This window comes from Kitasatospora sp. NPDC127060 (assembly GCF_042724935.1).
GTDB lineage: Bacteria > Actinomycetota > Actinomycetes > Streptomycetales > Streptomycetaceae > Kitasatospora.
Map to the genome: position 1 here is coordinate 1 of NZ_JBHXEG010000038.1, position 57,671 is coordinate 57,671.

The window sequence follows — 57,671 nt, forward strand, 5'->3', positions numbered from 1 at the left end:
TGGATCTCGCCGAAGTCGACCTCCTCGACATCGTCCAGGTAGCGCGCGGCGCGCAGCACCACGAACAGCGTGTCGCCGTAGCGCTCCAGCTTCGGGCGCTGGTGGGCCACGATGGCGTCCTCGACGGCGAGCTGGTGCAGGTCGAACCGCTCGGCGGCTTCCAACAGCTGGGCCTCGGCCGGACGGTAGAGACCGATCCAGGTCATGGTGCCGGGTTTGCCCGGCAGCTGCCGGTAGACCTCCGTGAGGCTGGACGGCGTCCGGGTGCGGTGGCCGTCCCGGTAGACCGCGGCATCGACCACCGAGCGTTCGAGTGGGATCGCCGACGGCTCGTCGTGGTGGTCGGGCCGGGGGTCCATCGAGTGCTCGGGCGCCGGGTGAGGGGTGTCGTGGCCGGTCGGGTCGGTCGGTCGGGTGAACGGACGCCTGCTCGCCCGGGTCGCGCGGGCACGCCAGTCGGACATGGAAGGAACCTCCACGGGAAAGTATCCGCCGCCGCTGCCCGCGCCGCCTCCGGGAGGCGGCGGTGCGGGAGGGGTGGTGTGCCGGCCGGCCGCGCGGTCCGGACGGTCTCGACGGTGCCGAGGGCCACGGCGATCAGCAGGTGGCCGCCCGGGGCGGCCCCGCCACCCGGCCGGTACGCCCCCTCTGCTCGGCCGGAAGCGCCACCGGCCCGGCAGGGTCGGCTGGCCGCGGCCAGCCGGATTCGGCGGCGCGCCGCACTTGATCGCCTCGGGTTGCCATGACGCCGCCGGGTCGGTGCGGCTTCGGCCCCTTTGGGCGCGGGGCCCAGCGGGGGCCCGGCCCGGGGCTGCTGATCAGCTCCGGGGGGCAGCCGCGAACCAGGTGGTGTCCTGGGCCCATGACGACGGGTTGTCCCAGGCGTTGGCACCGCCATCGCTCGCGAGGTAGCCGGCGAGGCGGTAATGGCGGACGTAGTCGGCCGGGTAGTTGAAGGACCGGAGGGAGTAGCCGGTGCCGCCGTTTCCGGGCTGGACGCAGAAGGTGGCGTCGGCGGCGAACTGGCTGCTGCCGGCATCGGGCTGGAGGTGGAGCTGGAACGCGTAGTGCCTGAGGTAGCTGCCGGGTGTGTCGGCCGACTCGAAGGACACGCAGCCGCTGTTCGCCAGGCCGGCCCGGACGATCCAGGTCGCGTTGCCCTTGTCCGTGGCGGAACTGCCGGACGGCACCGGCGCGATCACCACCCTGTCGTCGCTCGTGTCGTGCTGCAGGTAGTCGCCGGTGCAGCAGGAGGTGGTGGCCTGGAGCGACACCTCCGCGCCGGGTGTGAAGGGGGTGGTGGCGCTGTAGCCGGCCGCGGCGATGTTGGCCTGGACCGCGGCGTCGGTGGCGTCCGACGGGTAGCCCTTGACGATGGCACCCTCGTAGAAGGTGCCCGCGCTCGCGTTGCGGTTGGTCTGGCAGCAGTCGCCGCCGCTGCCGAGGATGACGGCGCCCTGCTTGTGCATCGGGCTCCATCCACTGGGCAGTGAGCCGCTGTAGAGCTGAGTCAGGCTCCCGGACTGGGCGTTGGCTCCCTTGAGTGCCATCCGGGCGGTGCCGTCGTTCTTGAGCATGGCGGTGACGAAGCGGCTGGTCTGCGGAAGCTGGTGGGGGTTCCACGTCTTGCCGCCGCCGGAGAACAGCCCGTTCTCCAGGTCCGCCTGCACCCACGGTCCGGTTCCGGTGCAGCCGCCGAACCAGCATTCCGTGCCGAAGTTGATCGCGTCCATGGCGCCGTTGCCGTCGGCCTTGTGGTCGATCTCCGTGTTGCCGTAGTCGAAGCAGCAGCCGTTGTTGACGTGGGTTCCGCTGGTGACCATGTACTCGCCCTCGGGTGAACTGCCGGTCGGCACGCCCCCCGTGGAGTTGTGGGCGAAGTAGCTGTTGCCGGGGTCGATGTGGAGCGCGTACGCCTTCCGGCCGCCGACGCTCAGCGCCTCCGTGTTCGCGGTGGCCGCCGTGTCGGCGCCGCCGGTCCCGCCGGGCCCCTGGTAGACCAGGGTGTTGCCGCCACCGGTCTGGTCGTAGACGCGGGTGATGGTGCAGGTGGTGCCCGCGCAGAAGGAGTCCTGCGCCGGGCCGTCGGCAACGCCCCCGGCGGACAGCACCCTGACGTCCTGCAACGTACTGTCCGAGGCCCGCCGCACCTGGTACAACGGGCCGCTGTAGGAGGCGAACAGCGCGCGCGTGGTGCTGTGCGCCGCGACGCACGGCGTTCCGCCGCCGGCGTAGACGTCGCACGGGCCCTCGGCCGCGGCCTGAGCGGTGCCCGTGCCGGTGAGCAGGCCGGCGACGAGCAGGGCGGTCGTGCCCGCTGCCGACAGCGCCCGCCGGGCACGGCGCAGCCACGATCGTGTGGTCATGAACGAACTCCTTCACGGGGTGGGGGAAGGAAGAGGGGGTCCAGGTTTGTTAGCGCTAACAATCCAGGCATCGCAAAGGCTGCACGCATGGCGTCGAGGGCGCCGCCGCCGTGCTGGGCCGGCCATCACTATGGCCAGGCGCCGGGGCACCGTCAAGAGATCGGACTGTCAGCGCCCACCGTGAACACCTCGGCCACCGGAGCGGGCGGCCCGCCGGATGCCCGCTCACACGCATCCGGCTCGTCCAGGGGCCGAGCCGGGGCCCTGCCCGTCCGGCCAGGAGCGCGGGCAGAGGTGCGGCCCGCCCCTCAGTCGCCGTTGGCGGTGACGGGGATGCGCAGGCTGACCCGGTAGCCACCCCCGTGGGTGGGGCCGGCTTCGAGGGTGCCGTGCAGGATCTCGGCACGTTCGCGCAGACCGATCAGGCCCTGCTGGGAGCCTGGCAGAGCCAGGGAAGGGCGAGCGGGCGCGCTGTTGGTGACGGTCACCCCGACGTCGGCCCCGTCCTGCCAGAGTTCGACGGTCGCGGTGGCACCCGGGGCGTGCTTGCGGGCGTTGGTCAGCGCCTCCTGGACCGTCCGGTACACGGCCCGCTGGGCGGAGGCGCCGAGGTCGGGCGGCAGTTCTCCGGTCAGGCGGGTCTCGATGCCGCCGGAGTCCACGAGCCGGTGCAGGTCGGCCAGGGTGGGCTGCGGGGTCAGTTCGGTGTCGCGGCCGCCGGAGGCGCGCAGCAGCCTGACCATGGTGCGCAGCTCGTCCAGCGTGGTGACGCTCAGGGAGCGGATGGTGCGGGCGGCGTCCTTGGCGTCCTCGTCCCGGGTGGACACCTGGAGCGCCCCGGCGCGCACGGCGATCAGGCTGACCTGGTGGGAGACCACGTCGTGCATCTCGCGGGCCAGTTGAGCGCGTTCGCGGGCGAGCACGGTCTGGGCGTGCAGGATCCGCTCGTGCTCCCTGGCCTCCTCGGTCTCGGCCATCTGCCGCTCCAGGTCCCTGCGGGTCTGGAGGAGTTGCCCGAACAGCACGGCGGCAGCCGCGGTGGCGAGGCTGTACACGAACGTGACCAGGGTGAAGGTCCGGCTGACCTCGAACGGGCCGCCGAGGGACCACGGGACGATACTGGCGAACGCGGTGCCGAGGGCGCAGAACGCGAGCAGCCGGCGGTTGCGGGAGCGTTCGGCGAGGGTGAACAGCGCCACGATCGGTGCGAGGGCGATGTCGTCCTGGGTGAAGGCGATCGGCAGGGTGAGCAGCAGCACACCGAGGGGGAACCTGCGGCGCAGTGCCAGCGCGGCGCAGGCGACGGCGGCCACGGCCAGGTCGAATGCCCCCGGGCCCTCCGTGAGGTTCAGCCAGGCGTCGATGCTCGCTGCCAGGACCAGGGCGCCGTCCACGGCGGGCGCCGGCACTCGTGCCCACAGTGCGCGGGCTCGGCCCGTCCCCGGCGTCTGCGGCTGGTTCCCGTCGACCGCCGTGCGGCTCACCGCGGCCTCCCGCTCCGTCACCGCCTTCGTTCTCATCCCTGCCGCCTCGCCTTCGCTCTGTTCCGTCCCTGCCGCCCCGGCCCCGGGTCGTGGGAGGCGCCCCGGGGGCGACCGGGGGTGGGCAGTCACAGGGTGCGGCCGGGCCGAGTCGGTGCGCGACCCGCTCCGGCAGGTGTTTCCGTCGGAGCCGACCCTAAGGCTTCGGTGTCGTCGGGGCGGTGGCCGACCAGCAGCTCCGGCCACCCGGCGGGGTGTTCACATCCAGTCGGCAGGGGGCGCCCGGTCACGGAGGCCCGTCGAGGTGGCGGGCCTTCCGGCGTCACAGGCGCTCCGCCCGGTCGGCGGGGGTGTTCCCGGCGGTCGGCGGGGTGACTGCGTACGGCCTTACGGGTGGGATGGGGACCGTCCGCTGCGACACCGGTCGGCGGACCGGGGCACCTGCATGCTCGGGCGCTGCCAGGCAGGTAGTCAGGACCGACGGACTCCTCCGGCGAGCAATGAGCCGACGGAGGTGTCCACCCCCGTCGTCGTTCGGAAGCGGAAGTTGCCTTGTTGATCCCTGTCCTGATCGTGATCACCGCGGTGGTGGCCGGCTGGTCGCTCGTCGCCGGGCGGCTCGAACGCCGGCACGTGCGCGCGCCGCTCGTGCTGGTACTCGCGGGTGTGGTCACGGGCCTGTTCACACACAGTGAGATCGCCGCCGCCATGAACTCCGTGATCGCCCAGCGGGTGGCTGAGATCATCCTGGCCGTGCTGCTGTTCGTGGACGCCACCGAGCTGCGGGGCGGGCGGCTGTTCGGCCGCGATCCGGGCTCGGCCGCCCGGGTGCTGCTGGTCGCCCTGCCGTTGAGTCTCGGTGCGACGGTCCTGCTCGGCGGGCTGCTGCTGCCGGACCTGTCGGTCGCGGCGTTGCTGCTGATCGCCTGCGTCATCATCCCGACCGACTTCGCACCCGCCGAGATCCTGGTCCGCGACCGGCGCATCCCGGCCCGGGTGCGCAGCGTGCTCAACGTGGAGAGCGGCTACAACGACGGCATCGTGTCGCCGCTGTTCCTCTTCGCGCTGGTGCTGGCCGGGTCGACGGCCGAGAAGCGCACGCCGCTGGGGGCGCTGGGCACGACCGTGCCGTTCGCGGTCAAGGCGCTGGTGGTCGGCGCGCTGGTGGGTGCGCTGCTGGCCTGGCTGATGAACCGCGCCCAGCGCGCGCACTGGATGACCGACCAGTCCCGCCGGATCCTGGTGCTGATCATCCCGCTGCTGGCCTACACCTTGACCACCGCGGTGCACGGCAACGGCTTCGTCGCCTCGTTCGTGGCCGGTGTCGCCTTCCGGTACGTCCGGCGGGCGCCGGAACGCCATGGCGCCGCGGTGCCGGCCGGCTCGGACTTCCAGCTGATCGAGGACGCCAACGCCATGATGACCATGGTCATGTGGTTCTTCTTCGGCAACGCGGCGGTACTGACGTTCAGCCTCGGCCTGGACTGGCCCGTGCTGGTGCTGTGCGCGGCCGCGCTCACCGTGCTGCGGATCGTGCCGGTCCTGCTGTCCTTGCTCGGTTCCCGGTTCAGCCGGGCCGAGCGGCTGATGGTCGGCGCGCTCGGGCCGCGCGGCACCACCTCGATCGTGTTCGGGCTGCTCGCCTTCAACGCCCTCCCGGACGGGCCGGCGGCCAACAGCGCACTCGACGCCATGGTCGTCGTCGTCCTCGGCAGCATCCTGTTGCACGGCGGTGGGTCGTTGGCCATCGCCCGCGCGCTGCGCGGCCGAACCCGGCCCCGTCCGGAGACGGCGGTGGATGCCGGGAAGGCCGAAGAGGTCGGTGATGTGCGGGACGGCGGGAGGGACGAGGCTCCTCGCTCCTCGGCCGGCGCACGGCGCGAGTGAGCCTCGATGCCTCACCTCACGGGCGTCGCGGCGTGGTACCCGTCCCGTTCGGGACGTCGGCCAGCAGGCCCGCGCGCTGGGCGAGCAGCGCGGCCTGCACCCGCCCACCGACCCTGAGCTTGGTGAGGATCGCGCTGACGTGGTCCTTCACCGTGCCCGTCCCCAGGTGGAGGCGTACGCCGATGTCGGCGTTCGACAGCCCCTCGGCGAGCAGCACCAGCACCTCTCGCTCCCGGTCACTGAGCCGGTCGACCCGCCCGGCCTCCTCGTCGACCACGGCCGGACCACTGCCGGGATGGCCGCGCAGCAGGCTCCGCGAGGCCTTGGGCGACAGGACGACCCCGCCGGCCGCGAGGGTGCGCACCTGCGGGGCGAGGTGCTCGGGCTCGGTGTCCTTGAGCAGGAACCCGGCCGCCCCGGAGTTCAGCGCGGTCAGGATGTACTCGTCCGTGTCGAAGGTGGTCAGCATCGCCACCACCGGCGGCGACGGCAGGACGACCAGTTCCCGCAGCACGCTCAGCCCGTCCACGTCCGGCATCCGGATGTCGAGCAGGACGACGTCCGGACGGTGCTCCCGCACGGTGGAGACCGCCTGCCCCCCGACGCAGGTCGCCACCACCTCGATGTCCCCCGCCGCGCTGAGGATCATGCCGAATCCCGACCTGATCAGCGCCTCGTCGTCCACCACCACTACCCGGATCACACATCCTCCGCCGCCTCAGGACCTCTGCCGTACCGCCCAATGATCCCTTGTCCGGTCGGCACCGGCGGACACGGGGCACCGGTGCGGCCACGCGCCACCCGGCGGGGAGGCACCGGCCGAAAGGCGGGGGTGATCCGGACGGTCACCGGATGGGGCGCAGCGCCACGAGCCGTCACGCTCGACCTGTACGCCACCAGCTGAGAGGAATCCTGTGAACACCGCATCCGACCCGACGAGCGCGGACACTCCGTCGCTGTCCGCGCGGGCGACGTTCAAGGCGCTGTACGGCTATGTCCGGCCGCACCGGTGGACCGTCGCGCTCGGCCTGCTGTGTGCACTGGTCGGATCGGCCGGCGGCCTGCTGCAGCCGCTGGCCACCAAGGCGCTGGTGGACCGGCTCTCGTCCGGTCAGACCATCACCGCGATCGTGCTGTCCCTCACCGCGCTCGTACTGCTCGGCACGGTGTTCGAGGCGCTCAGCGGATACGTGCTGGAGCGCACCGCCGAGTCCGTCGTGCTGGCCGCCCGGCGAAGCCTGATCGGACGGCTGCTGCGGCTGCGGATCTCGGAGGTGGACCGGATCCCGCCGGGCGACCTGATGTCCCGCGTGACCTCCGACACCACGCTGCTGCGCGCCGTCACCACCCGGGAGCTGGTCTCCGGCGCCACCGGCGTGGTCACCCTGGTCGCGGCCGTCGTGCTGATGGCCGTCCTGGACCCCGTCCTGCTGGGCGTGACGCTCGGCGTCGTGGCCGTGGTCGGCGGGGCCGTCGCCCTGGTGATGCCGAAGATCTCCGAGGCCACCGAACGCTCACAGGAGGCGGTCGGCGAGATCTCCACCGAACTGGAACGCGCCTTCGGGGCCTACCGCACGGTGAAGGCGTCCGGCGCCGAGGAACGTGAGACCGCCCGGGTGACGGCCGCCGCCCAGCGGGCCTGGCAGCACGGCGTGCGCAGCGCCAAGTGGGAGGCACTCGCGAAGTCCGCGGACGTCCTCGCCGTCGAGCTCGCGTTCCTCGCGGTGCTCGCCGTCGGCGGGGCCCGCGTGGCCTCCGGGCAGATCCCCGTCTCCACGCTGATCGCCTTCCTGCTGTACGTCTTCTACCTGATCGAACCGGTCTCCCGGCTGGTCGACGCCGCCTCCCAGTACCAGGAGGGCGCGGCCGCGATCTCCCGGATCACCCAGGCACAGCAGCTCGCCACCGAACAACGGGAACTGCGCCGGCTCACCCTGCCCGCCCGCACGGAGGACGGCGCCGGCGCGGGCCCGGCATCGATCCGCTTCGAGCAGGTGTCCTTCCGCTACGGCCCCGAGCTGCCCGACATCCATCACGAGGTGACCTTCGACGTGCCGGCCGGCGGGATGACCGCCTTCGTCGGCCCGTCCGGCGCGGGCAAGTCGACCGTCTTCGCCCTGCTGGAACGCTTCCACGAAGTGACCGGCGGACGAGTGCTGGTCGACGGCGAGGACGTCCGGGACTGGTCGCTGCCCCGTCTGCGGGACTCCATCGGCTACGTCGAGCAGGACGCCCCGGTCCTGGCCGGCACACTCCGCGAGAACCTGCTCTTCGCCGCACCGGACGCCTCGGACCAGGACCTGGTCGACATCCTGACCCGCACCAGGCTCGACACTCTCGTCGCCCGCCTGCCCGACGGCCTGGACACCCTGGTCGGCCACCGCGGGTCCAAGCTCTCCGGCGGCGAGCGGCAACGCGTCGCCATCGCCCGCGCACTGCTGCGCAAGCCCCGGCTGCTGCTCCTCGACGAGGCCACCTCACAGCTCGACGCCGTCAACGAACTCGCGGTGCGGGACATCGTGGCGCAGGCGGCCCGGGAGACCACCGTCCTGGTGGTGGCCCACCGCCTGTCCACCGTGACCGGCGCTGACCGGATCGTGGTGATGGACGCGGGCCGCGTCCGGGCCGTCGGCCCCCACGCGGAACTCGTCGAGCGGGACGAGCTCTACGCCGAGTTGGCCACCACCCAACTGCTGACCGCGGCCCGCTGACCCGACAGGCCGTACACCCGGCCGCGCGGTGCCGAAGCCGGCGCCGCGCGGTCCGGCACCGGGCACCGTCTCCGCCGCGAACAGGGTGACCAGCCGCGGCTCACCGCTGCCGCCCGGCTCTGGACGGGCGTGCCGATGACGGTGTCAGACCGGGGTCGGCTCGGGGCGCTTGGGGGCGAGGTGGTCGCCGGAGGTCTCGCCGCGCAGGCGGCGGCCGACCCAGGGCGCCAGGTACGTGCGAGCCCAGTGGAGGTCCTCCCGGTAGTGCGCCGCGGTGGAGCGGGGCGGCTCGGCGGGCCAGGGGGCTTCCGGGTCCTGCGCCGTGTGGAGTCCCAGGGTGCGGGCGGCGAGCAGGGCCACTCGCTGGTGGCCCTCGGGGGACAGGTGCAGGCGGTCCCCGCTCCATGCTCGCGGGTCCTGCACCGAGCCGAGCGACCACAGGTCCACGACCGTGCAGCAGTGGCGGTCCGCGATCGCGCGCAGGTGGCCGTTGTAAGTGGCGATCTTCCCGCGCAGATGCTTCAGCAGGGTCATGCCGCGGGTGTCGAAGCCGGTGAAGAGCACCACGGTCCCGGCTGCCCCGGTGAGCTGCGTGACGGCGGCCTCGAAGCGTCGGGCCACCTCGTCCGGGTCGCTGCCGGGGCGCAGGATGTCGTTGCCGCCGGCACAGAGGGTGACCAGGTCGGGGCGGATCCGGCTCACCTGCGGTACCTGCTCCGCCACGATGCGGTCGAGCAGCCGCCCGCGCACCGCGAGGTTGGCGTACCGGAACTCCCCCTCCGGGCGGCCCTCGGCGAGCATCGAGGCCAGGCGGTCGGCCCAGCCCAGGAAGGCTCCGTCGGTGCCGGGGTCGTTCATCCCTTCGGTGAAGCTGTCCCCGAGGGCGACGAACGAGCGGATGTCGGCCGGCTCCAATTGGTTCATGGCATCTATATTTCACGACCTGAATGGTTTTCGCCAGTCGAGAGGCCGCCTCGCCGTGCCCCGCCCTGCCGCCGCTACCGGTGCAGGAGGGCCCGATGGTGACCATGCCGGCGACCGCGTACCCGAAGCGGTCGGCGAAGCCGGCGCCGCTCAGCCCGTTGGTCGCCTGGACCAGCAGCGCACCGAGGGTGCCGCCCGCGAGCAGGCCGCCGGCGAAGGCCGCCACGGCCGCCTTCGGGTTGGAGCGGTCGCCCTTGGCCGTGAACTCCCGGCGGCCGATCAGCAGGGCCAGGAAGAACGCGCCGGCGAGGGCCGTGGACAGGTAGTTGAATGCGTGGGCCCCGAACCCTTCGCCCGGCAAGGCCAGGCCGGTCGCGTGCAGCGGCAGGCGTTCGGCGGGGGCGGCCCGGCCGACCGGCGGGGGTGGCACGGAAGCCCGCCGGATGGTCCGCTCGGGCCCCGGACGACGAGATTGGCGCCATGACTCCCATGGATCCCACGCAGACGTCGCCACCGCCGAACGCCCCTGCCGGGCCCGACCCCGCTTCGTCGGCGAAGCCCGCGTCCACCGGTCGGCTGGTGGGCGTGGACCTGGCCCGCGCGCTGGCCGTGTTCGGCATGTACGCCGTGCACATCGGTCCGCAGGCGGCCTCCGTGGGCGGTGTCGGCGGGTGGCTGCTGCAGCTGTCGGAGGGGCGGGCGTCAGTGCTCTTCGCGACGCTCGCCGGGTTCTCGCTGATGCTGATCGCCGGGCGAAGCGAGCCGAGGACGGGCCTGGCCGGCCGCCAGGCGAAGGTCCGCATCGCGATCCGCGCCGGAGTCCTGATCGCGATGGGCACGGCGCTCGCGGCGGCCGGCGCCGGAAACGTGGTGATCCTCGCCTTCTACGGCGTGTACTTCCTGCTCGCCCTGCCCCTGCTCCGGCTGCCGGCCAGGACCCTCGCGATCATCGCGGCCGTCCTCGCCGTCGTCACACCGCTCCTGCAGTACGGGCTGAAGGCGCTGGTCGCCGGTCCCGTCGAGACGGCCGTCAACGCCTACGACCCGCTCAAGCAGCTCAGCGACGTCGGCGTCCTCGACCTCCTGGTCACCGGCCTCTACCCGACCGTCACCTGGATGACGTACGTGGTCACCGGCATGGCACTGGGCCGCCTCGACCTGTCCGCCGTCACCGTGCAGCGACGGCTCACCGCACTCGGCGCCGCACTCGTCGCCTTCGGATACGGCGTGCCCCTCCTGCTGGCCCGGTTCTCCGACCGACTCCACGACCTCGCACAGCAACCGTCGGGCCGCGCCGCCGACGGCTCCGGCAGCTCGTCGGCCCTCGACACCGCGTCCGAGATGGGCAAGGCGGCCCTGAAGACCGGGGGCGACGCCGGAGCGACGGACGGTGCCGATGCCTGGACGCTGCTGCTCGCCCAACCGCACACCGGCTCGACGTTCGACATGGCCGGCAGCCTGGGCGTCGCGATCACCATCCTGGTCGGCGCGACGGTGCTGATGGCCCGGCTGCCATGGCTCCGGCGGCTGCTGACCCCGGTCATCGCCGTGGGCACCATGTCGCTGACGGCCTACGTCGGGCACTTCGTGGGCTCCATGACACTGACCGTGCCGATGGGCGACACCGTCACCTCCACCGCGCCACTGCTCTGCTTCATCGCCGGCGCCATCCTGTTCGCGGGTATCTGGTCCCGCTTCTTCCGCCGCGGACCGCTGGAGCACCTCCTCAACCTCGCCACCAAGCCCGCCAGGTTCGTCAGGTGACCGCCGGCTGAACGGCTCCGAGGAGTGGCTGCGCAGCGGGCGCGCGGGGTGTCCGCCGCGAAGCCCCGACGGGCCGAGACCGCCACCCGGCGGCGCCGGACGTCGGCTCCCCGGCCGTGGCCTCACTTCACCAACGCGTTGGCGAGCACGACGACCAGGCCCAGCAGGGCATCGCCGACGCCGATCGACAGCGCCGACAGCCAGGTACGCCCACCGGTCCGGGCCGCGAACAGGCCCCAGCCGAAGAGCAGCACGATGTTGACCGCGAACGTGACGTACTCGATCCCGCGCGAGGGCCACCAACCGATGCCCGCCCCGAGCAGCAGCACAACACTCGGCAGGGCACCGACCGCCAGCGGCCACTCGTCCACAACGGTGCGGACCGCGGCCCGAGCACCGAACCGCCGCTGGGCACGCGTGGCGATCAGGTGCGCGTAGCCGTGAGCGGCGGCCGTGACCGCGGCGGTGATCAGCAGCCATGTCGCGTCGTACCGGCGGTCACCGGCCGTTTCCTTGGTCAGGGCGGCGGTCATCGAGCTGCCGAGAACCGTCCCGTAGACCCCGCCGACCACCACATGGGGCCGCGCCAGGAAGCGTTGGAGGGGGGTGGCGGCCGTCGGCGGCGCCGAGTGGGTCGCCACGTGGTCAGGTCCTCACGATCCCTGGTCTGCCGTCAACTCGGTGAAGACTAGATCCGCCACCCGGCCACGCCGGCGACGGCGCGCCGCGCGGCGGTCGGTCCTACCGGGGATCGGCCGGCCGACCGGAGCGGCAGCACCACGATCGTCCGCACGCCACCTCGGATGTCCCGTCCGCTGCTCCTAGGCGGCACGCCGCCCCATTCCGATGCCTTCAACGAGTCAGCCTGCGAGGCGAGTTCGTCGTCGCGGAGTCGGTCCGTGAGACCAGCAGGCCGGTGCCGGTCCCCCGCCTGTCCACGGTCATGGGGTTCCGAGATCGTGGTGCCGGATACGGGGCCACGTGCAGCCGGCTACCCGGCCCCCGGCTTTCGGCAGGGGCGCACCGCCGAGTGGCGGGTCCGCCCCGGCCGGTCGCGGGATTCCGACCGGACCGGCCCGGTCGGCAGGCTGTCGGTGACAGCGCAGCCACGGACGGCTGTGCGGGAGCGGAGGACGGTCGCGATGGGTGTGAGGCAAGTGGAGATCCGACGGGTTCGCCAGGACGCCTCCTGGTCCTCTTGTGGCTGTTCATTCAGGTCACGGGCTCGCTGGGAGCTTCACACGATCGCGTGAGAATCTGCCAGGAACTCCTGAATTTCAGGAGTTCCACTCTTAATCTGCGTGTTCGTGGCAGATTCCGGAGTCGCCGCTTCACGCTCATCGGCGGAGGAGCCGGCGCACCCCTCCTCGACGAACCTGGCCAGGCTCCCGCGGCAGAGCCGGGCCTCGCCGACGTCCTGACCCTGCAACGCCCGTCCGCTGAGGGCGTGGACGCGGAGGCGGAGCGGGCGCTCTTCCAGGACTCGTTGGTCGAGTACTGCTGGGCCCGCGATGTGGCGGGCCTGGCACCGAAGACGCTCGACTCCCTGGTGCAGCCGGTCCTTGAGGTCTGCTCCTTCTACGACGTCGTGCCATGGCGGCTGACCTCTCGCGAGCTGGACCGCTACTTCGCCAGGCCGGGCAAGGCACTACGGCACGCGACGATGCGTTCGAAAATCAACCGGATCGACGGCTACTTCGCATTCCTGGAGCAACGCTACGCCGGAGAGATCCTGCGGCGCTTTGGGGCCGCGGTTGCCTCGCCGATCGATCCGTTCAACCGGCCCCGCCACCGCGGCGACTTCGGGCTGCGCATCCCGCCGTCGGTGGCGGAGACGAAGGCGTTCTTCGCGGCCTGGCGCGAGAGCCTGCCTGCGGCGCGGAAGTTCCCGGTGGCGGTGCGCAACTACGTCATGTCGAAGCTGACGTACATCTCCGGGGTTCGGGCGTCCGAGCTGTGCGGGGTGTGCATGGGCCACCTGCACTGGGAGAACGGCCAGTGGGGCCGCTTCCTGGTGCAGGGCAAAGGCGCACGCGGCTCGGGACCGCGGGAGCGGGAGGCGTTCCTGTTTCAGGAGGGGCGTGAGCTGCTGTGGTGGTACATCGAGGACGTCCGCGGGGAGTTCGGTGACGACCCCACCGATCCGCTGGCTCCGTTGTTCCCCTCCGAGCGGCTGCCCCGCGCGATGGCGGACCTCAATCTGCCGGTCGCACCTGCGGTGGGGCCCGACACGTTCCGGCGGGCGCTGAAGGGCGCCTCCCGACTGCACCTCAAGGGACCGGTCACCGAGCTCTTCCCACATCTTCTGCGGCACGCGTGCGCGACCCACAACTACGAGGCCGGGATGCCGTTGTGGGATGTACAGGTCCTGTTGGGCCACACCTGGGCCTCCATCACGGTCGGCTACCTGGCGACCGCCAAGGGCGACCCGGAGCGGATGAGCCTTGAGTCTTCCCGGCGAGCGGTTCGCCGGCTGAGCGCGGAGTCGTGAACGGATGAAGTGGAACCTGCGCTGGGCGGCGGCCCGGCGGGACATCTGGCGGCCGACCCACCTCCTGGCCGCCTTCCAAGATGTGGGCTTCAACCCCTCACTGAGCAAGGTCGCGACGATGTGGTCGAACCAGCCGGTCACCGTCCGCTTGGACGACCTCGACAAGATCTGCGCGGCCCTTAACTGCACGGTCGCCGACCTCATGGAGGCGGAGCCGGTCGCCGCCGCCGAACGCGAGAGCGCCGAGCCACGGGCGGTCGGGGAGTCAGGTCCGGTCAGGCCGGTCCCCAGGGCCGCCAGCGGCGGTCGGCGCCGGGCCCTGCCGCCGAACTGACAGCCGGGGGGAATCAGGGGTGGGAAGGAAGACGGTGCGGCACGCCGGATCGTGCGAGGAGTGCCTGGACTGGGGCGTGCTCCCCGCGACGGGAGTGTGCGCGGACTGCGCGAACGCGCGGACCCGTGCCCGAGCGGACGGCCCGCGCGTCAGCCGCGAGGTGCCGACGTGGCTGCGGGCCCGTTTCCCCGAGCGCGGACGAGACGACCCCGCGCTGTGCCCACCCGAGCTGCCCGGCCAACTCGGCCTCTTCCCCACCCCGCGGCGGCAGTTCGCCCTGACCGACGGCGCCCGTATCCATGACCGGGACATCCCCGACGCTCCCCAGGCGTTCGCCGCCCCGGAGCAGATGGCCCGCGAACGCGGCGTCGGACCGTACTGGCTGATCCGCACCCGACCGGTGATGCGCCTAGCCCTGGCCGCCCGCGAACCCGGCGAGCACCAAGTCCGCCCGGAAGCCGTCCGCGACCTCCCTGCCCTGCGGCCCACCACCACCGAAGCCCTGCACCGCGCAGGCCTCCTCGCCCCGCCCACCACCCGCCGCATCGTCTCCCCAGGTCAGCTCACCCACGGTAGCTGCGCGCACTGCTACGCCTGGGCGAACGACCGGCGCCGCCTGTGCGAAGCGTGCGCGAGCTGGCAATACGTCCTGGGCAACCCGGACCCCACCGCGTGCACCCGTTGCCGCAGGGTCGTGCCAACCTCGGGCGGCCGGTGCCGTTTCTGCCGGATCGTGGAGGCCGAGACCGAGATCGACACCGCCGCAGCCTCGCTCGACGGCGGTGACCAGCTCTGGTTCGCCGGTCCCCTCGCTCCGGCCCTGGCCGTCCTCGCCCCCGGTGTCCCGGCGGTGCGGCGTGGGCGCTTCGACCAGAAGCGCCGCCTGGCCCGCGCCGCCGACAGCGGCCGCCCGCTCTCATCCCACCTCGTCGACCCGGGGCAGTTCGAACTTCTCCCCGCTCCGGCCCGCGACTGGACGGCCCTGGCCGCAGACGCCAAACCCGCCCTCACCCCGGAGGCCGCAGCCCTGGTCGACGACTTCACGGCCTACATCCGCTCCCGAGGCTGGAGCACCGACTCTTCAGCGGCAACGTGCGCACCCTGCGTGTGATCACCGGCCACCTCGGCGCCGCCGCTCCGGTCCACGAGGCCGATGTCCGAGCGCTCGCGAGCCTGCGCCCCAACCTCCACGGCCACCGGCTCATCCAGTTCCTGCGCAGCTGCGGCCTGCTGGTCCCGCTGCCCGACGCCACGAACGCGCTCATCGCCCGCGCCCGCCGAACCGCCGACGCCCTGTCCGGCGACTTCGCCCCTGCCGCGCACCGCTGGATCGACGTCATCCAAGGCCAGGGCAGTAAGGAGAACTGGAAGCGCAGTCCGAAAACGATCGACAACTACCTCGACGCCGCCGCCCCCGTCCTCACCGCCTGGCACACGGCCGGCCTGGAAAACCCGCGGGAGATCACGAAGCAGCACATCGAGGCCGCCCTCCTACCGCTCGCCGGCCACCATGCCCAGAGAGTCCACACCGCACTCCGGTCCTACTTCCGCGCCCTGCGCCGCGAGCGGCTCGTCTTCCGCGACCCCGCCCGCACCGTCAGCCTCACCATCGCCCGCCGCCTTCCCACCACGCTGGCCTCCGACCGCCTCACCGGCATCCTCGACCACCTCCCCGCCACCCGCAGCCGCCTCATCGTCGCCCTCGTCGCCGTCCACGCCCTCCACCCCCACCAAGTCGCCCGCCTGCGCCTCGACGACCTCGACCGCACCACCGCCCGCCAGCGCGTACGCCGCCCCCGGCACCTGGATCACGTCCTCTACCTCGAAGGTCTCCTGATGAGCCTCACCACCGCCTGGATCCGGGAACGCCACCAGCGCTGGCCCGACAGTGCCAACCCCCACCTGATCTTGAGCCGGCAGAGCGCCGTCGACCTCACCGGCCCGGCCGTCAGCGCAGGCCTGGTGCGAAAGCCGTTTCACACCATCGGCCTGACCGCCGGTGCCGTGCGCACCGACCGCATCCTCGACGAGGCCCGCCACAGCGCAGACCCGGTACGCCTGATGGGACTGTTCGGCCTCTCGAACACCAGCGCGACCAAGTATGTCCTCACAGCCCACCCCGACAAGCGCCCAGGTCCGATCCGTGCGTGACGCAGCGACGAAGCCGCCCGCACCCCGAGGGCCGTCGGCGGACTGCCCTGCACAATTTCCCCTGCAGCGCGGGTACGGCTGTCCCGGCCGACCGGTGTGAAGGGCAGGGCCCGTCCAGCCTGGGCCGGGACGTGGACAGCCGGTTACAATCCCGCGTCCCGCAGCGACGGCCAGACTCCACAGAGACCAGAGCAGCTCAATATGACCTCCGGATGGCCAACTGCTCACCTTGCGGGGTACAGCGAGTGGGTGAAGAGTGGCAAGTAGACGGCCTGCGCACGTCGAGGAATCGGACCGGATGACCGTGATGCCCCCGGTTGTCGCTAACACCGCCCGGCGGCGGACCGCCTGCGCTGTCGGCAGGCGAGGCTCCCCTTGTGGCCGGTCCGGGCGACGGATTCCTCGTTCAAGTCTGGTTCAACTGACACGGCTGCATGCCCATTCACCCGCGCCACAGGCGGCCACCGCCAGCAATAATTTGGATGGCTTTATCACAGATTACTTAGTCACCTTCAGGGTTGCGCAGAAAGCTGTTAAAGAAATGGTCAGCATTCGAATCGACACAAGCTCCCTTACCTATACGCAGTTCACTCTTCTTGCCGGAGAGATTGGCTGGGTGGACGGCGCGCACGCGCCCTCGATCAACCTGGCGCCAGGTGAACATTCCTTTCAGCAGGCATCTGGAATAGTGAGCTTCAGCTTCACGGTCTCCCCGAACGGAACCGTTGATTACCCTTCTGAGTACGAAGGTTTCCTCAAGGGGCGCAGCACCGGGACTCTCCTTGTGCACGGATATCCCGTAACGCTGGACGCAAGAAAGCTCTCACATGGACTTCAACTGCAGATCGTCAACGCGGGAATGCTAGCGCAGAACACTGACCACGGGTTGACCCTTGCGCCAGGGGCCGACTACATGTTCCTCGCCGGCTCGGGAATCATTCCGGATTTCAAATTCACGCTAGGGAAGGACGGCAAGCTCAGCATTAATCGCCGTTACGCTGGCTTCGCAAGCATCAACGGTAGCACGCTGACCATCAACGGATACACCCTCACCGTAGATGGCCGTAAGCTGTCCCACGCGCTGCAACCGGTTAGCCTATTTAATGCTAACCCCGTGCTGTCACAGGACCGGACTCACGAACTGACTTTCATACCTGCGCCTGAATATCAGTTCCAATCAGCCTCTGGAATCGTCGCCGACTTCTCGTTTGCATTAGGGGCCGATGGCCGTCTGAATATAGACACAAACTCCACCTGGTTCGCCGACGTCAAAGGACGCACACTCACCATCAACGGCTACCGCGTCACTCTAGACGGGACATCATTGCCGTATGACTTGAAGCCCGAACTGCTGGGGTGGACCGGCGGAGTCTTGAGCCGCACATCAACACACGAGATCGGCCTCATACCCGCACACGGCTACCGAATCAACGCACCCGGTGGCGGTATCGCTCCTTTCGCTGTCACGCTCACCTACTATGGACTCACCTCGGCTATTCCCAGCATCTTGAAGATCGAGGCAGCTGCGGCCCTCATGGATGGAGGCGGCCGAGATTGCCAAATTGTCATCATGGCCGACAATTCCACCTACCAGTCGTCGCTCCAGAAGTGGTGGAGAGAAAAGAAGTACCGGCTCGTAGACCTCGCCGGCTACGAGGTCGGCGCCGGGAACCAGGGTGCCGCTGAATTCCTAGCCGTCTTCCAGCAGGCCCACATGGGTAACCCATACTGGCAGCACTGCGGACACTACATGACACCGCGAGAGTTCGCCCAATTCAATCACGACAACGGGCCGGGGTGGAAAATCACCCGTCAGCACGGATTCACCGTCAATAACAATCCATTCATATCCGCCATATATGAGAATTCTATTAAGGTGGACGACCCTCAGGGCTCATTGGAAACGTGGAGACCAGTCCCTGACAAGCCCCTCGCTCAGTGGCCGGGCATCAGGGACGCTGCACACAATGACGGGTATCGGATTATCGACATAGACGGAAACACATCTTGGTGGGACATGCCGACAGTCAATATGTGCGAGCAGAAGCCGGATAATCCAAACTGGATGGTAACAGTTAGTGAAATCTCAAAATATCAGACAGATTTCAACGGCCAGACCAATGCCGGGTATCGACCTGTCCGCGTCTACGGCGCATTCGGCCGAGATGCCGGAGGAGCCGACAATGACGTCCAGTACATTTTTGCCCTGTGGGAGAAGAATGACGGGCGGCACTTCATTTCTTCGCACATAATGACTGGCGCTCAATTTATGAACGCGGACACGCAGGCCAAGGCGTCGAGGCACCGGCTGACATGTCTCGGTGCGTACGGGGTCGGCCGAGGCCGCGACGCCGTCGCATCGTACACTGCCGTCTGGGAAAAGCGTGATGCGGTTCCGGTCGTGGACACTATGGCCAACCAGTTCATGGACACCTACCAGGTCCCTGGGATGGCACTGGCCATCAGCCGAGCCGGGAAACTCGTTTACGCCAACGGGTACGGACTGGCAGGCACCGGGGTGCGAGCAACACCCCAAACCCTCTGGCGCATCGCCAGCGTCAGCAAAGCCATCACAGCAGCCGCCGTCCTGCTCTTGGTGCAGCAAAACAAGATCCAGCTCAAGGACCACGTTTTTGGACCCACTGGGATACTCGGCGGCCACTACGTCAACCCGGCCGACCGCACGGTGGAGTCGGTAACAGTCGAGGACCTCCTGCACCACACGAGCGGCGGATGGCCCAACGACGCCAACGACCCCATGTTCGAGCACACTTCGTGGAACCAGCATGACCTCATCACCTGGGTGCTGGAAACCCGCTCCCTGGACCACCCGCCAGGCACGTGCTACGCGTACTCCAACTTCGGATACTGCGTGCTCGGCCGCGTCATCGAACAAGTCACGGGACAGCCCTACCAGACTTACGTTCAGTCAAACATCCTGCAGCCCTGCGGAATCAGCGACATGGTCATCGCCGGAGATACCCGGGCAGAACAATTGCCCACGGAGGCCGTGTACTTCGGCGAAGGCCAGGACGACCCATACGGGATACCCGTGAGGCGGATGGACTCCCATGGAGGCTGGATCGCCAGCGCGCTCGACATGCTGCGCTTCGCCAATAGAGTCGACGGATTCCCCAACCCGACGCAGATTTTGAACCCAGGGATGATTTCCTACCTGAGCACACCGTCCGGAGTCCCTGACGCTGGCGACCCCAACGCCAACCCTCCGGTGTCCCGGACAGACTGGCACTACGCCTGTGGATGGTGGATACAACTCAACATGGGTACTAGTTCGGACTGGCAGGCCAACGGTGACCTCCCAGGAACCACCGCCACCCTGGCACGAGCCAACGATGACTTCTGCATCGCTGCCGTGACAAACACCCGTAAGCGTCAGTCCAAGGATCAATACACCGAACCGGGGCTCCAGAATCTGGTATGGAACATCTACGATCAGGTGGACAACTGGACGAACGGACCAGACATCTGAAGCACAGCTGGACCAGGAACACACTGCCTGACCAAAGGCAGCACCCCTTCAGGAAGGGCAGCATCCCCAAGGCGCGGCCTTCTGTGGCGATGGTGTCGATGCCTGCCCGATGACGCGCAGTCCGCTACTGCGCTTTCGTCGGAGCCTGGCGCAACGACCAACGGTTTCCTCGGCTCGACGAAGGATGAGGTGGTCGACCCCGCGGCCAAACTGGCACGAGCGGGCGACCGACCGTCAGCCTGGATGACGCAATGATGCCTCACCATGGCCGCGATCCGGCAGCGCGCCCGCGAGAGCGAGCGTGAGCTGGCCGTAACTCTCAGACTGACGTAGAAAAAGGTCCCGCAACGTCGGTCCGGCGGCTCAGTCCTGGTCCCTGGACGAGGTCGACGCCCTGGCCGGTCACTGGGAGCCGAACGAGGCCGCCCGACTGACCCAGTCGCCGATCGACCAGGGGCCCACCAAACGCCAGGATTCTCGGGCGCGGCGCCTCGCTGGTGTCACAGTTCTTCCAAAAGCAAAGTCGCGGCATCGCGTTGCGCCAGCTTCGCAATAGCCGCTTCAGAATTAGGTAGCCGAGCAACCCGGTTCCGTGCTCAGGAGACTGGAGACAGACCAGCGACAAGCAAGCTGGTGACCTCGGCGATCACCTCCGGCGAGAGGTGGAGATTGCGCTGTATTCTCCGGCATCTTGTGCCGTGACTTGGCCATCAGCATCGGCAGCTGGACCCTGCCGGCCTCGCACCGAGATGGGTGAGCCCCAGGGCCGTTGCAAAGTTCGGTGATCTTGTGTGACTGAGCGCTTCAGCTGGCCAGTGAGTGGTCGAGGTGGCCGGTTGAGCGTTCGGCTCGCTGTCAGTCGTCCTCGGGCCGGACGCGGCCGCCTCGGGCGCATGCCAGCACCGTCGTGGCTGCGGCGTTGAAGAAGAGCATGAACCCCCAGGCGCGATCCGCTGTCTGGATCAGGCCGATGCGCAAGGGTTCGTCTCCTGCTTGTTCGAGGATCCCAACGGTCTCGGTGAGGCCGAGCGTCGCGACCCCGCGCCTCTGGGTGGTCCGGAGGCGGCGCCGGTAGACGCCGAAATGCTGGTTGGCGGGGATGAGGCTGTCCCAGACCGTGAAGGTGCCTCCGGAGAGCAGGGCGTCGCGTGCGGGGCCGCAGGCCGGCGTCTGGTCGGCGAGCATCTCGGCGAGGTCGTCGCGTGTCATGCGACAGATCCTGCCGGGCGTTGCTCAACTGGCCAACTGAAATGCTCAGTCACATCTTGTGACTGTGCTGGTCAGGCGAGGCCGAGGAGGTCGAGCGGGCGGCTGAAGGGCTCGTAGGAGGCGTGCCGGAGGCCGGCGGCGATGTTGCGGTGCCCGTGCCGCCGCAGCGTGTTGATCGCCAGGTTGCGGAGGGTCGCCATGTTCTCGGGTCCATGGCCGGTACGGATCTTCGAGGTGTCCTCACGGAAGGCGGTGTCGCGGACGAAGTGCAGCCGGTTCTCGATGGTCCATTGCGACCTGGCCAGCCGGCCGAGGCGCTGGGGCGAGGCCTGGTGCGAGGTCAGGTCGGTGATCGCGTAGATGGTCTGGCGGCTGACGATGCCGGTCTTGAGGTCGGTGCGGTAGCGCAGGATGCGTGCGGCCTGGACGGCGTGGGGGAAGTCCAGGTCGAGGTCGGTGACGGTGAGGGCTCTGGTCACACGGGTCTCCTTGCGGCCGTGGCCGGCCTCGCGGTCGTAGTGGCGTGCGGTGACCTCCTTCCACGGCAACGACCGCAGCCTGCGATGCAGTTCGGGCTGGTTGGCCTTGACCACCAGCAGGTAGTGGGCCTTCTTCTCCTCGACCAGGAAGCGAACGTGGGCGCGTTGGGTGTGCAGGGCATCGGCCGTGACCGTGATTCCGGTCAGGCTGTAGGGCTTCAGTAGCGAGGCGAAGCAGGTGATCTCGTTGGTCTTGTCGGGGACCCGCAGCTGGGTGACGGTCCGGCCATCGTCGGTCATCGCGGCCAACAGGTGGGCGGCGGGCGAAGTGTCGTGTCGGGAGCCGCGGGCCGTCTTGACGTCCACGGCCACCGATTCCGAGCCGACCGGATCGGCGCCGGTCAGGTCGACCAGGCCGCCCGGGCAGACCAGAGCGATGACTCGCCGGATCGTGGCGGCGCTCGGTGCGACGCGCATGCCCAGCGCGCCTGCGACCCTGGCGCCCAGCCGGACCAGGGTGTGCTGCGGAGCGTTCGCGGCCCACTGGCCGATGGCCGCGTACGAGCGCGCGCCGGAAACCACCGCCGAGGCGGCGACCAGGAGCACCGCCACGAACGGGTGACGCACCCCTCGCCGTCGACGCGGATCGGGCAGCAGCCGCAACCGCTCCACCAGCGACAATCCTGCCACGCCGTCCAGAGCAGGCGACTTGATCAGGCAGACGGTGGCAGACTGGCGGCACAACGAAGCTCCGGCGGCTCAGGGCGACTTGGGAAGGTCACCCCGTTCAACCGGAGCTTCGTTGCGTTCGTGACGGGCCAGGCCCGGACCCCTGCATCGCCATGACCTGCGGGCTCACGTACTCACCGGGACTTTGAAACAGCCCTGGGGTGAGCCCGGCGTGGCGCTATCCATGCAAGTCCCAGCCGTCGCCCTGCACGCCAGCACCGAGTCGGCGGCCTTCCGGTCGGGACCCAGAAAGCGCAGCCGCGGCGGCGCAGCCTGCGAACCCACCGGCATCGGTTCATGACACGGCAACCTGGCCTGCAGGTTCCCCCTCTGTGTAGCGCAAAAATCCACGAACCCATCGGCTTAGGGCGAAGGGCGGCAACATCTCCCTGACGGAGGCGGCTCCCGGTACGGGCACCGTCACAGTCGGACTCGGATGGACCACGGCCACCCGCGTCGAACTCGACGCCAGCGCTCTGCTGTGCGACGCCTCCGGCAGGGTGCTCTCCGAGCAGCACTTCGTCTTCTTCAACAACACGCGCAGCCCGGGCGGGGCGGTGCGCCATATCGTCGCCCCTCCAAGGACGCCACCTCCGGAGACCGGGAACGCATCGAAGCCGACCTGGCCGCCGTACCCGCAGCCGTGGAACGCATCGTCGTCGCCGTCGCGATCTACGACGCGCACCAGCGGCGCTAGGCCCGTGTCTCATAATTGATCTTGTGGTGAGTCGAGGAGAGATAACGGATGCTGCGTGGGCTCGGATAGAGCCGTTGCTGCCACAGCGGGACGGGGCCGGGCGTCCTTGGCGTGATCACCGCCAGGTGGTGAACGGGGTGCTGTGGCGACTGCGCACCGGCGCCCCGTGGCGTGACCTGCCCGAACGCTACGGCCCATGGCAGACCGTCTACCGGCGCTTTGCCCAATGGGAGAAGGACGGCACCTGGGCCACACTCCTGCACGAGGTCCAAGTCCGCAACGACGCCGTGGGGACCGTGGAGTGGACGGTCTCGATCGACTCCACGTTCGCGAGGGCTCACCAGCACGCCGCCGGTGCCCGAAAAAAGGGGATCAGCCCGAGGACGAATCGGATGATCCGGCAGCAGTTGCGCGCCGCGAGGCGCTCGGCCGGTCCCGGGGCGGGCTGACCACCAAGGTCCACCTGGCGGTCGACGGCCGGGGTCTGCCGCTGTCGATCGTGCGGAGCACCGGCAACACGGCCGACTGCACGATGCTGCCAGCCGTCCTCGACGCGATCCGTGTTCCGCGCGTCGGGACCGGGCGACCGAGGACCAGCCCCGACCGGGTGGTGGCCGACAAGGCCTACTCCTCCCGGAAGATCCGTCGGCTGCTGCGGCGCAGGCGGATCAAGGCGACCATCCCCGAACGCCGGGACCAGATCGCCAACCGCGCCCGCCGCGCGAGCCGGGGCGGTCGGCCGCCGGCCTTCGACAAGGCCGCCTACAAGGGGTGGAACGTCGTCGAGCGGTGCTTCGCCAAGCTGAAGCAATTCCGGTCAGTGGCAACCAGGTTCGACAAACTGGCGGCCCAATACAAGGCTGGGGTGGTCATCGCGGCGCTGATCCTCTGGCTCAGGGCGGACAGCTGATCGCCGCGATTCAGTCCGAGTTGGCCCACAGCAGCACTCCGGGGCCGTCCGGCGTGATCACCGGCACCCAGGACTCGTCGGCATCGCGGATTCGGCTCTCGTCCAGCCGCAAAACGTGCAGATCCTCCGTGTGCCCGTCGGATGCCCAGTAGGGGATGCTTTCGATGATTCCGCACAGCCTTGCGCGCTCGTCATCCGGCCACGAGTAGTTCCACGTGCCGGCGCCAGCGAACTCCTCCTCGAACAGTTGGCGCAGCGCGTCCAGCGCGTCAGGGCCGAATACCGGCACCAGGAAGCCCTCCGCCTGCCCCTGTCGACACAGCTGGCCACCGTACTGCTGCTGGTAGAAGACGCCGGTCGGGGCCTCGACCACCACGTGCAGCCACCCGTCGGCCGCGCCGTCCTGATCAAGTGTTACGAAACGTCGAGAGCTCACGGCGGCAGTCTCCTCGACCGCTGGCCATGGGCTCAACGACATTTCCCAACCACAAGATCAATTATGAGACACGGCCTAGTCCTTCGCACAGGTCCCGCACGCCCACATCCGCCTCGTCGACCCGGTCACCGCCACCGAAGTGGTCCGGTACGACCTCACGGGCAGCGAGGCGGAGACGGCCATGCTCTTCGGCGAGCTGTACCGCCACGGAGGCGGTTGGAAGTTCCGCGCCGTCGGCCAGGGCTACGCCTCCGGGCTGGCCGGAATCGCCGCCGACTTCGGCGTGGACGTGCTTCACTCATGACCTGCTTCTTCGACCCCTCGCACGGCGCCGGCACCACCACCGCCCTGTGGTCCCCGCAGTGGGGCGTTCCCCGCCAGATCCACACCTGCGGCGGCTGCGCCCACCGCATCAGCACCACCCCGCCGCCGTTCTACACCCCGCCGCAGACCGACGGGTACCCGCAGCCGGTACAGCCGGGCTACCCGCAGCAGGCCTACCACCAGGACGCCCACCCGCAGCAGGGCTATCCCCAGGTCCCCGGACAGGAACGGCCGGAGGGAGGCCGTCGCTTCGGCGCCGGCGCGATGCTCGGCGCGGGCGCCGCCGGCCTGGTGGGCGGCGCCCTGCTCGGCGGGGCGTTCAGCGACGACGGCCACTACGACGAGTGAGGGCTCCGGCGCCCGGACCCCAAGAGGTAGGTGCGTTGTTGATTAGTCGCGTCGGTCGCCGGCGCACCGGGCGCTCGCTAGGCTGGCGGCATGGCTCTGCGCAACGCGATCATGTCGACCCTCCTGGAGGGCGAGGCGTCCGGTTACGACCTGACGAAGGCGTTCGACGCGTCGGCGGCGAACTTCTGGATGGCCACACCGCAGCAGCTCTACCGGGAGCTGGACCGGATGAAGGCGGAGGGGCTGGTCAGCGCCCGGGTCGTCGAGCAGGAGCGGCGGCCGAACAAGCGGCTGTTCTCGCTCACCGAGGCGGGCCGCGCCGCGCTGCGGTCGTTCACGGCCTCGCCACCGCGACCGTCCGCGGTCCGTGACGAGCTGCTCGTCCAGGTGCAGGCCGTGGACGCGGGCGACCCGGACGCCGTGCGCGCGGCGCTGCTCGAACGGCTGGTGTGGGCGCAGGCCAAGGTGGCCCGCTACGAGCGCCTTCGGGCGCGGCTGCTGGACGGGCGTTTCGAGGACGAGTACCTCGCCACGGCCGAACGGATCGGGCCGTATCTGACCCTGATGCGCGGACTGTCGTTCGAGCGCGAGAACCAGCGCTGGTGCGAGCAGGTGCTCGCCGTTCTGGACCGGCGGGCCGCCGCGCCGGCGCCCGCACGGGGGCCGGCGCAGGGCCCGGTCTGACGGTCTTCGGGGGCGGCCGCTCAGTGCGCCGGGCGGGGAGCCCCGACCGGCCTCAGATCCGGGCGTTTCGCGACCCGTCCGTCGCCGGAGGAGCGCCCGCGCAGGCGGCGCATCAGCCACGGTCCGAGGAAGGTGCCGATCCAGGCGGCCTCCTGGGCGGCTCGCCGGTGGAGCCCCGCTGCCGGGAGCGGTGGCAGCGGCTCGGTCCACCCACCGTCGCTGCCGGGCAGCGCGAGCGCTTCGGCCGCCGCGGCGGCGATCCCGGCGTGGCCGAGCGGGCTGGCGTGCAGCCGGTCCGAGCTCCACATGCGCGGATCGGTCGTCACCTCGTGCGGGAAGAAGTCGACGACCACGACGCCGCGGTGGTCGGCCGTGGCCCGGATGCGCGCGTTGAGGTCCAGGAGCCGGGGTCGCAGTCCGCGGGCCAGTGGCGCGATCCGGCCGATGTCGGGGAAGGTGAACGTGAGCACCCGCGCCCCGGTGGCCGTGAAGGCGGCGAACATCGCGTCCAGCTCCGCCACCACCCGGCCCGCGTCGAAGCCCGGCCGCATCAGGTCGTTCATCCCGGCGACCACGGTGACCAGGTCCGGCCGCAGCGCGAGGGCAGGGGCGAGCTGTTCGGCCCGCACCTCGCCGGCGAGTCGGCCGCGCACGGCGAGGTTGGCGTAGAGCAGACCGCGTTCGTGCCCGGCGATCGTCTCCGCCAATCGGTCCGCCCAGCCGCGCCATCCGGCCGCCTCGTCACCGTCCCCCAGGCCCTCGGTCTGGCTGTCGCCGACCGCGACGTAGCGACGGAAGCCCGTGGTCGCGATCATGCCGCGGACGCGCCCTGCGCTTCGGCGGTGATCCGCTCGAACTGCGCGCCCATCGCGGCGGCGAGCGCCTGCGCGCCGGAGAGGGGGCGGACCATCACCGTCAACTCGTCGATCAGGCCGTCCTCGTCGACGTGGAGGAAGTCGCAGCCGTGCACCTCACGGCCGTCGACGGTGGCCTTGAAGACGAACGCGTGGTCGCGGCCGCCGCCGTCGTTGATCTCGCGGACGTAGTGGAAGTCCTCGAAGACCCGTGCGGCACCGCGCAGGATCGCGGCGGTCATGGCCTTGCCCGGGTAGGGCTTGAAGACGACGGGGCTGGTGAAGACGACGTTCTCGGCCAGAAGGGCCTCGAGGGCATCGTGGTCGTCGGCTTCGACGGCTGCGCGAAAGGGGTGCACGACGGGCTCCATAGTCAACAAATTGAATAGCTTGCCTGTGCGTGAGCCTAGTCGCGCGGTCCGGGCGATGTCGAGGATGCACCGAACCTCGGCGTTCGCGAGCGGGCCAGGGCGTTCCGGACGCGACCCGCCCTGGTCGGGCTGGACCGACCAGGGCCAGACCGCCAAGCTCTTCACTCCGATCCACACCGACGACGGCGAGATCACCGACCAATGGGTGGGCCCGGCGGCAAGGAGCCGCCGGGCCGAGCGTTCGGACGGGCCAGGGGTCAGCTGGTCTGGATCGCGGTGTCGTCGATCACGAAGCTGGTCTGGAGGGAGGAGTCCTCCACGCCGGTGAACTTCAGCGCGACGCTCTGACCGGCGTAGGCCGACAGGTCGATCGTCTTCTGGGCGTAGCCGGTGTTGTGGTCGAGGTTGGAGTACGTGGCCACCGTGGTGCCGTTGACGGTCACGGTGAGCTTGTCGTACTGGGCAGTGGTGGTGGTTTCGGCCGTGTCGATGTGCAGCCAGTAGCTCAGGGTTGCCTTGCAGCCCGACGGGACGGTGACGGTCTGCGCGAGGCTGTCGGTGTGCGAGGTGCCGTAGCCGTCCAGCCAGGCCTTCCAGGAGCCGCTGTGGGCGGGCTCGGACGCCGAGTTGTCGATGACGCCGCTGGTCGCGGTCCACGGCGCGGCGGAGCCGGTCTCGAAGCCGGGGTTGCCGAGCAGCTGGGCCGGGGTGCAGGAGCCTCCGGTGCCGTTGACCGTCCAGCCGAAGCTGGTGGAGCCGGTGGCGCCGGTGGTGTCCTTGGCGGTGGCGGTCACGTTGTAGCTGCCGGCCGCCGTCGCGGTGCCGGTGATCAGGCCGGTCGCCGAGTTGATGGAGAGGCCGGTCGGCAGGCCGGTGGCCGAGTAGGTGAAGCTCTGGCCGGAGGCCGAGTCACTGGCCTGGACCTGCAGGCTGACCGAGGCGCCCTGCGCGGTCGTCTGGTTGCCGGGATTGGTGACGCTCACCGTGTTGCCCGTCGAGCCGCCGCCCACGATCGGGTGGGAGATCGCGCAGGAGTTGGTGTCGTTGGACCAGCTGGCCTGCTCGGCCCAGGTACCGAAGCTGCCGAAGGTGATGTTGGCCGCGCCGCCCGCGGTGCCCGGGGACAGCCAGGCGCACTCGTCCGAGTTCTCCTGACCGTTGTACGAGCTGCCGGACACGTGGTTGGTCCAGCCGCCGGCCGGGTTCTGGTCCGACATCATCTCGTGCCACTCGTGGCCGAGGGTCATCGTGAAGCCGTCCAGCGTACCGGGCGAGTTGACGAAGCCCACGCCGCAGCCGGCGCCGGAGTCGATGTTGTACGGCTGGTTGCTGAACGCGACGTCGCCGTACGGGGAGTTGACCGCGCCGCCGGTCAGCGTGGTGTCACCGTTGTAGTCGTGCCACGCGCAGTACTGGTTCTGGTAGTTGTCCGGGTTGGTGCCGTGCGGCGACAGGATCACGTAGTAGGCGTCCCGGTTGGAGGCCGCCGTGGTGTTGCCGAAGTGCGCCGCGGCGTTGACGGCTTCCTGGCCCAGCTGGTGCCCGGTGGCCGCGCTCGGCGACGCCGCCGCGTTGTCGTACCACACGCCGGCGAGCACGCCACCGCTCTGATAGGGGACGAAGTTCGCGTTGGAGGGGCAACTGGTGGCCCCGGCCGCCACGTTCGGCCCGTCGCACCACTGCGTCAGGTCCGCGGACCACAGCTCGTTGCCGGTGCCGATGCCCTTGAACATCTGCTGGGCGGCGCCCGCCGCCCCCGCGGAGTCGCCCGAGAACTTGGCGTTGCCGTTGGCGTCCGCGGTCTGCGTGCCCCACTGGTTGCCGTAGAAGACCAGGTAGACCTTGGAGTGGCCGCTCTGCACGCCGATCCCGTCGATCCCTCCGCCGTAGGAGAGGGTCTGCGGTCCGGTGGCCGCGCCGGCGCTGGGCTCCTGGTGAGTGGAGGCCCACTGCTTCATCTTCTCGTTCTGCGCGATGGTCGGCATGACGCCGTGTCGGTAGGGGTGCTGGTAGGCGGGGCTGTACGGGTTGGTCACGGAGCCGTTCTGCGACGACGCCGACTCGTCCGCCGCCTGGGCGGCACCGCCGGTGATCAGGGCGGCGGTGACGAGGGACAGCGACGCGACGGCGGCCAGGGCCGCTCGTCTGAGCGCACGAACGTGGGGGATGCCCATGGGTGGGGGTTCCTCTCTCATGCCGACTCCGGTGCCGGTCGGCCCGGATGACGGCTCGTGGCAGGGCGGGTGCCGGCGAGGACGCGGGCGCGAGGCGTAACGGTGGAGTGGCCCGTGCTTGCCGGCAGTGCCGTGGGGGCTGACGGGCGTCGACCGACGCCGTGTCAGCGGCAGAGCTGCGGTGCGGGTGGAGCAGCGGAAACCAGGCCCGGTGGCCGGCCTGCGGAGGCTCCGGCGGGGGCGTGAACGGAAGAAAAGCAGCGGTGACGGGCCGCAGTCAACGGATAACGCAAAAGAAGGATGTGCGCGCCACCGAAACCTCCGAGAAGGAAAGAATCTGACGAGAACTCAGCAACGGGACACTCTCGCGTCCGTCATTTCGGAATCTCCGGAACAGCACGCGGCCCTTGTCACAAAAGGCCCGAGCGATCGAACGCGTTCCCGCTGTCGGCGTTCCCCAGCGGGGGTACACCGCACGGACGGACGGTCAAACCCCGCTCCCGTCACCGGAAGCAGGACGGATCACCGGAAGTGGGCACGGTGTTCGTCCAGGAAGGCGTCGAGCGTACGGGGCGGCCGACCGAGGACGTCGGTGACGGTGCTGGTGGGGAACTCGGTTCGGGCAATGGCGAGTTGCTGGATCTCCACGACGTGGTCGGCGAGCCAGGCGGGCATGCCGGCCTGGCGGACGAGGGTGTCGCGCAGCTCGTCCGGGGCGAGGTCGACGTACCTGATCCGACGGCCGGTCAGTTCGGTGAGCCGGGCGGCGAGATCGGGGTGGGAGACGGCTTCCGGCCCGGTCAGCGCGTACGTACCGCCCGCGAGGTGGCTCCGGGTGAGCACTGCGGCCGCGACATCGCCGATGTCGCGGCCGTCGACGTAGTTGCAGCGCGCGTCCCTCATGGCGCCGAGGACGAGCCCCTGGGCCACGGTGGGCGCGAGGCGCAGTAGGTTCTGCATGAACGCGTAGGGACGCAGGACGGTGCCGGTGAGCCCGGAGGCCCGCAGGTGTTCTTCGACGGCGTGGTGCCCCCGGGATATCGCGACGGGTGACGTGGGCTCGGCGGCGGGGGCGGAGAGCTTGACGACGTGTCCGATACCGCTGTGGGCGGCGATGTCGATGACGCGGGTTTCGAGTTCGACCTGTGCGGGGCTGTTGGCCATGGCGAGGAAGAGCTGGTCGGCGCCCGCGAAGGCGGCGCGCAGCGAGTCCGGGTCGCCGGCGTCGGCGTACCGGACCTCGACGAGCCGGTCGTGCGGGCCGGTGGTGCCAGGGAGCGGTCGGTGCGGGGTGCGAGTGAGGGCGCGGACGGGTACGTCGAGTGCGCGGAGGCTGTGGAGCAGGGCGGTTCCGGTGGTTCCGGTCGCTCCCATGACAACGATCATCGGGTTTCTCCTCGGTGCTTGGTGTCGTCCGCGGCAGCCGGTGCCGCGAGGGTGGGTTCGGTGCGTCCGGGCGCCGGTGGCCGGACCGAGGTGCCGGTCACGGCCGGGCTCACGGCCGGGCTCACGGCCGGGCTCACGGCCGGGCTCACGGCCGGGCTTTCGCGACGCCGGCGCGCCAGCGCAGGGTGACGACGGTGGTGGCGAGGACGGCGGAGACGGGCAGGTCGATGCGCAGTCGCCGCAGCCAGGGCGCAGCGTGGACCGGGGTAACGGCCGGCAGCCACTCGGCGGCGAACCATCCCAGCGCCGCCGCCGCACCGGCGGTCACGATGACGAGCAGCGCGGTCAGGACGAGCCGCGGCAGGGTCGTGGTCCAGCGACGTGGCTGCCCGCCGTGCCGCAGCCAGGTACCGACCAGGAACGCCATCACCGCGGATGTGCCGGCGATGGAGGTGCAGGCCGCCACTGTGAGGTCCGCCTGTCCGGTGACGACTCCCGCGGCACCCGCCGTCAGGGCGGGGGCGGCGTACGCGGTCAACACCTCGCGCCACAGCGTGAACTGCGGGGCGGCCGCCGGGCCCGGACCGGTTCTGTCCTTCGTCGCAGGCATCTCGACCTCTTCATCTCGTGGGAATTCCGGAAGGCGAAAGGGTTCGGCCAGGCTGCCGACGGGCCCTTGAAGAGCCAATAATTAGCTGGCTAATTATTGCTTCGCGAGAAGGGCTCCCATCCACCGGATGAGAGCCCGGGCCGGCCGCCGGCCGGGTCAGTCGGCGGTCAGGGCCGAACTGTCGCGCACGACACGGGCGAGAAGGTCCAGGAACACGGTTCGCTCCTCGACGGTGAGCCCCCCCACCATCGCCTCCAGTCGCCCGAAATGCTCGGGCGCCATGTCGCGCAGGCGCTGCGCACCGCGCGCGGTCAGGACCGCGACCGTGCCACGACCGTCCTCGACGGACGGACGCCTGGCAATCAGGCCGTCGCGCTCCAGGCCGTCCAGCAGGCCGGTGACCGTGGCCCTGGAGACGTCGAGGTCGGCCGCCAGTTGCGAGGGGGACTTCTCCCCCCCATGGCCTTCGAGGTCCGCGAGCAGCCGGTAGCGGCCCGTCGACAGCCCGAACCTGGCGAAGTGGGCCTCGGCCGCCCGACCGACCCTGGCACCCGCGGAGATCAGCCGCACCGCGACCAGCACGGCCTGCGGATCCACCTCCAGGCCATAGTGCCGCAGCTGCCACTCGGCCTGCTCCAGCGTGGGCTGCTCGCCGTCGGCTCCACCCTTTGTCATACACCTAATATGGCAGCTAACGACCTGGGGCGTCAAGGCGCCATGAGCCTCAGGCGGACCAGGTGGGGTCCGGCTACTTCTGGACCATTGCCCCGCTCGATCTCGGCGTGGGTCTGCCCGCCGCCGTCGCCACTGCGGTCGGGATGCACCACGGCAGCGCTGCGAGCGATCCCAGGGCCGAACGGCCCCGTTCGTCATGGCCGATCGGGGCGGGCCAGCCGGCCGCCGTGGGCCGGCAGGCCCCTCTCCCGGGGTCCTTCGGCCCTGATCGCGCTTCCGGGGACGTTCGGCCCAACACGGCGGCGATCGGACTTGGTAGACCGGTCCTGGCCCGTTCGACGGTGCCGCTCCGATCAGGCACGAGCAGCCCGGCGCCGAGGAGCCGGACGCCGAGGTCGGACTGATGGGCGTGGGCGGGCCGGCCCTGCCCGCCCACGCCCAGGTCCACCAGTGCGGCCCGGTGCCCTTCATGTGTGCCGTCCGGGCTCGGTTCCGCCAGGCCGGTGTGCCCGGTGACCTCATCCGGCACGAGGTCTTCGGCCCCGATCTGTGGCTGCCCGGGACCGCCGACGCCTGAACTCCACGCCGATAACCCGGCCGGGTGAACCCGCCCCCTGCGGCGCGGACGCCGGGCGCAGCAGCACTCAGCGGGAATTTCGTGGGAAGACGCTACGACTGACCATCGACAGAGAAAGGCTTCCGATGCGTACCGAACAGTGGGGCGACCCTCGCGCCGGCGGCGTGTTGGGCGAGCAGGAACTCGCAGAGTTGGACGCCCGGTGGCGTGCGGCGAACTACCTGGCCGTCGGGCAGATCTACCTGATGGCCAACCCGTTGCTGCGTGAGCCGCTGCGGCCCGAGCACATCAAGCCCCGCCTGCTCGGCCACTGGGGAACCTCGCCCGGGCTGAACCTCGTGTACACCCACCTCAACCGGGTGATCAGGGCCCGCGACCTGGAGGCGATCTGCGTCTGGGGTCCCGGTCACGGCGGCCCGGCCGTGCTGGCCGGGTCCTGGCTGGACGGCAGTTGCACCGAGCGCTACTCCGACGTCACCCGCGACGAGGCGGGCATGGCCAAGCTGTTCCGGCAGTTCTCCTTCCCCGGCGGGGTGCCCAGCCACGTCGCTCCCGAGACGCCGGGCTCGATCCACGAGGGCGGCGAGCTGGGATACTCGCTCGCCCACGCCTACGGCGCCGCGCTGGACAACCCCGAGCTGGTGGTCGCCTGCGTGATCGGTGACGGCGAGGCCGAGACCGGCCCACTGGCCGCCTCCTGGCACGCGAACAAGTTCCTCGACCCGGTGCACGACGGCGCGGTGCTGCCGATCCTCCACCTGAACGGGTACAAGATCGCCAACCCCACGGTGCTCGCCCGCCTCCCGCACGAGGAACTGGACGCGCTGCTGCGCGGCTACGGCCACGAACCCCTGCACGTCACCGGCGACGACCCGGTGCAGGTGCACCGGGCGATGGCGGCCGCCATGGACGCCGCTCTCGACCGGATCGCCGCAGCCCAGCACGCGGCGCGCGCCGAGGGTGCCACCGGGCGCCCCCGCTGGCCGGTGATCGTGCTGCGCACCCCCAAGGGCTGGACCGGCCCGCGCGAGGTCGACGGGGTGCCCGTGGAGGGCACCTGGCGCGCCCATCAAGTGCCGCTCGACCAGGTCCGCGACAACCCCGAGCACCTCGCCCAGCTGGAGGCGTGGCTGCGCTCCTACCGCCCCGACGAGCTCTTCGACGAGAAGGGCCACCCGATGCCGGACGTGCTCACCGGCCAGCCCCACGGGCCACGCAGGCTCGGTGCGAACCCCCGCACCAACGGCGGACTGATCACCCGCCCACTTCCCCTCCCGCCCCTGGAGAAGTACGCCGTGGCGGTGGACAAGCCCGGCGCGACCCTGCACGAACCCACCCGGGTGCTGGGCGGCCTGCTGGAACAGCTCATGGCCGACACCGCCGAGCGGCGCGACTTCCGCCTGGTCGGCCCGGACGAAACCGCCTCCAACCGGCTCCAGGCCGTTTACGGCGCCACCGGCAAGGCCTGGGAAGCGGAACTGCTGCCCACCGACGAACACCTGGAACGCGGCGGCCGGGTGATGGAGATCCTCTCCGAACACGTCTGCCAGGGCTGGCTGGAGGGCTACACCCTGACGGGCCGCCACGGCCTGTTCTCCTGCTACGAGGCGTTCGTCCACATCGTCGATTCGATGGTCAACCAGCACATCAAGTGGCTGCGCACCACCCGCCGCCTTCCCTGGCGCGCGCCCGTTCCCTCGCTGAACTACCTGCTCACCTCGCACGTCTGGCGCCAGGACCACAACGGCTTCTCGCACCAGGACCCCGGCTTCGTCGACCACGTCCTCAACAAGAGCCCCGAGGCCGTCCGGGTGTACTTCCCGCCGGACGCCAACACCCTGCTCGCCACCGCCGACCACGTGCTCCGCTCGAAGGACTACGTCAACGTCGTCGTCGCGGGCAAGCAGCCCTGCTACGACTGGCTGTCCCTGGAGGAAGCGCGGGTGCACTGCGCCCGCGGACTGGGCATCTGGAACTGGGCCGGCACCGAGGACGGCACCCGTGAGCCCGACGTGGTGCTCGCCTGCGCCGGCGACGTGCCCACCCTGGAGGTCATGGCCGCCGCCGACCTGCTCCACCACCACCTGCCCGAACTCGCCGTCCGGGTCGTCAACGTGGTCGACATCGCCCGCCTGCTACCCGCCGAGGAGCACCCGCACGGCATGCCCGACCCCGAGTTCGACGCGCTCTTCACCCGCGACAAGCCCGTGATCTTCGCCTACCACGGCTACCCGTGGCTGATCCACCGCCTCACCTACCGCCGTAACGGGCACGCTCACCTCCACGTCCGCGGCTACAAGGAGATCGGCACCACCACCACGCCGTTCGACATGGTGCTGCGCAACGACCTGGACCGCTACCGCCTGGTCATGGACGTCATCGACCGCGTTCCCGGCCTGGCCGTGCGAGCCGCACACGTCCGCCAGCTCATGGCCGACGTCCGCATCCGGCACGACGCCTGGATCCGCGCACACGGCACCGACCTGCCCGAAGTCACAGACTGGACCTGGCCCCGCTGACCTGCGGACGCCCCGGCCCCGTACCCGCAGAACGGTGGGTACGGGGCCGGGGCGTCCGTCGGCGGGCCGGTGGGATCGGCCCGTGGTCACGCCAGGGCCGGGGCACTCGCGGCTGCCCTGCACCGCACCTCGGCAGGTGGTCCGGTCACACGGCGTGCAGGCCCTGGGCGGCGAAGGCGGCGCGGGCGGTGGCCGTCTGGTCGGGGGTGGGCGTGGGGGTGTCGGCGAGGGGGAACGCCAGGCCGAGGGCCTGCCATTTCGCGGCGCCGAGCTTGTGGAAGGGCAGGACGTCGACGCGGGTGACGTTGCCGAGCGAGGCGGTGAACGCGGCGATGCCCTCGACGTTCTCGGCGTGGTCGGTGAGACCGGGGACGAGGACGAAGCGCACCCAGAGCTCCTTGCGGAGGTCGGCGAGGCGGCGGGCGAAGTCCAAGGTGGGGGCGAGTTCCCGGCCGGTGAGGTCGCGGTAGAGCCGACGGTCCCAGGACTTGATGTCGAGCAGGACGAGGTCGACGTCGGCGAGCAGGCCGTCGGTGGCGCGGGCGCCCAGGTAGCCGGAGGTGTCGAGGGCGGTGTGCAGGCCGAGTTCGTGCTTGAAGCGGTGGAACAGCTCGCCCGCGAACACGGGTTGGAGCAGCGGTTCGCCGCCACTGAGGGTGGCGCCGCCGCCGCAGGTGCGGATGAACTCGGCGCACTTGGCGGCTTCGCCGACGATCTCGTCGGTCGAGGCGTGCCGGCCGTCCCGCGTCCGCCAGGTGTCGGGGTTGTGGCAGTACTGGCAGCGCAGCGGGCAGCCGGCCAGGAAGGTGACGAAGCGGGTGCCCGGGCCGTCCACGCCGGTGGACAGGTCCCAGGAGTGCACCGTGCCGCTCACCGGCCGCCGGGGGGCGGCTGCGGCCGGGGTGGCGGCGCGGAGGTCCATTGCGCCTGTGGCCGGGGGTGGTTGGGCCATGTCGGGTCTCCGGGGAGGAATGACGGGTGCCGGCGCCTGTGGTCGGGGGCGCCGGCACCACGTCTGCTGACGGACAGCCCTCAGAGGGAGCCGTGGAACGTGCGGTTGACCACGTCGAGCTGCTGCTCGTGGGTGAGCCGGACGAAGTTGACCGCGTAGCCGCTGACGCGGATGGTCAACTGGGGGTAGTTCTCGGGGTGTTCCATGGCGTCGAGCAGGGTGTCGCGGTTGAGGACGTTGACGTTCATGTGGAAGCCGTGGCTGGTGGTGTAGCCGTCCAGGACGCCGGCCAGGTTGGTGATCCGTTCCTCGTCGGTGCGCCCCAGTGCGTCGGGCGTGACGGTGTTGGTGAGCGAGATGCCGTCCTCGGCCTGCGCGTAGGGGAGTTTGGCCACCGAGAGGGCGCTGGCGAGGTAGCCGTGGCGGTCGCGTCCGTTCATGGGGTTCGCGCCGGGGGAGAACGGCTCCCCCGCCCGGCGCCCGTCCGGGGTGGTTCCGGTCTTCTTGCCGTAGACGACGTTGGAGGTGATGGTCAGCACGGACTGGGTGTGCTCGGCGCCGCGGTAGGTCGGTTGCTTGCGCACCTTGCGCATGAACTCCTCGACCAGCCACACCGCGATGTCGTCCGCCCGGTCGTCGTTGTTGCCGTACGCCGGGTACTCACCCTCGACGACGTAGTCGACGGCGAGGCCGCTCCCGTCGCGGACGGGCTTCACCTCGGCGTACTTGATGGCCGACAGCGAGTCCGCCGCGACCGCGAGGCCGGCGACGCCGCAGGCCATGGTGCGCCGGACCTCACGGTCGTGCAGGGCCATCTCCAGGCGCTCGTAGGCGTACTTGTCGTGCATGTAGTGGATGACGTTCAGCGCGTGGACGTAGGTGGCCGCCAGCCAGTCCATCTGCCGGTCGAGGCGGTCCAGCACCTCGTCGTAGTCCAGGACCTCGCCGGTGACCGGCCCCGTCTCGGGGCCGACCTGGGCGCCGGAGACCTCGTCCCGGCCGCCGTTGATGGCGTACAGCAGGGTCTTGGCGAGGTTGACCCGGGCTCCGAAGAACTGCATCTGCTTGCCGACCGCCATCGCGGAGACGCAGCACGCGATCGCGGTGTCGTCACCGAAGCGCGGGCGCATCAGCTCGTCGGACTCGTACTGCACGCTGGAGGTGTCGATCGATGCCTTGGCGCAGAACTCCTTGAACCCTCGCGGTAGTCCGGGCGACCAGAACACGGTCATGTTCGGCTCGGGGGCGGGCCCGAGGTTGTAGAGGGTCTGCAGGTAGCGGAACGAGGTGCGGGTGACCAGCGGGCGGCCGTCCTCGCCGATGCCGCCGATCGACTCGGTGACCCAGGTGGGATCACCGGAGAACAGCTCGTCGTACTCGGGGGTGCGCAGGAAGCGCACGATCCGGAGCTTGATGACGAAGTCGTCGACCAGTTCCTGCGCCCGGTCCTCGGTCAACACGCCGCGGTCGAGGTCGCGCTGGAGGTAGATGTCGAGGAAGGTCGAGGTGCGGCCGAGTGACATGGCGGCGCCGTTCTGCTCCTTGACGGCCGCCAGGTAGGCGAAGTACAGCCACTGGATGGCCTCTTGGCCGTCGGACGCCGGGCCGGAGATGTCGTATCCGTAGCTCGCGGCCATCTGCTTGAGCTCGCCCAGCGCGCGGACCTGTTCGGCCAGTTCCTCGCGCTGGCGGATGGTCTCCTCCAACCGGGCGTCGTCGTGGGGCATCGCGTCCAGCTCGGCCTTCTCGGCGTGTTTGGTCCGGATGAGCCGGTCGACGCCGTAGAGGGCGACCCGCCGGTAGTCGCCGATGATCCGGCCGCGGCCGTAGGCGTCCGGGAGCCCGGTGATGATGCCGGCCTTGCGGGCGGCGAGGATCTCGGGGGTGTAGGCGTCGAACACACCGGCGTTGTGGGTCTTGCGGTACTCGGTGAACGTCTTCTCCAGCTCGGGCGACACCGGGTAGCCGTAGGTCCTGAGGGCGCCGGCCACCATCCGCCAGCCGCCGTACGGCATGATCGCGCGCTTGAGAGGTGCGTCGGTCTGCAGGCCGACGATGAGCTCCCGCTCGCGGTCGACGTATCCGGGCGCGTGCGCGGTGATGGTGGAGGGGATGTCGTACGCGACGTCGTACACGCCCTTGGCGCGCTCCTCGGGGAAGCGGTCGGTGATCCGCTTCCACACCGCCAGCGTGCGTTCGGTCGGGCCCGCCAGGAATGCGCCTCCGCCCTCGTACGGCGTGTAGTTGTGCTGGATGAAGTCGCGGACGTCGATGGTGTCGCGCCACCGCCCGCCCTCGAAGCCGTCCCAGGTGCCGGGGTCGGTCCGCTCGCGCTGCTGCGTGGTCATGGTCGGCTGCTTCCTCTCGCCGTCGGTGGTCAGGCCCGGTCGCCGTAGTACGCCTGGCGCATGAGCTGCTGCATGTCGTCGAGCATCGGCATCCGCGGGTTGGCGGGCGCGCACTGGTCCTCGTAGGCGTTCATCGCCTGCTGCGGCAGCGCCGCCAGGAAGGCCGCCTCGTCCACGCCCGCGTCCTTGAACGAGCGCGGGATCCCGACCCGGTCGCGCAGCTCCTCCACGGCCCGGGCGAGCGACTCGACGCCCTGATCGGGGGTGTCGGCCGGCAGGCCGAGCATCCGGGCGATGGCCTGGTAGCGCTCGGGGGCCGCGTAGCTGCGGTACTTGGGCCAGCTGGTCACCTTGGCCGGGGCCGCGCCGTTGTAGCGGATCACGTGCGGCAGCAGCAGGGCGTTGGTCCGGCCGTGGGCCACGTGGAAGGTGGCGCCCACGGTGTGTGCCATGGCGTGCACGACGCCGAGGAAGGCCGAGCCGAAGGCCATGCCGGCGATGGTGCCGGCGTTGTGCATCTTCTCCCGGGCGAGCGGGCTGCCGGGCCCGTTGGCGACGGCCTCGGCCAGGTGGTCGAAGACGAGCCGGATGCCCTGCAGGGCCAGGCCGTCGGTGAAGTCGTTGGCGTAGACGGAGACATAGGTCTCGATGCAGTGGGTGAGGGCGTCGAAGCCGGTGTCAGCGGTGACGTCCTCGGGCAGGTGCGTGGTGAGCGCCGGGTCGACGATGGCGACGCTCGGAGTGAGCGCGTAGTCCGCCAACGGGTACTTCTGACCGGTGGCGGTGTCGGTGATCACCGCGAACGGGGTGACCTCGCTGCCGGTGCCGGAGGTGGTCGGGATGCACACCAGCTTGGCCAGCTCCCCCAGGTCGGGGAAGGTGAAGGCCCGCTTGCGGATGTCGAAGAACTTCTCCTTGAGGTCGGCGAACTCGACCTCGGGGTGCTCGTACATCAGCCACATCACCTTGGCCGCGTCCATCGGCGAGCCACCACCGAGCGCGATGATGGTGTCGGGTCGGAAGGCGCGCATCAGCTCGGCGCCCTTGCGGACGGTGTCGATGCTCGGGTTGGGCTCGACGAAGTCGACGATCCGCACCTCCACCGGCTCGCGGCGCCGGTCCAGCACCTCACGGATCCGGTCGAGGTGCCCGATCTCCACCATCGTCCGGTCCGTGACCACCACGACCCGATGGGCGTTCGGCATGCTGGCCAGGTACGTGACGCTGTTGCGTTCGAAGTAGATCTTCGGCGGGACCTTGAACCACTGCATGTTGGTGTTGCGCCGTCCGATCCGCTTGATGTTGACCAGGTTGAGCGCCGAGACGTTGCCGGCCACGGAGTTGTGCCCGTAGCTCCCGCAACCCAGCGTCAGCGAGGGCACGAAGGCGTTGTAGACGTCGCCGATGCCGCCCTGGGAGCTGGGCGCGTTCCAGATGATCCGGCAGGCTTTGACGGCGTGCCCGAACTCCTCGACGAACGCCTCGTCCTCGGTGTGCACCGCCGCCGAGTGCCCGAGCCCGTTGAACTCCACCATCGCGGCGGCCAGTTGGACACCGTGGTCACGCGAGTCGGCGGTCAGGACGGCCAGCACCGGACAGAGCTTCTCCCGGGTCAGCGGCTCCGACGGCCCGACCCGCGCGGCGTCCACCAGGATCAGTGCCGTGTCCGCCGGCACCTGGAATCCCGCCGCTTCGGCGATCTGCGCGGCGGACCGCCCGACCACGGCCGCGTTCAGGCGCTCCCCCGCGCACGAGCCGCCGTCGCCCGTGCCGAACAGGTACTGCTCCAGCAGCGCCTTCTCCTCGGCGCTCGCGTGGTGCGCCTTGAGCCTGCGGAACTCGTCGAGAGCCGCTTCGCGGATCTGAGCGTCCAGGATGACGGCCTGTTCGGACGCGCAGATCATGCCGTTGTCGAAGGTCTTGGAGAGCACGATGTCGTTGACCGCCCGCTTCAGGTCCGCGGTCCGTTCGACGTAGGCGGGCACGTTGCCCGCGCCGACCCCGAGGGCCGGCTTGCCGCAGGAGTAGGCGGCCCGGACCATGGCGTTGCCACCGGTGGCCAGGATGGTGGCGACGTCCGGGTGGTTCATCAGGGCACGGGTCGCCGCCATCGACGGCTCCTCGATCCACTGGATGCAGTGCGCGGGTGCACCGGCCGCCACCGCGGCGTCCCGGACGATCCGCGCCGCCTCGGCGGAGCAGCGCTGCGCGGACGGGTGGAAGGCGAAGACGATCGGGTTGCGGGTCTTCAGCGCGAGCAGGCACTTGAAGATGGTGGTCGAGGTGGGGTTCGTCACCGGGGTGATGCCGGCGATCACGCCGACCGGCTCGGCGATCTCCACGACCCCGTCGATCTCGTCCCGGCGCACCACGCCGACGGTCCTCGTACGGGCCATCACGTGGGTGACGTTCTCGCAGGCGAAGACGTTCTTGACGGCCTTGTCCTCGAACAGCCCCCGACCGGTCTCCTCCACCGCCAGCATCGCGAGCCCGGTGTGCTCGGCCAGCGCCGCCAGCGACGCCTTCTTCACGATGCGGTCGACCAGTTCCTGGGTGAAGCCGGCGTACTCCTGAAGGGACGTCAACGCCGGTTCGAGCAGCGCGTCGACGGCGGCCTGGGTCTCGTGGGGGACGGTGGGGCGGGGAACGCTCACTGCGGTGTCCTCTGTCGGCTCGCGGCGGGGCATGCGGGACCACCTTTCGGGTCGTCGGCCAAGGTCGGGCGCCTACCGGCTGCTGCGTGCGCCGACACCGGTAGCCTCCCCCGCGGATCGGATCGCGGGCCCCGGCCAATGGGGCCTGCCTGCGGGCCGAAGGTCCTGTCTTCGCCCTTCCCGCTCCCGCCCGGTCCGCTCCCGCCCGGTCCGCGCTCGACACGCGCGAGTGGCCGGAACCGCGTCGGTCCCGGCCACCGCCACCCGCTCCCGGGTTCAGTCGTGCGGCACGACCGCCACCGGGCCGTGGGCGCGGTGGATGACCGCGTGCGCCACGTGCCCGAGCTTCGGGACACCCGTCGGACGTGCGGGCGCGCGCCTTCCCACGACCACCAGGGCGGCGCTGCGCGACGCCTCCACCAGCGTCCGGGACGCACTCCAGCCGGACACCTCGGCCGAGGTGCGCACCTCGGGGAACTTGTCCCGCCAGTGGGCCAGCGCGTCCCGGAGGTGCACGGTCTCCGCCTCCACCAGGGACCGGCGGATCTCGTCCGGCCCGATCGGGGCCCCGGTCCGCAGCGGCCCGTACGGTTCGACCCGGCCTTCCAGTGCCCGCAGCACGGCCCCGCGCCGGGAAGCCTCCTCGAACGCGAAGCCGATAACGGCGTCCGACTGCCGACCGCCCCGCAGACCCACCACGACTTCGCCGGGGCCGGCCTCCGGGTCCGCGGCGCCCACCGGGACGAGGACGACAGGGCACCGTGCCTCCGCCGCCGCGCGCAACGCCACGGACCCGAGAAGCCGCCCGGTGACCCCGCCCGGTCCACTGGAGCCGAGAACGAGCAGGCCGCCCCGCTCTCCGGCGGCTGCCAGTGCGGACCACGCACTCCCGGGTATCGGCTCGCAGGCGACCTCCAGCAGCGGCAGCGCGTGCGCGAGCTGCGCCCGGAGCTCCGTCACGCACTCCGGCAACCGGTCTCCGCCCGCCTCGAGGGGCGGAAGGTCACCGCCCTCCGGCGGGAGCACGCAGACCAACCGGAGGGCGACGCCTCGCCGGTGCGCGTCGTACGCCGCCCATCGAGCCGCCGCGGTGCTCTCGGCGGACCCGTCGACACCCGCCACGACGGAATCAAACATGGCTCCAACCTCCAAGGGGTCTGTTCGGCATGGACACCCACGTGCCCGGCTCGCATCCAGCAGCGTGGTCCGGGGCCGGCCTCCTGGACAGGGACCGGTCAGCCCCCAGCCGGTGCCGAAGGTCCCCGGAGCCACCGCCACCGCCTCCGGCCGGGCGGGCGTCACGTCCCGGGCACCAGCGCGACGGGGCAGACGGCGTGGTGCGGCACTGCGGTCATCCCGCACGGCGCCCGCAGATTCGCCCTCCTCGGCCAGTTCGTGGAGATCCCCGCGGACGTGGTCTTCACCGTCGACTGCGCGGTCCGCGGCGCCGTGTACGCCGTGTACCAGCTGCTCGGTCTCGACACGCCGATCCCGCCCGTCCACCACGCCCGCTCCGAGCCCAACACGGCGTTCCCCACGCCCTGAGGACCGCGTTCAGCTGACCGGCAGCACCGCGGCCGGACCCGAGGCGCGCACCCGGGACCTTCGGCCCGGCCGACGGACCCGGGCGGCCCTGGAGCGGCGGGACCGCATTCGGCCAGGCTGGTCCCCGGCCCCGGGTGGTTGTGCCCGGGGCGGTCCCGAGCAACGGAAGCAGGGCACAGCCATGAGCAAGTTCGTTCTGGCCGGAATCGACGGCTCGGCCGAGAGCACCGCGGCAGCGCAGTGGGCGGCCGACGAGGCGGTGCGGCGCAGCCTCACCCTGCGCCTGGCCCACGCCTGGACCTGGCAGGACGACGTCCACGCCGATCCCGACCAGCCGGCGGAGGTACGTGCCCTGACCGAGCGCATGCTCGCCCACGCGGCGGAACAGGTGTGCTCGGCTCACCCGGGCCTGGAGGTGCACACCGAACTGCTGGCCGGCCACGAGCCGGCCGCGTCCCTGCTCGCCGCCGCGGCCCGCTCCGAACTGCTCGCCGTCGGATCCCTGGGCCTTGGCGGCTTCGAGGGTCTGACGGTGGGATCGGTCGGTCTGAACGCCGCGGCACGGTGCGACGTGCCCGTCGTCCTGGTCCGGTCCGCGCAGGCGAACCAGGTGGGCGCCGCCGACGGAGCCGAGGTGGTCGTCGGCCTCGACACCCGCGCCCCGGCGAACGAGGTCATCGACTTCGCCTTCCGGGAGGCCGCGGAACGCGGAACCGCGCTGCGCGCCGTTCACGGCTGGACCCCGCCGGCGGTCTGGGGCTACGCGGGGTGGACGGCGCCGCTGGTCGAGACCGAGCAGTTCCGCATTGTCGAGGCCGGGTTGCTCAGTCAGGCGCTCGCCCCGTGGCGGGAGAAGTACGCCGGGGTGGAGGTGGTCGAGGACAGCCGGATCGGCAGCGGCGCCGGCGCGGTGGTGGACGCCTCCGGCAGTGCCGAACTGGTCGTGGTCGGCCGCCGGCGGCGCCGCCACCACCTCGGTATGCGGCTCGGTCCGGTCGCCCATGCGGTGATCCACCACGCCCAGGCGCCGGTCGCCGTCGTTCCGCACGACTGACGCGCCGCAGGGAGCCGTGGCGGGGATCGCGAGCGGGGCGGTGAGGACGGCTGCGACGTCCGCCCGGTCGATCTCGCCGGGACCGGTGGTGTCGGCGAAGTCGACCAGGCCAGTGCCAGGGCCGTCGCGAAGCCAGGCCGGCCGTACCACGGTGCGGTCCAGGGCACGCCGTGACAGCAGGTTGGCGGGCGCAGTCGCCGGCCGGCCCCCAGAGCATGACGCCGCCGGTGCCCTTGTCGAGGACGTACTGGGTCGTGGCGGCCACCGACTGCTCGCCCTCGTTGGACAGGAAGACCTTCCTGTCGGCGTTCCACCGCCAGCTGCGTACCTCCTGTGCAGGATCATCCCGCACCTCCTCGGAACCACGCGGGCGGCCGCGGGCTGCGGTGCTACCAGCGGTACCAGCGGCCTCGGCTGCCCGCACTGCTGGTGCCGCGCACGACGAACCCGAGCAGCCAGACCACCAACACCACCACGGCCACCCACCACAGGGCCTTCAGTGCAAAACCCACACCGAACAGGATCAGGGCCAGCAGGAGCACGAGCAGAAGGGGAACCATCGTCAGCAACCTCCTTGGTCGGTCGAACGTCCTTCGTGTGGACTCGTCTGCCCCGCACCGCCCTCCCCATGCACGTTCAGAGCACAGGAGCGCTGCCCGCGGCGGTCGGCGCCAGGACCTGTGTGCTGACGCCGTGGTGCCGGTTGAGGGTGCGCGCCTGGACACGGGCCCGGTCCGGCAGGCGCTCCGATTCGGCGCTCGACAGTCTGGGTTCGCCGACCGGATGGCCGGCATCGCCCGCCAGAGTGCGGCCTTGCCTGCTTCTGGTGGTCGGTGAGGACGGCCGCCGACTCGCCGACGGCCCGTTGGCGCCCCCGCTCAGCGGGCGATGTGCAGGGCGCAGATGTCGTCGCGGCGCGCCTGTGGGCCGACGAGCGCCCGCGTGAGCGCGTCCACGCAGCGCGGATCGCCCACGTGGACCAAGGCGGTGCGCGCCAGACGGGCCAGCCCCTCGTCCAGGCTCTGGCCCGGGGTCTCGACCAGCCCGTCCGTGTAGAGGAACAGGTGGTCCCCGGGCAGCAGGTCGAGGGTGGACGCCTCGTAGTGCGCCTCCGTGGTGGCTCCCAGCAGCGTGCCCTCGGGGGCCGGCAGGAAGCGGGCTCGGCCCCCGCGCACCAGCAGCGGGGGCAGGTGGCCGGCTCGGACCCAGGTCAGCCGGGAAGCGACCGGGTCGTAGCGGGCCATGATCATGGTCGCGGTCTCGAAGCCCTGGTCCGGTGTGTGCAGCAGCAGGGTGTTGAGGCGGGCCAGGATGGCGGGCAGCGGCGTGCCGGTAATGGCCATGCCCTTGCCGGTGAAGCGCAGCAGCGCCATGGTGGCCACTGCGTCGAGCCCGTGGCCCGCGACGTCGCCGACGACGAACAGCGCGTTACCGTCGGGCAGTTCGACGGCGCTGTACCAGTCGCCACCGAGGCTGAGACCTTCCTGCACGGGCTGGTAGGCGACGTCGACGGTCAGGCCCGCCAAGATCCGGGTCTGGCGGGACACCGGAAGGAGGGTGTCCTGGAGACGGGCGGCCAGCCGGCGTTCGGCGGCCAGCTGGCTCTGCTGGGCGAGCGCCTCCTGCTGGTGATGGCGGAGCTGCTGTTCCGCGTGCTTGGCCGCGGTCAGGTTCTGGAAGAAGCCGTGGACTTCGACCGGGTCGGCGTGCGCGTCGAGTTCGGCTTCCGCGACGATCCGCACGTGCCGTACCTGTCCGCCCGGAGTGGTGATCCGGAACGTGTGATCGATCGGCTGACCGTCGCCCAGCAGCTGATGGACAGCCCCGCCGAGGGCCGGAAGGTCCTCGGCCGGGACGTGGGAGGGCAGTTCCTCCAGGGTCATCGGGCCCTGGACCGGGTCACGGTCGAAGATCGCGTAAACCGCCTCGGACCAGGTGATCACGTTGCGAACCAGGTCCCAGTCCGCCCAGCCCATGCCCGCCAGGCGCTGCATGGCCGCCATGCGGCGCTGCTCACGCTCACCCGTGTCCAGGCGGGTCCAAGAGACGATCAGCCCGCCTTGGCACGGCACCGCCCGCACCCCGTAACGCGAGCGGTGCGGGATACCGGCCGCGACCTCCTCGTACTCCAGCTCGCCCTCGTAGCACTCACCAGTCTCCAGGACCTTCAGGTAGCCGAGCCACAGCTCACTGCCCGCCGCCCCGGGATACGTCTGGAGGACGCCGAGCCCGACCAGGTCCCGGCCCCGCCGGCCCCCGATGTCCACCGCCCCGGGCGAGGCCGCCGCGAAGCGCAGGTCCGTGACCTCTCCCTCTGGGCCGAGGACCGGCTGGAGGAAGGTCACCGATCCCGGGACCCCGGCCAGGACCTCCTGAACCGCGGACACCGCCGGCTCGGCGACCGGGTTCAGGGCGGGTGGCTGCTGGCGGGCCAGGTACCGGCGCGAGGAGAAAACACCACCGTCATCGGGTCCCCCGGTCCGCGTTACCTCGTGGTCGGCGTCGACATCCATGGGACGAGCATGCCACGTAGGCTCCGCGCGACAGCCAGTTCCTGTTGTTCGTCCCCCCGCTCCCAGCGGAGCGGCCGGTCCGAAAGGCGTCGCGTCGTACTCGGATGCAGCCGCGGGGACAGCACTGCCGATCCCGAGTCCCGCAGACGCCTCTGCGGCACAAGCCCCGCAGGCACCCGAGCCGGAACGGGACCCGCTCCTGCGGTCCGGTCCCGCACGGACAGGGATGTCCCGGCAGCAGCCCACGGGCCCGGGCTCGGCCGGTGCCCCGCACGCTGTCGAAGCGTGCGGGGCACCGGCGGTGGTTCGGGGCGGGACCGGGGTTCAGCGGCCAGGGTTCAGGACAGGACCGTCCAACTCTGGCCGGCCGCGGCCGGGTTGGCCGGGTTGGTCATCCCGGTCGAGCCCGCGGTGGTGCCGGCGACGTCCAGGACCAGGCCGTTGCCGACGTTGGTGACGGTCAGCACGCCGGAGCCGTTCTGGACGACCTTCCACTTCTGCCAGGGGTTGTTGGGCGAAGGGTTGAGCAGGTAGGCGCTGCCGACCCCGCTGCCGCCGGCCAGTATTGTGTGCGTCTGGGCGGCGGTGTAGCAGTTGTCGCTGATCGTCACCGTGCCGTCCGCGTTGGGCGTGAACAGCCACTGCTGGGCGGCGTTGCCGCTCTGGTAGGCGTTGATGTCGGAGTTGGCACCGGTGACGGCGTAGCAGCCGCCCTGGACTTCGAGCGCCCGGCCGCCGGTGCCGCCCGCGCTGATCGCGTGGTACTTGCCGTCACCGACGATGCCCGTGCCGGTACCGGTGCCGGCACCGCCGCCCATGCCGATGCTTCCGCCGGCGATGCGGTAGAGCGTGACGCCGTGCGCGGGGATCCAGTTGCCGCCGATGGTGCCCGTGGTGGTGCCGGTGGCCCCGGTCCACAGGTCCCGGTAGGAGTAGCTGGAGCCGGTGAGGCCGAGGTCCGCGAAGCTGGTGCTGGGCATCGCCCAGTTGTTCGGGTCCTGGTTGATCAGCGCCACGGCCAGGTCACCGTTGGCGAGTTGGCGCTTGAGGATGACGGGGGCCGTCGGGGAAGCGGGCGGGTTGCCGACCAGGGTGGCGGGCTTGGCCAGGCTGTCCTGGTCGATGGCGATCATGTCCGGGTTCTTCAGCAGCCCCAGGGCGGAGGCGCTGATGCCGGTGGACCAGGTGTAGCCGTTCGAGGTGCGCTGCGAGTCGGCGGTGGTTCGCAGGTCGGCGCCGGAGATCAGCGGGGCGGCCATCATCGACAGGATGGACAGCTCGGTGCGCGACTCGTCGTCGGTGAACGGCTTGTTGCCCTTGTAGGTGTCGGTGACGCCCCAGATGCCGTTGGTGTCCTGCCAGCCGGCGAACATCATGTCCATGTCGTTCCAGCTGCCGGGGTGGACGTTGCCCGGATACTGCAGGGCGGTCTGCAACTGGCCGTTGTAGAGGACGCCGTCCAGCTCACTGTCCCGGTCGCCGCCGATCCGGCACAGGTTGGCGACCTGTCCGCACCACACGCCGGTGGGGTAGTAACCGGGCGCATGGTTCGGCAGGGTGCCGGCGGCCGCGATCAGCGGGTCGGTGCGGGCCGGGTCGTCGGCGTTCAGCAGCGAGGGGATACCGGTGTGCGCGGGCTGCACGGACAGGCTGAGGGTGACCTTCGGCCGGCCTGCGGCGGCGGTGGCCGCGTCCAGGGCGTGCTGGAAGGTCTGCGTCCGGGCGTAGATGGACCGGGTGAGCTCCTTGCCCTCGCCCTGCGGGTAGTAGCTGTAGTTGTTGATGGTGATCGTCGGCCCGTAGGGGCAGTCGTCGTACTTGACGTAGTCGACGCCCCAGGAGACGAAGTCGGTGGCATCGATAGACTCGTGGCCCAGGCTGCCGGGGTGGCCCTGGCAGGTGGTGTAGGTATCCGTTGCGTACAGACCGAACTTCATGCCCTTGCTGTGCGCGTACCAGGCCAGGTACTGGATGCCGTTCATGGTCTGGCCGTTGACGGTCTGCGAGGGGAACGAGCCGGGGTCCGGGACCAGGTGGCCGCTGGTCGGGTCGTTGCCGCTGCCGTCGGTGCCGGAGACCGGGTTGCCGTAGCTGTCGTACAGCTGCATCCCGTTGTCGGCGTTCTTCACGAAGTCCGTGGTCTGGCCGTCCCGGTGACGCATCGACCAGCCGTCGTCGATCGTGACGGTGTTGTAGCCGGCCTGCACCAGACCGTTGGCCGACATGAAGTCGATGGTCTGCTTGACCTCGGTCTCGTTGATGGACGCGTTGAAGCTGTTCCAGGAGTTCCAACCCATGGGCGGGGTCAGGGCGTTGCCGTTGCCCAGGGCGGCGGCCGGAGCGGCGGTGACGAGGGTGGTGGCACCGAGGCCGGAGGCGGCGAGCACCATGGCGGCCAGCAGGCCGACGACGCGATGGGGCGATGTGCGCATGTGGGGGCTTCCCGAGGGCTGGGTGCGCCAGGTCCGCGTCCACCCGAAGGGGCGGGGCCTGGCCACGGCTGGTGGGGGGCGGCTCTGAGTTCTGACGCGCCTGGACGCGGTCGTGAACACGAGCGGGCACCCGCAGGCGCCGCGCTGGGAGAACATCACGACAGCACGTCAGACAGTCACCGTCGGTGGGGTGTTGGCAGGGCGGATCGCTGGGCCGCCCGGCTCCGAAGGTGATGCCATATGATATTTCACCAATCAGAACCCCACAAGACTCAACACAAAAACCCACACGCGATGATGGCTGATGTTGCCTCCACGACCCTCCACCATCGCGACGCAACCGCGAGACGGACGGTCACCGCCCGGCAGATGCGAGCGCGACCGCCCGCAAGCAGTACTGCTCATATCTGCGCAGCTCGGTCGCACGGCCGCGTGATCGAAGGTGATCGCCTGACTGCGACGGACCGACGCGCTCCGGCCGGCTCCTGGCCGCTCACACCGCCTTCACCGGCCTCGTTGATCCCCATGTTCACGACCGTGCGACTTTGGCGGTTACGTGCAACTGCACCGATCATGCTCAAAGTTGAAGTTTTTTCCAGACTTCTTGACATGAATGCGCAGCCCCAGTGCACTTGGGTGCGCACTGCTCCTCAGCATCCCGACGCAAGGAGTCCACCGTGCCACTCTTCCGCACGTCCCGGCGCCGACTCGCGGCCGGCGCACTGTCAGCCGCGTTACTCACGCTCTCACTGGCATCCACCACGGCGCACGCCTCACCCACCGCGACGTCGGGTGACGGCAAGCCGCTCGCCGTCACCCCGCCGATGGGCTGGAACGACTGGGCCCACTACCAGTGCGCCGTCGGCGAACAGGTCGTCACCGCCAACGCCGACGCCCTGGTCTCCACCGGCCTCGCCGCCAAGGGCTACAACACCGTCACCGTGGACGACTGCTGGATGTCCACCGCCCGGGACGCCAGCGGCAATCTGACCGCCGACCCGGCCAAGTTCCCGCACGGCATGGCCTGGCTCGGCTCCTACCTGCACGCCCGCGGGCTGAAGTTCGGCATCTACGAGGACGCCGGCTCCACCACCTGCGGCGGCTACCCCGGCAGCGGCCTCGGCCCCCACGGCGAGCCGGACCACTTCGCGCAGGACGCCGCCACCTTCGCCACCTGGGGCGTCGACTACCTGAAGCTGGACGGCTGCAACCTCTACACCGCCCCCGCCCAGACCCAGGAGCAGGCCTACCACCAGGCCTACGACGCCCAGGCCGGCGCACTCCGCGCCTCCGGCCGGGACATCGTGTTCTCCGAGTCCGCGCCCGCCTACTTCCAGGGCGGCGAGTGGGGCGACCAGAGCTGGTACGACGTGCTGTCCTGGGTCGGCCAGGACGGCCAACTCTGGCGCGAGGGCTACGACATCGCGACCTACGATGCCGCCCACCCCGACGCGAGCCGCTGGTCCAGCGTGCTCGGCAACTACGGCTACAACCGCTGGATCGGCTCCTTCTCCTCACCCGGCAACTGGAACGACCCCGACTTCCTGATCGCCGGCGACAAGGGCCTGACCGACGACGAGGCGCGCAGCCAGGTCGCCCTGTGGTCGATGATGGCCGCCCCGATGATCCTCTCCTCCGACGTCTCCCAGCTCTCCCCCGCGGGGCTGCGCGCGCTCGGCAACACCGACCTCATCGCCATCGACCAGGACCCGTCGGGCCGACAGGCCGGCGTGGTGTCCAGTACGTCCTCCGCCGACGTCCTGGCCCGGCCGCTCGCGAACGGGGACCGCGCGGTGGCGGTGCTGAACCGCTCGAACAGCGTCCAGACGATCAGCGTCCCGCTGGGCACCGTCGGGCTGCCCGGCTGCTCCGTCGCGGCGAAGGACCTCTGGACCGGAACGGCATCCGCCTCGTCGTCCGTCCTGAGCCAGACCGTCCCGGCGCACGGCACCGCCGTCTGGCGGCTCACGCCCGGCAGCGGCTGCGGCACGACCGTCCCGACCGGGCAGTTCACCGGCAACGGCGCCAAGTGCATGGACGACTCCGCCGGCGGCACCGCGGACGGCAACCCGGTGATCCTCTACGACTGCACCGGCAACGCCAACCAGCGCTGGACCAGGAACGCCGACGGCACCGTTCGGATCCTCGGCAAGTGCCTTACCGCCAAGGGGAGTTCGGCCGGGAGCGGGATAGTGCTCAGCACCTGCACCGGCGGCGTTCTCCAGCAGTGGGCCCCCACACCGGACGGCACGCTGACCGGCTCCGGCCTCTGCCTGGACGTGACGGGTGGCGGCACCGCCTCCGGCACCAAGCTGGAGCTCTGGACCTGCGGCAACCATCAGGCCAACCAGTACTGGTCGCTCCCGGTCTGACCGGAGCACGGCATCTCTGCCCGGGGCAGGTCGCCCCGGGCGGAGGTCCCACCGGCGTGGACGCGCTCGCGGTGGCCTCGGCGCTCCGGCCCCCGGCCTCGACGCCGGTCGCAGAGGCGACGGGATGTTCGGCACGCACGGTCCGATCGCCTCACGAAATCCTCATGATCCGTCCGAGAAGCCGCTCGGGCAGGTCGGGCAGTCGTCCGTTCCGCACGGCCGCCGCACCCAGGAACGACAGCGCGATGCTCAGCATCGAAGACACCGCGACCTGCTGACGGAATGCCAGGGCTGCGCGGACCGCCCTCCGACCTCCGCGCCCTTGGCGCCCTCACAGAATCCGTTCCGTCCTTGTCCGACCGCCCCCTCGCGGCGTCCGTCCTCGCCGCGACCGCCGTACCCGCCATCGCCGTCGGCGCCGCGCCGACCGCGTTCGCGCACGCGTGCGGTGCGGCCGGACCGAGTTGGGGCGGACGTGGATCAGGAGCCGGTCGCGGGTTGCCTGGCACCGGACGCATGCATTTCGCGTCGTGGCCGTGGATGGCGTACAGTCTCACTCATCGACGCGGGGTGGAGCAGCTCGGTAGCTCGCTGGGCTCATAACCCAGAGGTCGCAGGTTCAAATCCTGTCCCCGCTACCACCAAGACCGGGCCCGGTGCGCAGTGCGCGCCGGGCCCGGCTTTGTGCTCGCGCGTCGCGGCCGACGAGGCTGTGCCACCAACGCGAACTCGCGGAGAACCTGGACCGGCTGGGCGAAGTCCTCGGCAGTGCCGCGAACCTGCCGGGCCAGTCTCGACGAGTTGGAGACGGCGCTCGCCGAGCGCGTCAGCCTCCGGCGGCTGGTCGTCGTGGACGAGGACTGCCGGGCCGGACTCGCACAGCCACTGGTCGAACGGGCCGGACTCGGTGCCCCGCGGCAACGGCAACGCGCTGGTGATCGTGGCGGCGGAGAAGGCGGCGGACCTCATCGAGGGGGCGCGGCACTGAGTGACTCCCCCACCCCGGTTCGGGATCACCCCGGGTTGGTGGCGGCGACTGCTGCCGGGGTCGGGCCGAGGTCGAGCACGTCGTCGGCGAGGGGTAGCAGGGCCTGGTCGTGGGTGATCAGGATGATCGTGCGGCCGGCCATCAGGCGGCGCAGCGGGGGGATGAGCTGTTCGACGGTGTGCGGGTCGAGTCCGGTGGTGGGTTCGTCCAGGACGAGGACCGGGGTGTCGCGCAGGAAGGCCCGGGCGATGGCGACGCGCTGGGCCTGCCCCCCGGAGAGCTGGAAGCCGTCGTCGCCGATGACCGTGCGGTAGCCGTCCGGGAGTGCGGTGATGAAGTCATGGGCGCCGGCGTTCCGGGCCGCGCGCTCGATCTCGTCCGGCAGGGCAGCGGCGGCGCGGCCGTAGGCGATGTTGTCGGCGATGGAGGCGTGGAACAGCGGTGCCTGCTGGGGCAGCAGGGTGACGGCCCGGCGCAGGGAGGCGAGGGTGAGCTCCCGGATGTCCTGCCCGTCGAGGCGGACGGTGCCGCTCTCCGGATCGAGGAAGCGGACCAGCAGTTTGGCGAGCGTGGACTTCCCGCTGCCGCTCGGGCCGACCACGGCGAGCGTCCCGCCGGGGCGGAGATCGAGGTCCAGGCCGGCCAGCACCGGGGCCCCGGAGGCGCCAGGGTAGGCGGCACGGACGTCCTCGCAGGTGATCCGGCCGCGCACCGGCCCGGTGTCCCGGGCGCCGTCGCGTTCCCGTACGGGGCTGGTCAGGTCGTGCAGTTCCAGGAGGCGCTCGCCGGAGGCGCAGGCTACGCCTGCCAGGGGGACGAGCCCGGCCAGCTGCTGAGCGGGTTCGAAGAGCTGGGCCATGAAGGCCGCGAACGCGAGCAGGCCGCCGAGGCTCAGCTGGCCGTGGATGACCTCGAAGGCCCCGACGCCCACCACGACCAGTCCCGCGAGCAGCTGCAGCACCCCGATGAAGGGCTGGTAGAGGTCGGCCACCCGTGCGGCGGAGAGCTCGGCGTTGAGGAGGGCCCGGCCCTCCCGGTCGATCCGTTCGACCTCGCGGCCCTCCTGGCCGTAGGTCCGGGTGACGACGGCATTGCGCAGCGTCTCCTCCAGCAGGGCGGTGACACCGCCGGCGCGGCGCTGGACCTGCCGCTCCCGGCGGCGGATGCCCCGCCCGAACAGGGTGGTGGCGAGGATGAACAGGGGTGCGACCACCAGTGCGGCCAGCGTGAGCGGCCAGCTGAGGTAGAACGCGGCGCCGGTGAACAGCAGCAGGCTGACGGTGGCCACGGCGCCCTCGACCAGCCCGGTGGCCACCATCTGCTCGATCGCGGCGATGTCGGTGGTGAGCCGGGCGACCAGGTCACCGCGCCAGCGGGTCTCCAGGGTGTCGGGCGGCAGGGTGTGCAGATGGGCGAGGGTGTCGGTGCGCAGCCGGAGCATGTACCGCTCGGCGGTCCTGGTGCTGGTGTACGTCCCCGCATAGGTGAACAGCCCGGCGACGACGGCCGCGCCCAGCATGAGCCCGGCGAGCAGCCAGAAGTCGCCGAAGCGGCGCGGCACGAGGACTTCGTCGATCAGGTCCTTGAACAGCCAGACCGAGACGACCTCGCCGAAGGCGCCCAGGACGAGCAGGGCCGCGCTGAACGGGAGCCACCGAACGTCCGGGCGGACCCACGGCCAGAAGCGGCGGAAGAGCTCGCGTAGCGGGATGTCGGGTGAGTCCGCGACCGGGCCCTGGTCGGCAGCGGTCGGGTCCGCCCGGCCCCCCGAGGACGTTGCACCGTGCACGTCGGCACCCCGTTCGGCATGCGGAGGACAGGATGAGGGGCCGACGGCGATGCCGCCGGCCCCTGGTTTGAGCTATGACGGACTACTCCACGCAGTCCTCATCGGCCCCACCGTCACCAGAATCCGAACCGCCTACGGCGGTGGTGACGACGACGACGCCGACGTCCGTGGTCATGGTCGCGACGGTCGAAGTAACTCATTGCTGACTTCTTTCTCTCGTCTCACCGGCGCTCCGCCCTCGCACTCGTCAACGAGGCGTTGACTTGGCGGGGGAACGGCGTCGGATCTGCCGTGCCGTGGTCGGATCCGTCGGGCGGGGGCCGTGGGCCACGCGCCACTCACCACGCGGATTCGCTCCACCTCTCCAGTATCGCCCCGCCCCGGCCGCGCGCAGCCCCAGAACCGCACCGGGAGCAGCCCCACCCACTCTGACCAGGCGAAACGTGATTCGGATTCGGTGGCGCCGAACGGGGCCGTACCCAGGCTGCTACGGGCCGGAGCGGCGGTCGACAGGGCCGTAGCCAGTGTCTGCAGGGGATGAGCGCGCCCGGCCGGGCCGGGCTCTGCCCGCCACCGCTCCGGGGCACCGGTGGTGCGGTATCTCCTCGACGTGGTAGACGAAGTCGACGACCGGGTGCTCAGGTCGACCGGCATCGATCTCGCGTCACCGTCCGTCACAGGCCCGCGGCCGCCGCCCGCATCGCCCGTCCACCCCGGACCGGACCCGCCGCCGTCTGCCACGTCAGCTGACGCGCCCTCACTCACCACCTGCCCGGGTGGGCCCGCCCCGCTCGGCCGGTTCTGGGCGGCGGCGCTCGGATGGGCCGTCGACAGCGAGGGGCCGGGTGTGACCAACCTCGAACCCGTGGGCTTCGCCTACCCCGACCCGGCGGCCGTCTGCATCGACATCGTCGCCCGCCCGGAGCCCAAGACGGTGAAGAACCGGGTGCACCTGGATCTGGCCACCGAATCGGCCGCGCACCAGGCGGAGTTGGTCGCACGGTTGCAGGACCTCGGCACGACGCTCGCCGACGTCGGGCGGGGCGACGACGTGCCCTGGACGGTCATGGCCGACCCCAACACACGCGACTACCAGTTCTGTGCGGCACAGCCGCAGGTCAGCACCAACGACAGAGCCCCGCCCTGCACTTGGCCGAACGGGGCGTTGTGCTGTCTGACTACCCGCCGGGGCGGTGTGTGATGTTGGCGGCCTAGAGCCTGTCTGACAAATAATCAGCCGGCGGGTTCTCGCAGCCACAAGACCAGAGCGGCTATGACAATCCCAGCTCGGTAGCGTTCGGCGAGCTCGTCGAATCTCGTCGCGATGGCACGGAACTGCTTGAGACGGGCGAAGCATCGTTCGACTAGGTTGCGGGTGCGGTAGATGTTCTTGTCGAAGGCGGGTGGGCGACCGCCCTTGTCCCCACGACGTCGCCGGTTGGCCATCTGGTCGCGGCGTTCGGGGATCGTGGCAGCGATGCCTTGGCGCCGCAGCAAGTGGCGAATCGCCCAGCTGGAATGCGCTTTGTCGCCCAGTAACCGTGCTGGTGTCGTGCGAGGTCGGCCCGTCACGGCACGCGGGCTGCGGACGTTGTCGAGGACCTGGCTGAAAGCTGCAGCGTCGTTGATGTTGCCCGGCGTGAGCACGATGGACGGTGGAAGGCCGCGGCCGTCGACGGCGAGGTGAATCTTGGTGGTGAGGCCTCCACGGGAGCGGCCCAGAGCCTGGCGCATCTGCGAATGGCCTGGATCTTCCAGCGTGCCCCCGTCTGCGGCCCTCCTTTTGCAGGAGCCGGCCGAGTGCTGGTGGGCTCGGTTGATGGTGGAGTCGACAGAAACGGTCCAGTCCACTCGGCCCACCGCGTCGTCGCGAATCTGGAGGTACTCCAGCAACGTCGCCCATATCCCGTCCACTTCCCAACGGGCGAACCGCTCGTGGACGGTCTGCCATGGCCCGTACCGTTCGGGGAGATCGCGCGCCAGGGAGCCCCGGTCCGCAGCCGCCACAGCACACCATTGACCACTTGGCGGTGATCACGCCGTGGACGGCCACGTCCGCCCCGCTTCGGCAACAGAGGCCCGATCCGCTCCCACGCCGCGTCCGTCAACCCGCCTCGCCCTGACACGGAATCACCCCCGGACGCGCCCGTGGGAGCTCGATGCGGGCAGCAGCTGGCCCAGGGCCTCAGGGTCGGATGCGGTGCGTCGGACGGTGCCGTCGGGGCGGACCAGCGCCGCTGCGGTGCGGCCCTGGCGGAGCCAGCGGTGCAGGGCGGTGCCGGGCGAGGCGGTGACCAGGACACCACCTCGGTCATGGATTTCGGAGCGCAGCGCGGGGGTGACGGGTGCGGAGGTGACCAGCGCGTGGCGGCCTGCGGCGAGGTCGTCGAAGCGTCGGCCGTCCGGCAACGGTGCGTTGGGGCACAGTCGTCCCGCGAGGCCGAGACCGAGCCGTCCGCGGTCGACCAGGGCTGAGCGGTGCAGGGCCGGGGTTCGGCTGTCGAGGATGCGGTTGCTCAGGCCTGGGAGCCGGTGCAGATGGGGCGCGAGGATGCGGCGCAACCTGCTGCCGGTGTGCCCGCCGGCGGTCATGGCGGTGCCGACCAGCTTGGCCAGGTTGATCATCGAGCGGGCGTGGGGTTTGCGTTCGGTCTCGTAGCTGTCCAGCACGTGTTCGGGGAGGCGGCCGTCGAGGACGGCGGCGAGTTTCCAGGTGAGGTTGGCGGCGTCGCGCAGGCCGGCGCCCATGCCCTGTCCTATGAAGGGCGGGGTGAGGTGGGCGGCGTCGCCGAGCAGGAAGACGCGCCGCCCACGCCAGCGGTCGGCGATCTGGGCGCGGAAGGTGTACTCGGCGGTGCGCACGATCTCCAGCGCGTCTGCGGGGAGGTCGCCGGTCCATGGCCGGACGAGGGGGTGCAGGCGGGTCATGTCGCGGTAGTCGTCGGCGCTTTCGCCGGGTAGGAGCTGGAATTCCCAGCGGTGGCGGCGCTCGCTGATGCGCATGTAGGTGGCCGCACGCACCGGGTCGCAGACCTGGTGCACGCCTTCCCACTGGGCCAGGTCGGCGTCCGTGGCGACGTCCACGACCAGCCAGCGCTGTGCGAATGCCAGGTCGTGCATGGTGGAGCCGATCGCCCTGCGGGCCAGGCTGTTGGCGCCGTCGCAGCCGAGCACGTACCCGGCCGCCACGGTGCTGGTCTCGCCGGTGCTCCGGTCGGTGAGCCGTACCATCACCGGGCCGCGGTCGGACTGCTCGATCGAGGTGACCTCCACCTTGCCGCGCAGGGCAACGGTCGGGTGCCGTTCGAGGTTGGCGCGCAGCAGCTCCTCCAGTTGGGGCTGGTCGAACATGTTGGCCTCGGGGTGTCCGTGGCGGCCGAGGCCGGAGCCGCGCCGGAACTCGGCCAGCACCCGCAGGTCGCGGTCCAGGAGCCGCAGGCCGTGGGCAGGCCGGGAGATCGCGGCGAACTGCTCGGCGATGCCCAGGCGGGCGAGCAGCCGGTAGACCTCGTCGTCGAGGTGGACCGCCCGCGGCAGCGGGTAGACCGACTCCCAGCGGTCCAGCACGAGGGTCTCGATGCCGTACTGGCCCAGCAGGGTCGCCGCCGTCAGCCCGGTGGGGCCGGCGCCGATGACGACCACCGGGACGGTGTCGGCGGTCATGACTCCACCGGGCCGGGCGTCGCCTGGGACCACGTCCAGCGCAGGGCGTACTGGTCGAGGACCGCGCTGATGGCCTCGCGGTCACCGGCACCGGGGGTGACGGACACGAGGACGGACCCGTCCTCGACCGCCACGTCGACTCCCACGCCGCGGCCTTGACCGGCCAGGGCCTCTGCGACAGCCAGCCGGGTGGCATCGGCCCGCAGGGCGAGCTTGTAGGGCTTGCCGACATCGGTCACCGGCAGCGCGTTGACGATGGTGACGGACTTCGGCGCGGCGGCGCGTTCCGGGACGCGTTCGGCGGCCCACTGGCGGAGTTCGTCCCCGCTCACGTCTGCTTCCGGCGCGAGGGTCACATACGCCACTGGGACCTCGCCGGCGTGCGGGTCCGGGCGTCCGACCGCCCCGGCGCCGGTGACGTGCGGGTGGGCGAGCAGCGCGTACTCGATGACGGACGGGTCGATGTTGTGGCCGCCACGGATGATCAGGTCCTTGGCGCGGCCGACCAGATGGACGAACCCGTCCACGTCGAGCCGGGCCAGGTCACCGGTGTCGAGCCAGCCGTCCACGAGCCTGCCGAGGCCGTCGAGCACCGGACGGCCCTGGGTGTCGCGGCTGGTGACGTAGCCGGCGAACACGGTCGGGCCGGCGATCGCCAGCAGGCCGGTCCGCCCGACGGGCAGCTCCGCCCCCGAAACCGGGTGGACGACCTTCACCCGCTGGTAGGGCATGCGCTGCCCGACCGCGCCGGGGCGCGGTGTCTCGGGGAAGCTGCGGGCG

At 70.7% G+C, this 57,671-nt stretch carries 42 protein-coding genes, 1 tRNA gene and 5 pseudogenes (1 of these 48 running past the window's edge); 21 read left to right on the top strand and 27 right to left on the bottom strand.

Annotation, left to right across the window (positions count from 1 at the left end; translation table 11 throughout):
* The 3 genes from ACFWIS_RS21260 to ACFWIS_RS21270 all read right to left on the bottom strand — a co-directional run.
* On the bottom strand, positions 1-464 hold a 464-nt coding region (locus ACFWIS_RS21260; protein WP_380456168.1), incomplete at its 3' end, for a CorA family divalent cation transporter.
* A 354-nt stretch (positions 465-818) separates the two neighbouring features.
* Positions 819-2,366, bottom strand: coding sequence for an alpha-L-arabinofuranosidase B (locus ACFWIS_RS21265; protein WP_380456166.1), 1,548 nt, complete (start codon positions 2,364-2,366; stop codon positions 819-821).
* 308 nt (positions 2,367-2,674) lie between these two features.
* Positions 2,675-3,775, bottom strand: coding sequence for a sensor histidine kinase (locus ACFWIS_RS21270; protein WP_380456174.1), 1,101 nt, complete (start codon positions 3,773-3,775; stop codon positions 2,675-2,677).
* A gap of 624 nt (positions 3,776-4,399) precedes the next feature.
* On the opposite strand from ACFWIS_RS21270, the gene ACFWIS_RS21275 reads away from it, so the two are divergent.
* Positions 4,400-5,734 carry a cation:proton antiporter gene (locus ACFWIS_RS21275; protein ID WP_380456164.1) on the top strand — a complete coding sequence of 445 codons (1,335 nt, stop codon included), beginning with the start codon at positions 4,400-4,402 and terminating at the stop codon, positions 5,732-5,734.
* Positions 5,735-5,750: 16 nt separating this feature from the next.
* Here ACFWIS_RS21275 and ACFWIS_RS21280 read toward each other — a convergent pair whose 3' ends face one another.
* Positions 5,751-6,437, bottom strand: a complete 687-nt coding sequence (locus ACFWIS_RS21280) for a response regulator (protein WP_380456162.1) — start codon at positions 6,435-6,437, stop codon at positions 5,751-5,753.
* Between the two features lie 211 nt (positions 6,438-6,648).
* On the opposite strand from ACFWIS_RS21280, the gene ACFWIS_RS21285 reads away from it, so the two are divergent.
* Entirely contained in the window at positions 6,649-8,445 is a 1,797-nt protein-coding gene (locus ACFWIS_RS21285; protein WP_380456161.1) for an ABC transporter ATP-binding protein, read from the top strand.
* Between the two features lie 144 nt (positions 8,446-8,589).
* Here ACFWIS_RS21285 and ACFWIS_RS21290 read toward each other — a convergent pair whose 3' ends face one another.
* Positions 8,590-9,369: an SGNH/GDSL hydrolase family protein gene (locus tag ACFWIS_RS21290; protein WP_380456159.1), complete on the bottom strand. Its 780-nt coding sequence runs from the start codon at positions 9,367-9,369 to the stop codon at positions 8,590-8,592.
* 480 nt (positions 9,370-9,849) lie between these two features.
* On the opposite strand from ACFWIS_RS21290, the gene ACFWIS_RS21295 reads away from it, so the two are divergent.
* The gene (locus tag ACFWIS_RS21295; protein WP_380456157.1) at positions 9,850-11,133 is read left to right on the top strand and encodes a heparan-alpha-glucosaminide N-acetyltransferase domain-containing protein; all 1,284 of its coding nucleotides are present in this window, start codon (positions 9,850-9,852) and stop codon (positions 11,131-11,133) included.
* Between the two features lie 122 nt (positions 11,134-11,255).
* On the opposite strand, the gene ACFWIS_RS21300 is transcribed toward ACFWIS_RS21295, so the two are convergent.
* A complete protein-coding gene (locus tag ACFWIS_RS21300; protein ID WP_380456155.1) occupies positions 11,256-11,774 on the bottom strand; it encodes a hypothetical protein in 519 nt (172 codons plus the stop codon).
* An 806-nt stretch (positions 11,775-12,580) separates the two neighbouring features.
* On the opposite strand from ACFWIS_RS21300, the gene ACFWIS_RS21305 reads away from it, so the two are divergent.
* The 5 genes from ACFWIS_RS21305 to ACFWIS_RS21325 all read left to right on the top strand — a co-directional run bounded on the left by ACFWIS_RS21305 (position 12,581) and on the right by ACFWIS_RS21325 (position 19,599).
* Positions 12,581-13,624, top strand: coding sequence for a tyrosine-type recombinase/integrase (locus ACFWIS_RS21305; RefSeq protein WP_380456154.1), 1,044 nt, complete (start codon positions 12,581-12,583; stop codon positions 13,622-13,624).
* Between the two features lie 4 nt (positions 13,625-13,628).
* Complete coding sequence (locus tag ACFWIS_RS21310; protein WP_380456152.1) at positions 13,629-13,958, top strand: helix-turn-helix domain-containing protein; 330 nt, start codon at positions 13,629-13,631, stop codon at positions 13,956-13,958.
* 19 nt (positions 13,959-13,977) lie between these two features.
* On the top strand, positions 13,978-15,069 hold the full coding sequence (locus tag ACFWIS_RS21315) for a hypothetical protein (protein ID WP_380456150.1): 1,092 nt from the start codon (positions 13,978-13,980) through the stop codon (positions 15,067-15,069).
* Complete coding sequence (locus ACFWIS_RS21320; protein WP_380456148.1) at positions 15,051-16,109, top strand: hypothetical protein; 1,059 nt, start codon at positions 15,051-15,053, stop codon at positions 16,107-16,109. The genes ACFWIS_RS21315 and ACFWIS_RS21320 overlap by 19 nt, the downstream gene beginning before the upstream one ends.
* Before the next feature lie 298 nt (positions 16,110-16,407).
* Positions 16,408-19,599 (top strand): serine hydrolase, encoded by a 3,192-nt coding sequence (locus tag ACFWIS_RS21325; RefSeq protein ID WP_380456146.1) that lies wholly within the window; start codon positions 16,408-16,410, stop codon positions 19,597-19,599.
* Between the two features lie 855 nt (positions 19,600-20,454).
* Here the strand turns inward: ACFWIS_RS21325 and ACFWIS_RS21330 are convergent.
* Positions 20,455-20,808 carry a hypothetical protein gene (locus ACFWIS_RS21330; RefSeq protein WP_380456145.1) on the bottom strand — a complete coding sequence of 118 codons (354 nt, stop codon included), beginning with the start codon at positions 20,806-20,808 and terminating at the stop codon, positions 20,455-20,457.
* 71 nt (positions 20,809-20,879) lie between these two features.
* The gene (locus tag ACFWIS_RS21335; RefSeq protein WP_380523955.1) at positions 20,880-22,031 is read right to left on the bottom strand and encodes an ISAs1 family transposase; all 1,152 of its coding nucleotides are present in this window, start codon (positions 22,029-22,031) and stop codon (positions 20,880-20,882) included.
* A gap of 374 nt (positions 22,032-22,405) precedes the next feature.
* Here ACFWIS_RS21335 and ACFWIS_RS21340 point away from each other — a divergent pair.
* The 3 genes and pseudogenes from ACFWIS_RS21340 to ACFWIS_RS21350 all read left to right on the top strand — a co-directional run.
* A pseudogene (locus tag ACFWIS_RS21340) lies at positions 22,406-22,525 on the top strand (TerD family protein); the annotation flags it as partial.
* Entirely contained in the window at positions 22,498-22,713 is a 216-nt protein-coding gene (locus tag ACFWIS_RS21345; RefSeq protein WP_380456172.1) for a TerD family protein, read from the top strand. The pseudogene ACFWIS_RS21340 and the gene ACFWIS_RS21345, both read left to right, overlap by 28 nt.
* A 23-nt stretch (positions 22,714-22,736) precedes the next feature.
* Positions 22,737-23,623 (top strand): IS5 family transposase gene (locus ACFWIS_RS21350; RefSeq protein WP_380456141.1). Its coding sequence is split into 2 segments (ribosomal slippage): positions 22,737-23,106 and positions 23,106-23,623, totalling 888 coding nucleotides; the frame shifts between segments, so codons are not numbered across the junction.
* A gap of 10 nt (positions 23,624-23,633) precedes the next feature.
* Here ACFWIS_RS21350 and ACFWIS_RS21355 read toward each other — a convergent pair.
* Positions 23,634-24,059, bottom strand: coding sequence for a DUF6210 family protein (locus ACFWIS_RS21355; RefSeq protein WP_380456139.1), 426 nt, complete (start codon positions 24,057-24,059; stop codon positions 23,634-23,636).
* Positions 24,060-24,138: 79 nt separating this feature from the next.
* On the opposite strand from ACFWIS_RS21355, the pseudogene ACFWIS_RS21360 reads away from it, so the two are divergent.
* The 3 genes and pseudogenes from ACFWIS_RS21360 to ACFWIS_RS21370 form a co-directional block, all read left to right on the top strand.
* Positions 24,139-24,363, top strand: a pseudogene (locus tag ACFWIS_RS21360) (TerD family protein); the annotation flags it as partial.
* The gene (locus ACFWIS_RS21365) at positions 24,360-24,731 is read left to right on the top strand and encodes a hypothetical protein (protein ID WP_380456137.1); all 372 of its coding nucleotides are present in this window, start codon (positions 24,360-24,362) and stop codon (positions 24,729-24,731) included. The pseudogene ACFWIS_RS21360 and the gene ACFWIS_RS21365, both read left to right, overlap by 4 nt.
* 90 nt (positions 24,732-24,821) lie before the next feature.
* Positions 24,822-25,415: a PadR family transcriptional regulator gene (locus tag ACFWIS_RS21370; RefSeq protein ID WP_380456135.1), complete on the top strand. Its 594-nt coding sequence runs from the start codon at positions 24,822-24,824 to the stop codon at positions 25,413-25,415.
* A gap of 20 nt (positions 25,416-25,435) precedes the next feature.
* On the opposite strand, the gene ACFWIS_RS21375 is transcribed toward ACFWIS_RS21370, so the two are convergent.
* The 6 genes from ACFWIS_RS21375 to ACFWIS_RS21400 form a co-directional block, all read right to left on the bottom strand.
* Entirely contained in the window at positions 25,436-26,227 is a 792-nt protein-coding gene (locus tag ACFWIS_RS21375; protein ID WP_380456170.1) for an SGNH/GDSL hydrolase family protein, read from the bottom strand.
* The gene (locus tag ACFWIS_RS21380) at positions 26,227-26,628 is read right to left on the bottom strand and encodes a nuclear transport factor 2 family protein (protein WP_380456133.1); all 402 of its coding nucleotides are present in this window, start codon (positions 26,626-26,628) and stop codon (positions 26,227-26,229) included. The genes ACFWIS_RS21375 and ACFWIS_RS21380 overlap by 1 nt, the downstream gene beginning before the upstream one ends.
* A 269-nt stretch (positions 26,629-26,897) precedes the next feature.
* On the bottom strand, positions 26,898-28,814 hold the full coding sequence (locus ACFWIS_RS21385) for a putative Ig domain-containing protein (RefSeq protein ID WP_380456131.1): 1,917 nt from the start codon (positions 28,812-28,814) through the stop codon (positions 26,898-26,900).
* 522 nt (positions 28,815-29,336) lie between these two features.
* Positions 29,337-30,188 (bottom strand): SDR family oxidoreductase, encoded by an 852-nt coding sequence (locus ACFWIS_RS21390; RefSeq protein WP_380456129.1) that lies wholly within the window; start codon positions 30,186-30,188, stop codon positions 29,337-29,339.
* 157 nt (positions 30,189-30,345) lie between these two features.
* Complete coding sequence (locus ACFWIS_RS21395) at positions 30,346-30,810, bottom strand: hypothetical protein (protein ID WP_380456127.1); 465 nt, start codon at positions 30,808-30,810, stop codon at positions 30,346-30,348.
* A 156-nt stretch (positions 30,811-30,966) separates the two neighbouring features.
* Positions 30,967-31,485: a MarR family winged helix-turn-helix transcriptional regulator gene (locus ACFWIS_RS21400; protein WP_380456126.1), complete on the bottom strand. Its 519-nt coding sequence runs from the start codon at positions 31,483-31,485 to the stop codon at positions 30,967-30,969.
* Between the two features lie 403 nt (positions 31,486-31,888).
* Between ACFWIS_RS21400 and ACFWIS_RS21405 the strand changes: the two genes are divergently transcribed.
* Together ACFWIS_RS21405 and ACFWIS_RS21410 are read left to right on the top strand one after the other, a co-directional pair.
* Positions 31,889-32,062 (top strand): hypothetical protein, encoded by a 174-nt coding sequence (locus ACFWIS_RS21405; protein WP_380523957.1) that lies wholly within the window; start codon positions 31,889-31,891, stop codon positions 32,060-32,062.
* A gap of 125 nt (positions 32,063-32,187) precedes the next feature.
* Positions 32,188-34,581, top strand: coding sequence for a phosphoketolase (locus tag ACFWIS_RS21410; protein WP_380456122.1), 2,394 nt, complete (start codon positions 32,188-32,190; stop codon positions 34,579-34,581).
* 145 nt (positions 34,582-34,726) lie between these two features.
* On the opposite strand, the gene pflA is transcribed toward ACFWIS_RS21410, so the two are convergent.
* From pflA to ACFWIS_RS21430, 4 genes are all read right to left on the bottom strand, one after another.
* Complete coding sequence (gene pflA, locus ACFWIS_RS21415; RefSeq protein ID WP_380456120.1) at positions 34,727-35,503, bottom strand: pyruvate formate-lyase-activating protein; 777 nt, start codon at positions 35,501-35,503, stop codon at positions 34,727-34,729.
* A gap of 110 nt (positions 35,504-35,613) precedes the next feature.
* Positions 35,614-37,881: a formate C-acetyltransferase gene (gene pflB / locus ACFWIS_RS21420; RefSeq protein WP_380456118.1), complete on the bottom strand. Its 2,268-nt coding sequence runs from the start codon at positions 37,879-37,881 to the stop codon at positions 35,614-35,616.
* Positions 37,882-37,910: 29 nt separating this feature from the next.
* On the bottom strand, positions 37,911-40,568 hold the full coding sequence (gene adhE, locus ACFWIS_RS21425; RefSeq protein ID WP_380456116.1) for a bifunctional acetaldehyde-CoA/alcohol dehydrogenase: 2,658 nt from the start codon (positions 40,566-40,568) through the stop codon (positions 37,911-37,913).
* A gap of 243 nt (positions 40,569-40,811) precedes the next feature.
* A complete protein-coding gene (locus ACFWIS_RS21430; RefSeq protein WP_380456114.1) occupies positions 40,812-41,672 on the bottom strand; it encodes a universal stress protein in 861 nt (286 codons plus the stop codon).
* Here ACFWIS_RS21430 and ACFWIS_RS21435 point away from each other — a divergent pair.
* Both ACFWIS_RS21435 and ACFWIS_RS21440 read left to right on the top strand, forming a co-directional pair.
* Positions 41,592-42,080: an oleate hydratase gene (locus tag ACFWIS_RS21435; RefSeq protein ID WP_380456113.1), complete on the top strand. Its 489-nt coding sequence runs from the start codon at positions 41,592-41,594 to the stop codon at positions 42,078-42,080. The two genes, ACFWIS_RS21430 and ACFWIS_RS21435, sit on opposite strands and share 81 nt — an antisense overlap.
* Before the next feature lie 181 nt (positions 42,081-42,261).
* Positions 42,262-43,134, top strand: a complete 873-nt coding sequence (locus tag ACFWIS_RS21440) for a universal stress protein (RefSeq protein WP_380456110.1) — start codon at positions 42,262-42,264, stop codon at positions 43,132-43,134.
* Positions 43,135-43,176: 42 nt separating this feature from the next.
* On the opposite strand, the pseudogene ACFWIS_RS21445 reads toward ACFWIS_RS21440, so the two are convergent.
* The 4 genes and pseudogenes from ACFWIS_RS21445 to ACFWIS_RS21460 all read right to left on the bottom strand — a co-directional run.
* Positions 43,177-43,479, bottom strand: a pseudogene (locus ACFWIS_RS21445) (NAD(P)H-binding protein); the annotation flags it as partial.
* A gap of 44 nt (positions 43,480-43,523) precedes the next feature.
* Complete coding sequence (locus tag ACFWIS_RS21450; protein WP_380456107.1) at positions 43,524-43,694, bottom strand: hydrophobic protein; 171 nt, start codon at positions 43,692-43,694, stop codon at positions 43,524-43,526.
* Between the two features lie 318 nt (positions 43,695-44,012).
* Positions 44,013-45,647, bottom strand: coding sequence for a PP2C family protein-serine/threonine phosphatase (locus ACFWIS_RS21455; protein WP_380456105.1), 1,635 nt, complete (start codon positions 45,645-45,647; stop codon positions 44,013-44,015).
* Between the two features lie 338 nt (positions 45,648-45,985).
* Positions 45,986-48,079 (bottom strand): alpha-galactosidase, encoded by a 2,094-nt coding sequence (locus tag ACFWIS_RS21460; protein ID WP_380456103.1) that lies wholly within the window; start codon positions 48,077-48,079, stop codon positions 45,986-45,988.
* Between the two features lie 677 nt (positions 48,080-48,756).
* Between ACFWIS_RS21460 and ACFWIS_RS21465 the strand changes: the two genes are divergently transcribed.
* Both ACFWIS_RS21465 and ACFWIS_RS21470 read left to right on the top strand, forming a co-directional pair.
* The gene (locus tag ACFWIS_RS21465; protein WP_380456100.1) at positions 48,757-50,451 is read left to right on the top strand and encodes a ricin-type beta-trefoil lectin domain protein; all 1,695 of its coding nucleotides are present in this window, start codon (positions 48,757-48,759) and stop codon (positions 50,449-50,451) included.
* A 564-nt stretch (positions 50,452-51,015) separates the two neighbouring features.
* A tRNA-Met gene (locus ACFWIS_RS21470) sits at positions 51,016-51,092 on the top strand.
* Positions 51,093-51,464: 372 nt separating this feature from the next.
* Here ACFWIS_RS21470 and ACFWIS_RS21475 read toward each other — a convergent pair.
* Positions 51,465-53,228 (bottom strand): ABC transporter ATP-binding protein, encoded by a 1,764-nt coding sequence (locus ACFWIS_RS21475; RefSeq protein WP_380456098.1) that lies wholly within the window; start codon positions 53,226-53,228, stop codon positions 51,465-51,467.
* A 790-nt stretch (positions 53,229-54,018) separates the two neighbouring features.
* Between ACFWIS_RS21475 and ACFWIS_RS21480 the strand changes: the two are divergent.
* Positions 54,019-54,369 (top strand): annotated as a pseudogene (locus ACFWIS_RS21480) (VOC family protein); the annotation flags it as partial.
* Between the two features lie 92 nt (positions 54,370-54,461).
* On the opposite strand, the pseudogene ACFWIS_RS21485 reads toward ACFWIS_RS21480, so the two are convergent.
* From ACFWIS_RS21485 to ACFWIS_RS21495, 3 genes and pseudogenes are all read right to left on the bottom strand, one after another.
* A pseudogene (locus ACFWIS_RS21485) lies at positions 54,462-55,417 on the bottom strand (IS5 family transposase).
* Positions 55,359-56,891: a bifunctional 3-(3-hydroxy-phenyl)propionate/3-hydroxycinnamic acid hydroxylase gene (locus tag ACFWIS_RS21490; protein WP_380456095.1), complete on the bottom strand. Its 1,533-nt coding sequence runs from the start codon at positions 56,889-56,891 to the stop codon at positions 55,359-55,361. The pseudogene ACFWIS_RS21485 and the gene ACFWIS_RS21490 overlap by 59 nt, the downstream one beginning before the upstream one ends.
* On the bottom strand, positions 56,888-57,671 hold the final stretch of the coding sequence (locus ACFWIS_RS21495) for an acyl-CoA synthetase (RefSeq protein WP_380456092.1). Its footprint extends 1,112 nt past the window's final position; the window shows 784 of its 1,896 coding nt (coding positions 1,113-1,896); its start codon lies beyond the right edge, outside the window; its stop codon occupies positions 56,888-56,890. Before ACFWIS_RS21495 ends, ACFWIS_RS21490 begins: the two co-directional genes overlap by 4 nt.

Excerpts from the sequence above, each read along its gene's own strand:
- ACFWIS_RS21265 (WP_380456166.1), bottom strand. The coding sequence starts at position 2,366 with ATGACCACACGATCGTGGCTGCGCCGTGCCCGGCGGGCGCTGTCGGCA.
- ACFWIS_RS21290 (WP_380456159.1), bottom strand. The coding sequence starts at position 9,369 with ATGAACCAATTGGAGCCGGCCGACATCCGCTCGTTCGTCGCCCTCGGG.
- ACFWIS_RS21295 (WP_380456157.1), top strand. The coding sequence starts at position 9,850 with ATGACTCCCATGGATCCCACGCAGACGTCGCCACCGCCGAACGCCCCT.
- ACFWIS_RS21310 (WP_380456152.1), top strand. The coding sequence starts at position 13,629 with ATGAAGTGGAACCTGCGCTGGGCGGCGGCCCGGCGGGACATCTGGCGG.
- ACFWIS_RS21325 (WP_380456146.1), top strand. The coding sequence starts at position 16,408 with ATGACCGTGATGCCCCCGGTTGTCGCTAACACCGCCCGGCGGCGGACC.
- ACFWIS_RS21330 (WP_380456145.1), bottom strand. The coding sequence starts at position 20,808 with ATGACACGCGACGACCTCGCCGAGATGCTCGCCGACCAGACGCCGGCC.
- ACFWIS_RS21365 (WP_380456137.1), top strand. The coding sequence starts at position 24,360 with ATGACCTGCTTCTTCGACCCCTCGCACGGCGCCGGCACCACCACCGCC.
- ACFWIS_RS21370 (WP_380456135.1), top strand. The coding sequence starts at position 24,822 with ATGGCTCTGCGCAACGCGATCATGTCGACCCTCCTGGAGGGCGAGGCG.
- ACFWIS_RS21385 (WP_380456131.1), bottom strand. The coding sequence starts at position 28,814 with ATGGGCATCCCCCACGTTCGTGCGCTCAGACGAGCGGCCCTGGCCGCC.
- ACFWIS_RS21390 (WP_380456129.1), bottom strand. The coding sequence starts at position 30,188 with ATGGGAGCGACCGGAACCACCGGAACCGCCCTGCTCCACAGCCTCCGC.
- ACFWIS_RS21395 (WP_380456127.1), bottom strand. The coding sequence starts at position 30,810 with ATGCCTGCGACGAAGGACAGAACCGGTCCGGGCCCGGCGGCCGCCCCG.
- ACFWIS_RS21400 (WP_380456126.1), bottom strand. The coding sequence starts at position 31,485 with ATGACAAAGGGTGGAGCCGACGGCGAGCAGCCCACGCTGGAGCAGGCC.
- ACFWIS_RS21405 (WP_380523957.1), top strand. The coding sequence starts at position 31,889 with ATGGGCGTGGGCGGGCCGGCCCTGCCCGCCCACGCCCAGGTCCACCAG.
- ACFWIS_RS21410 (WP_380456122.1), top strand. The coding sequence starts at position 32,188 with ATGCGTACCGAACAGTGGGGCGACCCTCGCGCCGGCGGCGTGTTGGGC.
- pflA (WP_380456120.1), bottom strand. The coding sequence starts at position 35,503 with ATGGACCTCCGCGCCGCCACCCCGGCCGCAGCCGCCCCCCGGCGGCCG.
- pflB (WP_380456118.1), bottom strand. The coding sequence starts at position 37,881 with ATGACCACGCAGCAGCGCGAGCGGACCGACCCCGGCACCTGGGACGGC.
- adhE (WP_380456116.1), bottom strand. The coding sequence starts at position 40,568 with ATGCCCCGCCGCGAGCCGACAGAGGACACCGCAGTGAGCGTTCCCCGC.
- ACFWIS_RS21430 (WP_380456114.1), bottom strand. The coding sequence starts at position 41,672 with ATGTTTGATTCCGTCGTGGCGGGTGTCGACGGGTCCGCCGAGAGCACC.
- ACFWIS_RS21440 (WP_380456110.1), top strand. The coding sequence starts at position 42,262 with ATGAGCAAGTTCGTTCTGGCCGGAATCGACGGCTCGGCCGAGAGCACC.
- ACFWIS_RS21450 (WP_380456107.1), bottom strand. The coding sequence starts at position 43,694 with ATGGTTCCCCTTCTGCTCGTGCTCCTGCTGGCCCTGATCCTGTTCGGT.
- ACFWIS_RS21455 (WP_380456105.1), bottom strand. The coding sequence starts at position 45,647 with ATGGATGTCGACGCCGACCACGAGGTAACGCGGACCGGGGGACCCGAT.
- ACFWIS_RS21460 (WP_380456103.1), bottom strand. The coding sequence starts at position 48,079 with ATGCGCACATCGCCCCATCGCGTCGTCGGCCTGCTGGCCGCCATGGTG.
- ACFWIS_RS21490 (WP_380456095.1), bottom strand. The coding sequence starts at position 56,891 with ATGACCGCCGACACCGTCCCGGTGGTCGTCATCGGCGCCGGCCCCACC.